Below are 57,536 nucleotides of genomic sequence, written 5' to 3'. Positions count from 1 at the left end.
TGCCGTCGCCGACGAGCCGCACGATCTCGGCCTGGACCGGGTCGTCGAACTCGGCACGCAGACCCTCGTCCCAGGACCGCATCATGTCGATGACTGCCTGCTGGATCTCACCCGGCTGGCCGTCCACCGAGCGAAGCGCGGCGATCGTGGACTGGAAGAGCGCGAGCTCGTTGGTGGTGTTGGCGTCCACGGTCTGCAGATACCACTCGGAGACCGAGGTGCCCGCCTCCGCGAGCTGCTGGTCGGAGCGCTCGCCGAGGCGACGGACCATGCCCGCGAGCAGGGCGTCTTTGCTGCGGAAATGGTAGAGCAGCCCGCCCTTGGAGACGCCCGCCTCGGCGGCCACGGCCTCGAGGGTGATCTGGGAGAGGCCGCGTTCGAGCAGTAGTCGTTCCAGCGCGTCGAGGATGCGGTCGCGGGTTCCAGTTGCCGCCTTGTCTGTCACGAGGATCACTGTACCGGCTGGACGGTTGGCTGCTAACCTGAGTGAGCGACTGTACCGGCTGGACGGTTCAGTCGGTTTTCTTTAATCAACACTTTTGGGAGTAATCGTGTCTGTCATCGCGGGCAAGGGCCCGACGTTCGATCCGACAGAGGTGCGGGCGAGCGCCCGTGACTGGCTCGGTCTGGTCGTCCTCGCCTTCTCCGTCCTGCTGATCTCGGTCGACGCGACGGTCCTGGACCTGGCCATGCCGTCCATCAGCGCGGACCTCGCGCCGAGCAGTACACAGCTGCTCTGGATCATCGACGTCTACTCGTTCGTGCTCGCCGGACTTCTCATCACGATGGGCACCCTCGGTGACCGGATCGGTAGGCGTCGGCTGCTGCTGATCGGCGCCGCCGGCTTCGGCATCGCGTCGATGATCGCCGCCTGGTCGGTGAGCCCGGAGATGCTGATCGCGGCCCGCGTGCTGCAGGGCATCTCGGGTGCCACGCTGATGCCTGCGACGCTGGGCCTGATCCGCACCATCTTCGTCAACCCGCGTCAGCGGACCACCGCGATCGGCGTGTGGGGTGCGATGGCCGGTGGTGGTGCCGCGGCGGGGCCGCTGGTCGGCGGCTGGCTGCTCGAGCACTTCTGGTGGGGCTCGGTGTTCCTGATCAACATCCCGGTGATGGCGGTGCTCATCGTCGTCGGTCCGATGGTGATCGCGGAGGCGAAGGACCCCAACCCGGGCCGCTTCGACCTGGTGAGTGCCGGCCTGTCGATGCTGGCGATGATCCCGCTGGTGTACGCCGTCAAGGAGTCGGTCGTGCACGGCCCGACCGTGGCCCTCGCGGCGATCGGCGCGGTGGGCGTGGCCGCCGGATGGGCCTTCATCCACCGGCAGCGCACCCTCCCGGATCCGATGCTCGACCTGAGCCTGTTCGCGCGCCCTGCGTTCTCGACCGCGGTGGTCACGAACCTGCTCTCGGTGTTCGCGCTGTCCGGCGTGCTGTTCTTCGGGTCGCAGTACCTGCAGCTGGTACTGGGCAAGACGCCGTTGCAGGCGGGCCTGTTGATGCTGCCGGGCACGGCCATGAGCGTTGTCTTCTCGCTGGCGGCCGCCTGGTTCGTCCGTCGTTGGCAGCCGAGCGTGGTGCTCAGTATCGGGCTGGCGGTCTCGTCGATCGGTGCGGCCACGATGCTGTGGCTGCACGCCGATGGCGGCGCGGGACTGTTCATCGTCGCGTTCATGCTGACCGGCTCCGGTGTCGGCATCGCGCTGACACTGACCTCCGACCTGGTGGTCGGCTCGGTGGAGCCGGAGCGCGCGGGTGCGGCGTCGGCGGTGTCCGAGACGGCATACGAGCTCGGTGTCGCACTGGGTGTCGCGGTCCTGGGCAGCGTGGTACTGGCCATCTTCCGCAAGGGACTCGACGTGTCGGCGCTCGGCACGGACGACGCTCACTCCGCTCAGGAAACCCTCGGCGGCGCGGTGAGTGTGGCCAAGTCCGCCCCGGACATGGTGGGAGCGCAGCTGCTCGATTCCGCGCACCTGTCCTTCGTCAGCGGCATGCACGTGGCGGCGGCCGCCACCGCGATCATCCTGTTCGCCAACGCGGTACTGGTGTACCGGATGATGCGCTCGCGCTAGTCGGCGCTTCCCGCGTCGAGGATCGCGAAGGAATGTCCGGGGACGACGGTCGCCGACCCGGTGGCATCCTGGGTCGGTGGCTCCCACCACAACAGTGGGTGGCCGCCGACCGGGACCGTCACCGGGTCCGGACCGAGGTTGCAGGCAATCCGAATGCTGCCGCGGTGCAGCACGATCCACCGCTCGTCCTCGTCGTAGTCGACGACCAGGTGCTCGAGCCACGGATCGGTCAGGTCGGATCGCGCGGCTCGCACAGCGATCAGGGCGCGATAGCACTCCAGGAGCCGCCGGTGCTCGGGCACCGCGATCTCGTCCCAGTTCAGCTTCGACCGCAGGAAGGTCTGCGGGTCCTGCGGGTCTGGGATGGCGCCGACCTCCCAGCCGTGCTCGGCGAACTCGCGCCTGCGACCGGAGGCGGTGGCCTCGGCGAGCTCCGGTTCGGGGTGTGAGGTGAAGAACTGGAAGGGCGTCGCCGCGCCCCATTCCTCACCCATGAACAGCATCGGGGTGTACGGCGAGCCAAGCACCAGCGTCGCCCGGACGGCCAGCTGGCCCGGGTTCAGGTAGCGCCCCGGACGATCACCGGTCGCGCGGTTGCCCACCTGGTCGTGCGTGCAGGTGTACGCGAGCAGCGAGCTGGCCGGCGTCAGCCGCACGTCGAGCGGCCGGCCGTGGGTACGGCCCCGGAAACTGGAATAGGTGCCCGCGTGGAAGAAGCCCTGGCGCAGGGTGGTGGCGAGGCACTGGATCGAGCCGAAATCGCCGTAGTACCCCTGCCGTTCGCCGGACACCGCGGCGTGCACGGCATGGTGGATGTCGTCGTTCCACTGCGCGTCGAGGCCGTGGCCGCCCGCTGACCGGGGCGCGATGAGGGCGGGATCGTTGAGATCGCTCTCGGCGATCAGGGTCAGTGGCCTGCGCAGATGCGTTGACAGCGTCTCGGTTTCGACGGACAGGTCTTCGAGTAGATGGGTGGCGGTCAGATCGACCAGCGCGTGCACGGCGTCGAGGCGTAGTCCGTCGATGTGGAACTCGCGCAGCCAGCGCAGCGCGTTGTCGATGATGTAGCGGCGCACCTCGCCCGAGAGCGGACCCGCGATGTTGACCGCTGCGCCCCAGGGGTTCTCGGTGTCCGCGAGGTAGGGCCCGTATCGGTCGAGGTAGTTGCCGGACGGGCCGAGGTGGTTGTAGACGACGTCGAGGATCACCCCGAGTCCGCGCCGGTGGCAGGCGTCGACGAACCGCTGCAGGCCGTCTGGTCCGCCGTAGGGCTCGTGCGTGGTGTACCAGAGGACGCCGTCGTAGCCCCAGTTGTGTTCGCCGTTGAATCCGTTCACCGGCATCAGTTCGACGAACCCGACACCGAGGTCCACGAGGTGGTCGAGGTGGGCGATGGCGGCGTCGAAGGTGCCCTCGGGGGTGAAGGTTCCGACGTGCAGTTCGTAGGCCACGCTGCCCGCGAGCCTGCGTCCGGTCCATTCGCGATCAGTCCAGGCGTCCGGGTCTACCTCGTGCAGCTGTGAGGGCGCGTGCACGCCGTCGGGCTGGCGCGGCGAACGCGGGTCGGGGAGCACCGTGGGATCGTCGTCCAGGACGAAGCCGTAGCGGCTGTCCCGGTTCGCGGGGACAGCGGCGCGCCACCAGCCGTCTTCGTCCCGCGACATCGGATGCAGCTCCCCGTCGAGATGTAGCTGCACTTTCTGCGGGATCGGTGCCCAGACCTCGAAACGATGCACGGAAGTCATTGCCCCAGCATGCCGCAAGGAACGGCGTGGTGCAGTCGGTGCGGGTGCGTTTCGGTCTCAGAACGGTGGCGGGTCCGGTGACGTGGCCGGGCTCGGTCGTGGGGTGTGGCCGCGGCGGCCGGAGATAGGTGGTGCGGGTGTCTTCATGGTGTGGCTGCCGTGGGCGCCGGTGGGGAGGGTGAGGGCGGTGGTGCCGGTGTGGGAGGTCCAGAGCATTGCGTGGCCGGGGAGTGCGGTGACGGTCCAGAGGCCAAGGGTTTTGAGTTGGTGGTGGAACTGGCAGAGGCAGTGCAGGTTGGCGGCGATGGTCCAACCGCCGGCGATCGGGTCGTGGGGCAGGTATTCGATGATGTGGTCGAGTTGGCATCCGGCGGCCGGTCTGGTGCAGCCGGGGAATCGGCAGTGGCCGTCGCGGGCGTGGACGAGCGCGGTGGTCGCTGCGTCGGGGCGGTAGGTGAGGGCACCGTCGGGTGGGGCGGTCAGGCCGCCGTGCCCGTCGGGATGTTCCGGTCGGGCCAGGGTCGGGTCGGCATCGATGGCGGCGAGGATCGCGTCGGTGATGGTGCCGATGCTGGTCGGGACCGATGGGTCGGGCAGCATCGGTGAGGCGCTGCCGTCCGGCGGTGTCGGGTGCTGATGCTCGCTGCTCGGTGGTGATGCGGTGCAGGGTCGCGGCACGGGGAGCGTCCCGAATTCGGGGAGGTAGCCGGCTTTTCTGCGACTGCCGCGGGCGAGGTACGAGCGCACGCAGAACCGCGGCGGTTGCAGCGGGGGCGGAGGAACGACTTCGGGTGGGTCGGCCTCGGTATGAGCCGACCTCTCCACTGACTTCGACTCCGGCGCAATCCCATTGACCGCTCCGACCGTTCCCGCCGGGTCGTCGACCGGTTCTGCCGTCGGTCGGTCGTCGGAGTCGTGGGCCCCGTCGCAGTCGGCGGCGCCGTGGTTGCCGTTGTCGGTCCCGTCGTCCTCCCGATGGGTGACCAGCCCCAGCTCTTCCGCCAGGTTCAATGCCTCGATGAGCAGCGCCTGCCAGGTTCCGTCCGCCGCCAGCCTGCGGGCCAGCTCGGGGTCGATCAGCCCGTGCCCGTGCAGGTAGGCGGGTTCGGACAGTAGCCCCACCAGCGTCGCAACGTCCATGGTGACCTGGGTCAGCGGCGCCCGCCGCCCCGGCAGCGCGGCCCGGCCCGCCTGCGCGCAGTCAGTGCGGTCGCAGCTGCACCGCAGATACGGCTCGCCGTGCATCATCGCCAACACCGCATCCACCAACCGGCACCGCTTGCCGCGCTTGTCATGCGGACAGACCGTGGCCGCGAACTCGGCGACCAATTGCATCACCTGCTCGGCCTCCTCCGGCGACACATTCACCTCGATGGTGGACATGGTGCCGCGGGAACGCTTGACGATGCGGCGCCCCAACTCCTGTGCGGTTTCCCGCTGCGCGGCCGCCTCCTCCGCCGAGAACTCCGAGACGAGCCGGCCGATCTCCCCGGCGAGTGGGCCCGGCGTCAGCTGCCGTGCGGCCGCCACGATCCCCGGCTCCAACGCGGCCACCGTCTCCGGCTTCAGCCCCGTCGTCTCGCGACTGATCGCCCGCACCCGAGGCAGATCCAACTCACCGGACTCGAACGCGGCCCGGGCAAGGGGCAGCCGCAACCGCAGGTCCATCCCCAGTGAGGCGTGAGACTCCGCGACCGTCTTCGAGCAGCCCATCCGCACCGCCAACTCGGCGACCGCACCGTTGCCACAGTCCACGATGTCACCCGACCCCAACCGGACATCGCGCTCGATCCACGACTCCCAGAACCGACCCGCCGCCAACACCTTCCGCGCCGCGAACCGATTCTCCGCCCGACACGACCTAACGACCTCGTCGAGGGCGGCGACGTCGGCCAGCAGCGAGGCGGCCTCCGCCTCCACACCGGACCTCACCTCACCGACCCCGTCACCGTTCTCGAACATACATTCGATTCTACGCCGGAGGTCCGACAAGAAACCGACTTCAGTTCAGAGGAACGTCTCGGCGGCGGCCTGGACTCGCTCGAAGTGGGCGCGACGGAGTTCGGCGGTAGCGTGGGGCAAGTTGTCGTTGTCCTCGGTCATGCCCGCGGTGCCGTCGATCATCTCGCGGACGATGTCGGCATGCCCGGCGTGCCGGGCCGTTTCGATGTTCATGTGCACCAGGATCTGGTGCAGGGTGACGCGCGGTTCGGGCCATCCGGGCACGGAGCCCGGCGCGTCCAGGTCGAGCGCGTGGAAGGTCTGCCCGGCGTGATCCCAGGAGCGTCGGTAGAGGCCGTCCACGATGAAGTCCGTCGATTCATCGGGCGTGGCCCACAGGTCGGCATTCTCTTGGGCGCCGGGTACGTCCCATGGCAGCTCGATCGGGGCCGGGCGGCCGAAAACGTAACCGAAATAGCCGAATTCGCAGGCTGCCAGGTGCTTGACGAGCCCGAGGAGATTCGTGCCGGTCGGAGTCAGGGGGCGTCGTAGGTCGTACTCGGTGAGGCCGTCCAGCTTCCACAGCACCGTTTCGCGCAGCACCTGAAGCCGATCGATCAGGTCGGACTTGTATGCCTCTTGCGGGGTCACGACGGCAGCCTATCGCCGGATTCCCGTTGCAAAGACGAACCGCCGGCCGGGATCACCCGGTCGGCGGTTCGTTGGAGTGGTCGGGTCAGCGCGCGGCGTTGCCCAGGTCGATCGGCATGTTGATGCCGGTGATGTGGTGCGCCTCGTCGGAGCAGAGGAAGGCGACGACGTTCGCCACGTCCTCGGGCTGGCTGAATCCGTCGGGCAGCGACGGGATGAATGCGGGGGCGAGCGTCTCGGCGAAGCGCTCCATGAGCGGGAGCACGTCGGACATGACCATGCCGGTGGCGACGCCGTAGGGGTGCACGCTGTTGACGCGGATCCTATGCATGCCCAGCTCGTTGGCCATGGTCCGGGTCAGTCCGGCGATGCCGGCCTTGCTGGCGACGTAGTGTCCGAAGAACGGTGCGCCCTTGAGGCTGGAGACCGAGCTCGTGACGACGATGGAGCCGCCCTCGCCCTGCTCGATCAGCTTCGGGATGGCGGCCTTGCAGGTGAAGAAGACGCCGGTCAGGTTGACGTCGATGGTCTCCTGCCACTGTTCCGGGGTGATCTCCCAGGACAGTGCGGCCGAGCAGATGCCGGCATTGGCGACCACGTAGTCCAGGCGGCCGAAGGCCTCGACGCCGGCGTCGAGCGCGGCTGTGACGGCGGCGAAGTCGCGGACGTCGGCCTTGGTGGCGACGATCTTGCGGCCCTGCTCCTCGACCAGGCGGACGGTCTCGGCGAGGTCCTCCTCGGTGGCGCCCGCGTAGGGCGTCGAGTCGAAGTCGATGCACGCATCGAGCGCGATGATGTCGGCGCCGCCCTGCGCGAACTTGACCGCCTCCGCCCGGCCCTGACCGCGCGCTGCGCCGGTGATGAATGCGACCTTGCCCTCGAACCGATTCGCCATTGCTGTGAGCCTCCCGCGTGCGGTGTGAACGTGTTACAGATCACGTTAGGCGAAATTCTGTCATCGTGTGCCGAATCGTCCCGGTCAGTGGACGGAGCGCTGGTCAGCCGCGGGCGAGCAGTGCGACCGGCAGTTGGCTGAGCAACTCCTCGGCTGGAACCGTGCCGGTGAACACGTGCCCGTTCAGTCGGTCGGTCCAGGTGCCGGGCGGCAGCGCAACCGAGGTTCCGCGCCACCCCCGCTGGGACAGCGCGAGGCTGTGCCGGGTGGCCACCGCGATCACGTCCTCGCCGCGAAGGAACCCGACCAGATGGGCGGACGCCGCACCGTCGGCGGTCACCGGTGCGTAGGCGCCACCGACGAAGCTCGACGGGCGTTCGCGCCGCAGGCGCAGCGCCGCCCGGGTCACCGTCAGTTTCGCGACCGCATCGACAGCCGACACCGGACGCAGGTCGGCCGCCAGCAGCCGCCGCACGCCGAAGTCCACCGGCCGCCTGTTGTCCGGGTCGACCAGCGAGTCCTCCCACAATTCGGTGCCCTGGTACACGTCCGGGATGCCCGGCCCGGCCAACTGCAGCAGCTTCTGCCCGAGGGAGTCGACCCGGCCGTGCGGCGCGAGGGTTCGGACCAGATCCGACATCGATGCCGCAACCGGACCGTCGATCGCGTCGTCGATCCACGCGTGCATCCGCGACTCGAAGGTCGCGTCGACGCGCTCCCAGGACGTCCGGACGCCGGATTCCCGCACGGACTTCGTCGCGTACGCGTGCAGCCGCTCGCGCACCGTGGCGTCCGGGTTCCCGACGACCGGCCATACCCCGAACATCGACTGCCACAGGAAAAGTCCGGTGGCGGGGTCCGGGCTCGGGGTGAGCTCCTCCCAGGCGCGCACCGAGCGGGACCACAGCCCCGACGCCTGCGACAGCACGCCGATCCGGGCCCTCACATCCTCGCCCCGCTTGGTGTCGTGGGTGGAGAGGGTGGTCATCGCGGCAGGCCAGTCCCGAGCCCGCCGGGCCTGCGCGAGGTGGAACTGCGCGACCGACACACCGAACTTGCCCGGGTCGCCGCCCACCTCCTGCGCGGAGATCAACCGTGCGGTCCGGTAGAACAGGCGGTCCTCGACGGCCTTGGCCATCGCGGCGCCGCACACCTGCTGCAGCCGCGCCGCCGCGTCGCCCTCCGCGCGATCCGCCGCGGACAGCGCCGACAACGCCCCGGCGAGCTCCGGATGCTCCGCGGCCACCACGCCGATCGCCTCGCCGAGCGCACCCGACGTCGGGCCGTAGTCGGTGCGGTAGTAGGGGACCCGCGCGACGGTCTCCACCACGGCCGATGTCAGTGCCTCGGATTCGACGTCGGTGGGGGAGTCGCGCCGGATCGCGCCGACCACGCGGCGGACCTCCGGGGCCAGCGCGCCGCGCAGCACCTCGCGCTTGAGTTCGCGCTCGGACCGCCGCAGCGATTCGGCGTCGCCGCGGTCGCCCGTGCGTTGCAGGTGCAGGTCCGTCAGCTCCCGTTCGCCCGACTGGTCGAGGAACACCCCGGTCAGCTCGCCGAGCGCGTCGTAGCCGGTAGTGCCGTCCACCGGGAGCGCGGGGTCGAGGGGTTCGCCGGGGGCCAGGATCTTCTCGATCACCAGCCACCGGTCCGCTCCGAGCAGCTCCCGCAGGCGGCGCAGGTAGCCGGCCGGGTCCGTGAGCCCGTCGGGGTGATCGATCCGCACCCCGTCGACGAGGCCGTCCGACACCCAGGTCCGGAGCTCGCGGTGGCTCGCCTCGAACACCTCCTGGTTCTCCTGGCGCAACGCGGCCAGCTCGTTGACGGTGAAGAACCGCCGGTAGCCGACACGGCCGCTGCGCCAGTCGACCAGCTCGTAGGCCTGCCGCGAGTGCACTGCCGTCGCGTCGGCGCCATCGGTTCCCGGCGCGATCGGGAAGCGGTGGTCGTAGTAGGCGAGCATGGGCTCCGGGCCGGTGCGGTCGACCGTGAGTGGTTCGTCGTCGCCGAGCACCGGCACCGCGAATCGTCCCTGGGCCCAGTCGATGTCGAAGAACGACGCGTAATCGGACCCGGCGCCGTGCTTCAGTACGTCCCACCACCAGCGGTTCTGCCTCGGGTCGGCCACTCCGACGTGGTTGGGCACCAGGTCCACGATCAGCCCCATGCCCCGGCCGCGCAGCTCGGACGCCAACGCCACAAGGGATTCCCGGCCCCCGAGCGCGGGTGACACCGAAGCCGGGTCGGTCACGTCGTAGCCGTGGGTCGACCCCGCGGCCGCGGTCAGGACGGGGGACAGGTACAGGTGGGAGACGCCGAGATCGTCGAGGTAGTCCGCCAACCGCCTGGCGTCGTCGAGGGTGAACGCGTCCCCGCGCAGCTGCAGCCGGTACGTCCCGGTGATCGCCGGCACGGTCACGGAACCGAGCGCAGCACGACCACCGACCGCGGCGCCACCTTCATCGTCCCGCCGCCGCCGACGACCGCGTCCACGAGTCCGGTGCCGGTGGCGGTGTCGAGCGCGACCGCCCAGTGCGCGCCGTCGCCGTCGTCGGGGATGGTGAACTCGAGCGCCTCGTCATGGGCGTTGAAACACAACAGGAACGAGTCGTCGACCACGCGCCTGCCGCGCTGATCGGGCTCCTGGATGCCCTCGCCGTCGAGGTACACCGTGAGCGAGCGGCCGAAGCTGCTACCCCAATCCTCCGTGGTCATCTCCTCGCCCGCCGGTGTCAGCCAGGCGATGTCGCGGATCTGCTCGCCGGACCGGATCGGGCCGCCCTCGAGGAACCGCCTGCGGCGGAACACCGGATGTGCGGCGCGCAGGGCGATCACGTTGCGGGTGAACTCGACAAGGTCCGCGTTCGTCTCGGCCAGTGACCAGTCCATCCAGGCGAGCGGTGAATCCTGGCAGTACACATTGTTGTTGCCGTGCTGGGTCCGGCCCATCTCGTCGCCGTGCGCGAGCATCGGGGTGCCCTGGCTGAGCATCAGGGTGGCCAGCAGGTTGCGCTGCTGGCGGGCCCGCAGCGAGAGGATCTCGGGGTCGTCCGTCGGACCCTCCACCCCGCAGTTCCAGGATCGGTTGTGGCTCTCGCCGTCGTTGTTGTCCTCGCCGTTCGCCTGGTTGTGCTTCTCGTTGTAGGACACCAGGTCCGCGAGGGTGAAGCCGTCGTGCGCGGTGACGAAATTGATGCTGGCACTCGGCCTGCGGCCGGTGGCCTCGTACAGGTCCGACGAGCCGGTCAGGCGGGAGGCGAACTCGCCGAGGGTCGACGGTTCGCCTCGCCAGTAATCGCGGACGGTGTCGCGGTACTTGCCGTTCCATTCGGTCCACAGTCCCGGGAAGTTGCCCACCTGGTAGCCACCCTCGCCGACGTCCCACGGCTCGGCGATCAACTTGACCTGGCTGACGATGGGGTCCTGTTGCACCAGGTCGAAGAACGCGGACAGCCGGTCCACGTCGTGCAGTTCGCGGGCGAGGGTGGACGCCAGGTCGAAGCGGAACCCGTCCACGTGCATCTCGGTCACCCAGTACCGCAACGAATCCATGATCAGCTGCAGGGTGTGCGGGTGCCGGGCATTGAGGCTGTTGCCGGTGCCCGTGTAGTCCATGTAGTGCGCGAGGTCGCCCTCGACGAGGCGGTAGTACGCGGCGTTGTCGATGCCGCGGAAGTTGATCGTCGGGCCCAGGTGGTTGCCCTCGGCGGTGTGGTTGTAGACCACGTCCAGGATCACCTCGATGCCCGCCTCGTGATACGCCCGCACCATCGCCTTGAACTCGGTGACCGCGCCGCCCGCCTTGGTGGATGCGGCGTAGTCGGCGTGCGGGGCCAGGAATCCGAAGGTGTTGTAGCCCCAGTAGTTACGCAGTCCGAGATCGATCAGGGTCTGGTCGTGCATGAACTGGTGCACGGGCATCAACTCGATCGCGGTGACCCCGAGGCCGCGCAGGTGGTCGATGATCGCGGGATGCGCGAGACCGGCGTAGGTGCCCCGAAGCTCCTCCGGCACAGCGGGATGGGTGGCCGTCATCCCCTTGACGTGCGCCTCGTAGATCAGCGTGTCGTGGTACGGCCGACGGGGCGCACGATCGGACGCCCAGTCGAAGAACGGGTTGATCACCACGGTGGTCATGGTGTGTCCCAGCGAGTCCGAGCCGAACGTGTGGACCGCGGGATCGGCGTCGAACGCGCCGTCGAACGCCTTGCCATATGGGTCCAGCAGCAACTTGCCCGGGTCGCAGCGCTGACCGGCGTCGGGGTCGTGCGGGCCGTGTACGCGAAAGCCGTAGCGCTGTCCGGGTGCGATCGCGGGCAGATAGGCGTGCCAGACGAAGCCGTCGACCTCCTCGAGCGGTACCCGGGTCTCGGTGCCGTCCTTGGCGATCAGGCAGAGCTCGACCGCGTTGGCCACCTCGGAGAACAGCGAGAAGTTGGTCCCCGCGCCGTCGTAGGTCGCGCCGAGCGGATAGGCGCTGCCCGGCCACACCGCGATGGCCGGGCTCTCCGTGTGTGCCATGACTCGACCCTAGCCCGCGCCGAGCGAGCCCTCCTGTCGACGTCGCGGTCCCGCGGCACAGGGGCACCCTCACTGGATATGTGCGATTCGCACAATTCATCCGTGTCTGTTTGAACATTCATGCCATACGACGTCGAAGGATTGTGCGATCTGCACACAATGTCCGCATGGGGTCGATCGACAGTCCGGGGTCCGCAGCTCGGTGGATGCGCGAGTACGTGAGCTCGACGTTCAGTCGCGCCGATTTCGAGGGGTTCATCGACCGGCTCGACTCGTCGATCTGCGCGGACGTCCCCGAGCTGGCGGCGGACGCGGAGCTGCAGCGCGACCTCAAGGTCGCGATCCGGAGCCAGTTCCGGGTGTTCCTCGGCACGGAGATCCCGGTCGACGGTGCCCGCGCGACGCCGACCGTCTCGGGTGAGTGCCACGCGCTCGCCCGGACCATCGCCCGCCGCGGCCTCGAACTCCGGGTGCTGTCCCAGTTCGACCACGCCTGCCATCGCGCCGTGCTCGGGTTCGCCACCGACTTCGTCGCCCAGCAGGATCTGCCGAGCGACTTCGCGGTGGCGCTGATGACGATGATGTGGGAGCAGACCAGCGAGTTGATGAACACGATGCTCGAGGAGCTCAACACGACGTACACCCGCGAGCGGGAGAGCCTGCTTCGAGGTGCGTTCTCGCAGCGCATCGGCACGGTCCGGGAGATCCTGGACGGCACCACCGTCGACGTCGCTCACGCATCCGCTCGGATGGCGTACCCGCTACACCGGTCGCACACCGCCCTCATCGTGTGGGCGGAGGACGCGGCGCCGGGATTCGACCCCGTCGCCGACCTCGAGCCGATCGTTCTCCGGCTGGCCAGGGCGGTATCCGCCACCGACCTGCTCTGCGTACCGTCCGGCGCCAGGGGACTGTGGGCCTGGATGGTCGACGGGGATCGTCTCGGTACCGATCCACAGCACGCCGCGCTGGTCCCGGCAGGAGTCCGGATCGCGGTCGGTGGCGAGGGCGCCGGGGTCGACGGATTCCGGAGCAGTCATCGCGAGGCGCGGGCCGCCCGGTCGATCGCAGAGAACGGCAGGCAACGCCGCACGCTCACCCGATACCGCGACGTGGAGGTCGTGTCCCTGGTATCGCAGGATCCCGCTGCTCGGTCCGCGCTCGTCGAACGTGAGCTGCGGGGCATGCTTGGGGACGACGCCGCGTCCGAGCGCCTGCGCGACACCGTCCGCGCGGTCCTGTCCTGCTGGGGAAACCACGAGGCCGCGGCGCGACGGCTCGGCGTGCACAAGAACACCGTTCGCTACCGGATCCAGCGGGTCGAGGAGGTCCTCGGCCGGGACCTGGCGTCGAACCGCCTGCCGCTGGAGCTGGCGTTGGAGTGCTTCGACACCTTCGGCCGGTGATCGGGATCCCGGTGTGCGGGTCACACAAATCACGGTGATGACCTTGGCGAAATCTGCCAAGCACTAGCCCTTTTCGCCGTGTGACGCTCGTCATGACACTCACCCGAGGACGAGGAGATTGCAGTGCGCACACCGAACATCCCGGACGGTTTCGACCTCACCGATCCCGCCGTGTACGCAGACCGGCTGCCGGCCGAGGAGTTCGCGGACCTCCGCAGGACCGCGCCGGTCTGGTGGAGCCCTCAGTCGCCGGACAAGGGCGGCTTCGGTGACGGTGGGTACTGGGCCGTCACCAAGCACGCCGACGTCAAGGAGGTGTCGCGCAATGGCGCCGTCTACTCCACCTGGCAGAACTCGGCGATCCCCAGGTTCGCCGATGGCACCCCGCGCGAGACGATCGAGATGCTGCGGAACCTCTTGCTCAACAAGGATGCGCCCGAGCACACCAAGCTCAGGAAGCTGATCTCCCGGGCCTTCACCCCGCGCTCGATCGCGGACCTGCGCCCGGCGTTGCAGGCGCGCGCGGAATCGATCGTGAAGCAGGCCGCGGCAGGCGGCACGGGCGATTTCGTGACGCAGGTGGCCTCCGAACTCCCACTGCAGGCGATCGCCGAGCTGATCGGTGTCCCGCAGGATGATCGCGGCAGGATCTTCGACTGGTCGAATCAGATGATGGGATACGACGATCCGGAGTTCGCGTCGGCGTCGGTCACCGCCACGACGGAGCTGTTGGGGTACTCGTACCTGATGGCCGAGCAGCGCAAGCAGTGTCCGGCAGGCGATCTGCTGACGACCCTCGTCGAGGCGGATGTGGACGGTGAGGCGCTCACCTCCGAGGAGTTCGGCTTCTTCGTGCTGATCCTCGCCGTCGCGGGCAACGAGACGACGCGCAACGCGATCACGCACGGGATCATGGCGTTCCTCGACCACCCGGACCAGTGGGAGTTGTACAAGCGGGAGCGGCCGGCGACCGCCGTCGACGAGATCATCCGCTGGGCGACACCGGTGACTGCGTTCCAGCGGACCGCCCTCGGTGACACCGTGCTCGGTGGCCAGGCGATCGCGGCGGGCGACCGGGTGGTGATGTTCTACGCGTCGGCGAACTTCGACGAGGACGTCTTCGAGAACCCGATGGAATTCGACATCACCAGGGCCGACAATCCGCACCTGAGCTTCGGTGGCACCGGCGCCCACTACTGCGTCGGCGCGAATCTCGCCCGCATGGAGGTGGGGATCATGTTCGATGCGATCGCGGACCACATGCCGGACCTGAGCAGGATCGGCGATCCACGCCGGCTGAGGTCCGGGTGGATCAACGGGATCAAGGAGCTTCAGGTGGACTATCAGGGCGGCTGCCCGGTCCGGCACGGGTAGCGCGAGGCGGCTCGCTAGGGTCCTGGTGTGTCCCGAGCCCCGCTGACCGCAGATCAGATCTCCCACATCGACGCCGAGCACCTCTGGCATCCGTACGGCGCGTTTCCGGCGTCCACCAGCGCGTTGGTGGTCGACAGTGCGAGCGGGGTCCGGCTGACGCTGGCCGACGGCACGGAACTGATCGACGGGATGAGCTCGTGGTGGGCGGCCGTGCACGGGTATCGCAACCCGGTGCTCGACGCCGCCGCGACCGCCCAGCTCGGGCGGATGAGCCACGTCATGTTCGGCGGCCTCACCCACGAGCCGGCCGCCCGGCTTGCGGAGCTGCTCGTCGAGATCACCCCGGCGGGGCTGGACAAGGTGTTCCTCGCCGACTCGGGGTCTGTGTCCGTCGAGGTCGCCGTGAAGATGTGCCTGCAGTATCAGCGGGCGCTCGGCCGGCCCGCGAAGAATCGGCTGCTGACCTGGCGCGGCGGCTACCACGGCGACACCTTCGCGCCGATGAGCGTGTGCGACCCGGACGGCGGCATGCACTCGCTGTGGACGGACGTGCTGACCCGGCAGGTGTTCGCACCGATCCCGCCGAGCGAGTTCGACCCGGCCTATGTCGCCGAGTTCGAGCGGATCCTGATCGAGCACCGGGACGAGCTGGCCGCGATCATCGTCGAGCCCGTCGTGCAGGGCGCGGGCGGCATGCGCTTCCACGATCCGCGCTACCTGAGCGAGTTGCGTCGCCTCGCGGACGAGCACGAGTTGCTCCTGGTGTTCGACGAGATCGCTACCGGGTTCGGCCGCACCGGGGCCCTGTTCGCGGCCGACCACGCCGGTGTCGCACCCGACATCATGTGCGTCGGCAAGGCATTGACCGGGGGATACATGACCCTCGCCGCCGCGCTGTGCAGCACCGCGGTCGCGGCGGCGATCAGCGAAGGGGAGGCCGGTGGGCTGATGCACGGCCCGACGTTCATGGGGAACCCGCTCGCCTGCGCGGTCGCCGTCGCGGCGGTCGAACTGCTGCTCTCGAGGGAATGGAGCGCTGAGGTGGCAGCGCTCGGAGCCGGGCTGGCGGCCGGGCTGGAGCCTGCCCGGGACCTGCCCGGTGTGGCGGACGTGCGGGTGCTCGGCGGGATCGGCGTGATCGAGATGGAGCGGCCGGTGGACATGCGGCTCACCACCGACGCGGCGGTGGCGGCGGGCGTGTGGCTGCGGCCGTTCGGAAAGCTGATCTATGCGATGCCGCCGTACATCTGCACCCCCGAGGAGGTCGCGGCGATCGCGGCGGGGATGGTGGCGGCGGCAAGGGCGACTGTGCCGGGGGAGTGATCAGCCATGGCTTGAACGCCGTTCAAGTCCTGGCGTATGGTGCGTCATCGTGGGAAACGATGACGCACTGAGCTGGCTGGACGACGTCGCGCAGCAGCGCCGTGACGCCGGGCTGCGGCGTGAGCTGCGGCCGCGCACGCCTGCCCCGGCGACGATCGACCTGGCCTCCAACGATTACCTCGGTCTGGTCCGACACCCGGAGGTGATCGACGGCGCGATGGCGGCGCTGCGCCGCTGGGGTGCGGGCGCGACCGGCTCGCGCCTGGTCACCGGGACCACCACCGAACACGAACTGCTAGAGCGTGAACTGGCCGAGTTCGTCGGCGCCGAGTCCGGGCTGGTGTTCTCCTCGGGGTACGCGGCGAATCTCGGCGTGGTCACCGCGCTGTCCGGCAAGGGCTCGCTGATCGTCTCCGACGCGGGCAGCCACGCCTCGCTCGTCGACGCCTGCCGGCTGTCGAGGGCTCGGGTGCAGGTCAGCCAGCGCGCCGACGTGGACGCGGTCCGCGACGCGCTCGCGACCAGGACCGAGGCGCGTGCCCTGGTGCTGACCGACTCGGTGTTCAGTGCCGACGGCGACCTGGCGCCGGTGCGCGAGCTGCACCGGGTCTGCCGGGAATACGGTGCGGTGCTGTTGGTGGACGAGGCGCACGCGATCGGGGTGCGGGGCGACGGCGGGCGCGGGCTCGTCCACGAGGTCGGGTTGGCGGGGGAGCCGGACCTGGTGGTCACCGCGACGCTGTCGAAGTCGCTGGCCAGCCAGGGCGGCGTGGTGCTCGGCGACGCCCGGATCCGCGCGCACCTGATCGACGCCGCCCGCCCCTTCATCTTCGACACCGGGCTCGCGCCCGCCGCGGTCGGCGCAGCGAGGGCCGCGCTCGAGGTGCTGCAACGCGAACCGGAACGGGCGGCCGCCGTCCTCGGCCGGGCCGCGGACCTGGCGCGAATCGCCGGCGTCCCGGAGCCCGAGTCCGCGGTGGTCTCGGTGGTGCTCGGCGACGCTCAGCGGGCCTTCGACGCGGCCCAGGCCTGTCGCGAACGCGGGCTGCACGTCGGCTGCTTCCGTCCGCCGTCGGTGCCGGAGGGCACCTCCCGGCTGCGCCTGACCGCGCGGGCGACCATCACCCCCGACGAGCTCGCCACCATCGAGACCGTTCTCACCGAGATCCTCGCCGGGGCGCCCGCGTGAGCGTGCTGCTCATCAGCGGGACCTCGACGGACGTCGGCAAGACCGTGGTGACCGCCGCGCTCGTCTCGGTCGCGCTGTCCGCCGGTCGCACGGTGGCCGTGTGCAAGCCGGCGCAGACCGGCGTGGGCGTCGGCGAGCCGGGGGATCTGGCCGAGGTGCAGCGGCTTTCGGGCGTGGACCAGGTGGTCGAGCTGGCCCGGTACCCGGAGCCGCTCGCCCCCGACACCGCCGCCCGCCGCGCAGGGATGCCCCAGCTGGAGTGTGCCGAGGTGGTGGCCACGGCCCGTGCGCTCGACGCCACCCACGACCTGACCCTCGTCGAGGGCGCGGGCGGGCTGCTGGTCCGCCTCGGGGCGGACGGCTTCACGCTCGTCGACGTGGCGCGGGAGCTCGGCGCCCCGGTCCTCGTGGTCGCCGCCGCGGGACTCGGTACCCTGAACCACAGCGCGCTGACGGTGCGCGCGCTCGAATCCGCCGAGGTGCCCTGCGTTGGTCTGGTCATCGGCTCGTGGCCGTCGGAGCCGGACCTCGCCGCCCGCTGCAACCTCGAGGAGCTCGCCGAGGTGACCGGCGCACCGCTGCTCGGGTCGGTTCCGGCCGGCTCGGCCGTGCTCGAACGCGAGGCATTCGTGGCCGCCGCGCCCGGATGGTTCGATCCGGCGCTCGCTCAGCGCTTGACGGGGCAGCCGCTGCCGTAGTCGACGTCGAACCGCTTGATCCCGTTGAGCCAGCCGGAGCGCAGGTGTTGTGGGTCGCCGAGGCGGGAGATGTCCGGTATCCGGTCGGCCAGTGCGTTGAAGATCAGGTCGATCTCGAGCAGGGCGAGGTTCGAGCCGAGGCAGAAGTGTGCGCCCGAGCCGCCGAAGCCCAGGTGCGGGTTGGGATCCCGGGTGATGTCGAACCTCGTCGGATTGTCGAACACGTCCTCGTCGAAGTTCCCGGAGGCGTAGAACATCGCGACCCGGTCGCCCTTGCGGATCTGCTGACCGCCGAGCACCGTGTCGGCGGTCGCGGTCCGCTGGAACGCCGTCACCGGCGTCGCCCATCGGACTATCTCGTCGGCTGTCGTGGCCGGCCGCTCGCGCTTGAACAACTCCCATTGGTCCGGGTTCTCCAGGAACGCGATCATCCCGTGGGTGATGGCGTTGCGGGTGGTCTCGTTGCCCGCCACCGTCAGCAGGATCACGAAGAACCCGAACTCCTCGGGGGTGAGCTCGTCGCCGTCGATATCGGCCTGGATCAGGGTCGTCACGATGTCCTCGGCCGGGCACTGACGGCGGGCGTCGGCCAATTGGTAGGCGTACCCGAGGATCTCCGCGGAGGCGGTCAGCGGGTCGGTGTCGTAGTCGGGGTCGTCGCCGCCGGTCATCTCGTTGGACCAGTCGAAGAGTTTGCGGCGGTCCTCCTGCGGCACACCGATGAGTTCGGCGACGGCCTGCAACGGTAGTTCGCAGGCGACCTGCGAGACGAAGTCGCCGCTGCCCGCCGTCGCGGCGGACGCGACGATCTTCTCGGCGCGTTCCGCGAGGGTCGCGCGCAGGTTCGAGATCGCCCGTGGAGTGAACCCGCGGGCGACGAGTTTGCGCAGCGTGGTGTGCTCCGGTGCGTCCTTGTTCAGCATGATGAGCCGCTGCATCTCGACGTTCTCCGGTGTGATGTCATCCTCGACCCGGACCATGGCGGTCTTCTCCCAGCTCGAAAAGAGCTCGGAGTTCCGCGAGATCTCCCGGATGTCGGCGTGCTTGGTCACCACCCAGTAGCCCTCGTCGCGGTAGCCGCCGACGTCGGGCGGCTGCGGGTTCCACCACACCGGGCAGTGCGCACGGAGCGCGGCCAGCTGCGCGTGCGGCACACCCGTCACGTACAGATCGGGATCGGTGAAATCGAATCCCGCGGGCAGGTCGAGGCCGGGGATCGGATCCTGCGGAGCGGTTCGACGACCACGCTGGGACACCATGCGAACACCCTTCTGTCGGTCCGACACGGCGCCCGATTCAAGAGCGGTTCCGACGAATTGCCGAGTCGGATGCGGGGTCGTGGCCATGCGCTTACCGTAGTGTGATAGCAATCACATCATCGGGTCTCGGAGGTTCGAATGTCCACCACCGAAATGATGGAGCTGCAACGCACGATCGGGCACCTGCGGCAGTGCGTCGGCTCGCTCCGCACGGTCTACGGCGACGCGGCTGCGGTCCGCAGGCTCGCCAATGACGTGGAGCGACTGGAACTCGACGCGGGTGACCTCGACGAGTCGCCTCCCCGGATGGCGCACGGCGGGCAGCACGAGCGGGTGCCCGTGCCGGACACCCCGTACGACCAGACGCTGTGGCTCGGCGCGGACGACGAGGGCGTAGGCGGTCATCCCCACGAGCGCCGGTGAGCGCGCCGGCACGGGTGTCCGGTGGCGTCACCGGATCCTCGCGCGCGCGGATATCCGCGCGCACCCTGCGGACGGACCGATGGTGGCTGGCCCCACTGCTGACGACTCTGGGGCTGGCCACCTTTGTCGTGTACGCGAGCATCCGGTCCTGGGTCCGCACCGCCTACTGGGTCGACCAATACCACTACCTGACCCCGTTCTACTCGCCGTGCCTGAGCGACTCGTGCGTGCCGGGGTCCAGCCATTTCGGTACACCCATCGGAGAGCTGCCGATGTGGATACCGCTCGGCTTCCTGGTGCTGCCGTTCCTGCTCGGCTTCCGGATCACCTGCTACTACTACCGCAAGGCCTACTACCGCTCGGTCTGGCTGGCGCCCGCCGCGTGTGCGGTCGCCGAGCCGCACGAGCGGTACACCGGCGAGACGCGGTTGCCGCTGATCCTGCAGAACTCGCACCGTTACTTCTTCTATGCGGCGCTGATCGTCTCGCTGATCAACACCTACGACGCGATCGCCGCCTTCCACGGTGAGAGCGGTGGGTTCGGCTTCGGCCTCGGCAACGTCATCCTGCTGGTGAACGTGATCCTGCTGTGGGCGTACACACTGTCCTGCCACTCGTGCAGGCACATCACCGGTGGCCGGCTCAAGCACTTCTCGGCGCACCCGGTCCGGTATCGGCTCTGGACCCTGGTCGGCCGGCTCAACACCCGGCACATGCAGCTCGCCTGGACGACGCTCGCGACGCTGATGATCACGGACTTCTACATCATGCTCGTCGCCAGCGGCACCATCTCCGACCTGCGTTTTATTGATTGAGTTCGAGCATTGATCGAGCTCAAGCACTGATCGATCCAAGGAGCAACCGAGATCAAAGGGGGCCGCCCGTGGCCGAGGTCGAACGGCACACCTACGACGTCGTCGTGATCGGCGCAGGAGGCGCGGGACTGCGCGCGGTCATCGAGGCACGTGAACGCGGTCATTCCGTCGCGGTGGTCTGCAAATCGCTGTTCGGCAAGGCACACACGGTGATGGCGGAGGGCGGCTGCGCGGCCGCCATGGGCAACGCCAACTCCAAGGACTCCTGGCAGGCGCACTACCGGGACACCATGCGCGGCGGCAAGTTCCTCAACAACTGGCGGATGGCCGAGCTGCACGCGCGCGAGGCGCCCGACCGAGTGTGGGAGCTGGAAAGCTATGGCGCGCTGTTCGATCGGACCGAGGACGGCCGGATCAGCCAGCGCAATTTCGGTGGCCACACCTATCCGCGGCTGGCGCACGTGGGGGATCGCACCGGCCTGGAGATCATCCGCACCATGCAACAGAAGATCGTCGCCCTCCAACAGGAGGACTTCGCCGAGACCGGCGACTACGAGGCTCGGATCAAGGTGTTCGCCGAATGCACCATCACCGAGCTCCTGCGGGAGGACGGCCGGATCGCGGGCGCGTTCGGTTACTGGCGCGAATCCGGGCGGTTCATCCTGTTCGACGCGCCCGCGATCGTGATGGCCACAGGTGGGATCGGCAAGTCCTTCAAGGTCACCTCGAACTCGTGGGAGTACACCGGCGACGGGCACGCGCTGGCCCTGCGCGCGGGCGCGAACCTGATCAACATGGAGTTCGTGCAGTTCCACCCGACGGGGATGGTGTGGCCGCCGAGCGTGAAGGGGATCCTCGTGACCGAGGGGGTCCGCGGCGACGGTGGGGTGCTCAAGAACTCCGAGGGCGAACGGTTCATGTTCTCCTACATCCCGCCGGTGTTCAAAGGCCAGTACGCCGAGACCGAGCAGGAGGCGGACGGCTGGCTCACCGATCCGGACAACAACCGCCGCACGCCGGACCTGCTGCCGCGCGACGAGGTGGCCAGGGCGATCAACTCGGAGGTCAAGGCGGGGCGGTCGACGCTGCATGGGGGCGTCTACCTCGACATCGCCTCCCGGATGCCCGCCGACGAGATCGTGCGTCGGCTGCCGTCCATGCACCACCAGTTCAAGGAGCTCGCCGACGTCGACATCACCAAGGAGCCGATGGAGGTCGGGCCGACCTGTCACTACGTGATGGGCGGCATCGAGGTGGACCCCGACAGCGGATCGTCCAGCCTCCCCGGCCTGTTCGCGGCGGGGGAGTGCTCGGGCGGCATGCACGGGTCGAACCGGCTCGGCGGGAACTCGCTGTCGGACCTGTTGGTCTTCGGTCGTCGAGCCGGCCTCGGGGCGTCGGACTACCTGGAGTCGCTCGATCGCAGGCCGGTGATCGACGAGGCCGACGTGATCGCAGCCGCGGCGATGGCGCTGGCACCGTTCGATCCGCCGGCTGAGGGCGAGGCCGCGGAGAACCCGTACACATTGCACACCGAGCTCCAGCAGACGATGAACGATCTCGTCGGCATCATCCGGACGGACGGCGAGATCCGGGAGGCGCTGGCGAAGCTGGAGGAGATCAGGCGGCGGATCCCCGGCGTCACGGTCGAGGGACACCGGCAGTTCAACCCCGGCTGGCACCTCGCGGTGGACCTACGGAACATGCTGCTGGTCAGCGAGTGCGTCGCGAAGGCGGCGTTGATGCGGACCGAGAGCAGGGGCGGGCACACCAGGGACGACCACCCTGCGATGGACTCGGGGTGGCGGGGCACGTTGTTGGTGTGCAGCGTGGTCGGCGGCGCCGACACCGCTGCGGGCACCGTGGTGCCCGATGTCACGGTCGCGCCCGAACCTCAGCAGCCGATGCGCGCGGACCTGTTGGCGCTGTTCGATCTCGGGGAACTGGCCAAGTACTACACGGACGCCGAACTCGCCGATCACCCGGACTCGGCCCGAATGGGAAGTGAGGGCCCGTCATGACCTACGACGCGAGCTTCAGGGTGTGGCGCGGGGACGTGGACGGCGGTGATCTGCAGGACTATTCGATACCGGTCAACGAGGGTGAGGTGGTCCTCGACATCATCCACCGCTTGCAGGCCACCCAGGCACCGGATCTGGCTGTGCGCTGGAACTGCAAGGCGGGCAAGTGTGGATCGTGCTCGGCGGAGGTCAACGGCAGACCCCGGCTGTTGTGCATGACCAGGATGTCCACGTTCACCGAGGACGAGGTCATCACCGTCACCCCGATGCGGACCTTCCCGGTGATCCGGGACCTGGTCACCGACGTGTCCTTCAACTACCAGAAGGCCAGGGAGATCCCGTCTTTCACGCCGCCTCCGGGGCTGAAGCCGGGGGAGTACCGGATGAAACAGGTGGATGTGGAGCGATCGCAGGAGTTCCGCAAGTGCATCGAGTGCTTCCTGTGCCAGAACACCTGTCACGTGGTGCGCGACCACGAGGAGAACAAGCAGGCCTTCGCCGGACCGCGGTTCCTGATGCGGGTCGCCGAGTTGGAGATGCACCCACTCGATGTCGCCGACCGACGCGACGCCGCGCAGGACGAGCACGGACTGGGCCTGTGCAACATCACCAAGTGCTGTACCGAGGTGTGCCCGGAGAACATCCGCATCACCGACAACGCGTTGATCCCGATGAAGGAACGCGTCGTCGACCGGCGTTATGACCCGATCGTCTGGCTGGGCAACAAACTGTTCCGGCGCGGCGACAGCTGAACCCGGTCGGCGGGCACCATGTTCGACGAGGGAAGGAAGCTCCGATGTCCAACGAGCCGGTTCTCGAGCGCGACGCCAAGGAGTTCGCGGACGCGACGGCGGTGCCGCCGTTCATCTATGAGTTGCCCGTGGCAGAGGGCCGCATGAAATTCGACGAGGTGCAGGCGGGTGACACGGTCGCGCCGCCGGTCGAGACCGAGGACCGGGTGATCCCTGGCGGACCGTCGGGGGCGGTGCCGGTCCGCATCGTTCGGCCGAAGGGCGCGAGCGGGACGCTGCCCGTCATCCAGTACAACCACGGTGCGGGGTGGGTCTTCGGCAACACCCACATCTACGACCGGCTGATCCGTGAGCTGGCGGTGGGCGCTGATGCGGCCGTGGTGTTCCCGAGCTACAGCCTCTCGCCCGAGGCGAAGTATCCGACCGCCATCGAGGAGATCTACGGCACCGCCAGTTGGATAGCCGCACAGGGCGCCGAGGCGGGTCTCGACGCGACCCGCTTCGCGGTGGCGGGCGACAGCGTGGGCGGCAACATGACCATCGCCCTCACCCTGATGGCGAAGGAGCGCGGCGGTCCGGACTTCCGCCAGCAGGTGCTCTTTTATCCGGTGACCGACGCAGGCCAGGACACGGAGTCCTACCGCCAGTTCGCGGACGGCTATTTCCTCACCGCGGGCGCGATGGCCTGGTTCTGGGACCAGTACACGACCGATCCGGGCCAGCGCGCCGAGGTGCTGGCCTCGCCGCTGCGCGCTACCGAGGAGATGGTCGCGGGCCTGCCGCCTGCGTTGGTCATCAACGGGGAGGCCGACGTCCTGCGCGACGAGGGCGAGGCCTACGCCAACAAGCTGCGCGCCGCAGGCGTGGCGGTCACCGCGGTGCGGTTCCAGGGCATGATCCACGACTTCGTCATGCTCAACGCGCTGGCCGACACGCACGCCGCCCGCGCCGCGATGCTGCTCGCGACGACCACGCTGCACCGGGCGTTACACGGGGACTGAGGGTTTCGGCGCCCGTGGGCTCATGGCACCCGGAAGGCCTCGCGGACGAAGTCCGTCGCGTCGGGTAGCGACAACCGCATCGTCCCGAGGTGTCCTGCCGGGTAGGGCCGGAAGGTGAACTGTTCTCCATTGCCGGTCAGGTCCGCGACCAGTTTCAGGGTCAGCGGCGCCGGGACCACCTCGTCCAGCATGCCCTGCCCGATGAAGAACGGGCGGTCGTATCCGCGGGTCGGGATCTCCAGCATCTCGCGCAGCGCGGACAGGATCACCGGGTCGTCCAGTTGCCGGGAGAGCAACTCGCCGATCGAGATCCCCGCGAACGCCTCCGCCGCCTCGGGGTAGCAGAGCGATTCGGCCCGGTCCAGCACCTCGCGGCCGAGCGGGCTGAGGTAGCCGTCGACGTCGATATCGGGGCGGGTGGCCCGCAGCCCGGCCAGCATGTAAGAGATGAACACCGTGGTGCCGGTCAGCGGGAGCTCCGGAAAGGCCGGGCCACCGAGCGGCGCGAGGTTCTCGATGTTCGACGGCACCCCGAGGCCGACGGCGCCGCGGTAGTCGAGTTCAGGGGCGTACGAGGTGGCGAGCGAGGCGGCGACCATCGCGGCCTGGCCGCCCTGAGACTGACCGAGCGCCACCCACTTGCGGGAGAGGGACGGAACGATCGCGCGGGCGGCGCGGACCATGTCGACGACGCTGTAGGCCTGCGATCGGCCGTCGAGATACGGATGGATCCCGGGGGTGCCCAGGCCCACGTAGTCGGTGGCGACCACGGCGTACCCCTGTGTCAGCCAGCGCGTCAGGTAGCCGCCGCCGAGCACCCCGGTGGCCGTGGGTGCGCACTCGTCGGCGAGCCCGATCGCGCCGTGCCCCCAGGACACCACCGGCCAGCCGCCGGGCGGGGCCTGGCCCGGCGGGATGAAGACCGCGCCGGTGCTCAGCGCCGGCCTGCCGCCCGGGCCGGTGGACCAGTAGGTCACCAGGTGGGCGTCCGCCGCGTCGGGGATCCAGTACTCACGCACGAGAGGTCCGGACGAGGCGACGGTGCCTGGCGGTCCAGCGGGCGCGGCGTGCGCAGGCACGGTCAGCGTCAGTGCCGCCGCGACGAGCGCCGCGACCAGCATCGCGCCCGCGGAGCGTGCGAAACGCCCCGACGGATGGGTACCGCGATCGAACCGGCCGACCATTCACCCATTGTGGGCGCAATGAGGCCATCGCGTGCGGAGGGGCGGAAAACAAGCAAGCATGCTTGCTTAGTTCGTTAGGTCCGCTTACAGTGGCGCAAGCTTGCCGATGTGATCGCCGTCACGCCGCCCGACTCCGGGTGGGTGTGGCGGCGGTGGTGCCGGCGCCCTCCCGACGACTGATCGGAATGCTTGATGGACAACGGAATTGGCAACTGTCCCACGATTCCCGCGCTGCTCGCGGCCCGGGTCGCGACAGCGCCCGAGGCGACTTTTGTCCACTTCGGTGGTGAGGCGATCAGCTACGCCGAGATCGACGCGCGGTCGGACCGTGTGGCCACCGGGTGGCTGCGTCTGGGTATCGGCCGCGGGGACCGCATCGCCATCGCGGCGACGAACTCGCCTGACTGGATCGTCGCGCACCTCGCCGCGGCGAAGATCGGCGCCGTGCTGGTCACCCTCAACGTCGTCTACCGCGAGCGCGAGTTCACCCACATGCTCACGCAGTCGGGGGCTCGCGCCCTGATCTGCGACGCGGAGTCGAACGGATTCGAGTTCGGGCCGTTTCTCGACCAGCTGCGTCCCGACATCCCGACGGTCGAGCATCTGGTGTTCCTCGGTGGTGACGAGGTTCCTGGTGGAGCGCGATGGTCGGACCTCGCCGCCACCGAGCCCGATCCGGCGCTGCTCGCCTGCGCCGCCGAGGGCGTCCGCCCCGCGGATCCGGCGGTGATCCTCTACACCTCGGGAACGACCGGGACGCCCAAGGGTGCCACCATCACTCACGCCAGCCTGCTCGCCTCGGCCGCTGCCCAGGCGGAGCGGTTCGAGCAGACGGCCGCGGACGTGATCCTCGGCGTCATGCCGTTCAACCATGTCGGCGGGCTGACTTGCACGTTGGGCTCGACCCTGGTCACCGGCGGCGCCATCGCGCTGTTGCCGAGGTTCCACCCGGACCTGGTGGTCGACGCGATGGCCGGTGCCGGGGTGACGATGTTCGTCGGCGTCCCGACCATGTACAAGATGGTGCTCGGCACGGACTCCGTTGCCGGCGTGGACATGTCGAGCGTGCGGTTGTGTGTGGTCGGCGGGTCCAACCTCGAGCCCGCCCTGGCCGAGCAGGTGGCGGCGCGATTCGACGGCGTCCGGATCGCGAACCTCTACGGCATGTCCGAGACATCCGGGGCCTGCGTGATCTCGCCGCCGGGTGACTCATTGGAGACGGTCGGCCGCAGCATCGGGACCATGACCGGCGAATTCGAGGGCCGTGTCGTCGACGACAGGAACAACCCGCTCGGCCCGGGCGAGGCCGGCGAACTGCAGGTTCGGGGCGGGTGCGTGGCGGCGGGCTACTGGCAGCTGCCGGACGAGTCGGCCGCGACTTTCCACGCCGACGGCTGGCTGGCCACCGGCGACATCGCGTCGATGTCGGAGGACGGGCACGTCACTCTGCTCGGCCGCCAGAAGGAGATGTACGTGCGGGGCGGATACAACGTCTACCCGGCCGAGGTCGAGAATGTGCTGGTCGCGGACCCGACGGTGGCGATGGCCGCGGTGATCGGGGTGCCCGACGAGACCTTCGGCGAGAGCGGGTACGCCTTCGTGGTGCCCGCGGCCGGCGCCACGGTGGACGTCGAATCGCTGCTCGAGCGGTGCAGGCTCGCCTTGGCCAAGTACAAGGTGCCCGACGGGGTCGAGGTGGTCGACGGCCTGCCGATGACGCCCGCGGGCAAGATCCGCAAGGTCGCTCTCACGCCGCGGATCTGACCGGGCGGAGGCCTGAGCCGCAGTGGCGGTTGAGGGCGGGCGTCAGCCCGCTCCCAACCGCCACCGAGGGGTCCGACTTACTTCACGCCCGCCTTGATGGTGGCGTCCTGTACCTTCGCGATCTCGATTGCCACTTCGGCCGGAACGCGTTCACCGGTCTTGCTGTTGAATTCGAGGAACGCAAAGGCCCTGCCCTCACCGAAAACCACGACGGTCGTCCCACTCTGGTCATTCAGTATGCCGCCGCCAACACCGACGTCGGCGGGAGAAAAGGTCGCGCCTCCGGCTTCCTGGGACACGGCGTCCTTTGCCGCCGCGACGGCTGCGGCGGCGGTCTCCGAATCCTCGTGCACGATGACAGACGTACTGATCGCCTCAGTGTCCTCACTGTTGCCGAAATTGCCGGTGATGCCGTCCTGCTCCGGCTTGGTGGACACCAATGTCCAGCCGGCGTCGATGTCACTCGGCTCGATGAGCAGGCTCGTGTAGTCGATCGATGCGGGCGACGAGGCCGCGACGCTGGTCGATGCGACCAAGGTGGCGGCGGACGCAGATTCCTCGGCGGAACCGCAGCCGGCGAGTCCGACGGACAGCGCCGCAGCGGCACCGAGCACCGCAACTTTCGATATCTTCATCCGAGGATGATGGCAGGTGCGAAAACCTCGCGCAAACCAGTTATTCCGTTGGTAGTGAAGGGAGTTCGAGCGCGGTACTCGACCGCGAGACGTAACCTAGTCCCGGACCGCCGCGTGCAGCCGGCTGCGCACACCGTCCACGAACAGGCTCAGCCCGTAGTCGAAACGTGCTGTGCCGCTAGTGCTGTCGTAGAGCGGGGATGCGTCCTCGACGAGGGCGCCGTGCGAGTCCATCTGCATGCGGGACTGCTCGTCCATGGTCTGGCCGAGGATGTAGTAGAGCAACGTGTCGGCCGCGAGTTCGGACTCGTCGTCGGGCAGGCCTGCCTCGACGCAGGCGCGGGCGAGGGTGTCCCTCGCGTCGTTGGTGGCCAGCCGCGCCGAGTACGACGCGGCGGCGAGCTCGGCGCCGTCACGGTGCGCGAGCAGGGCGTCGCGGATCCGGTGCGCGAACGCCGCCAGCCGGGCATCCCAGTCGTGCGCGTCGAGCGGTGCGGAGACCCGGGCGAGCATTTCGTCGGTGATGGCGGCGAGCAGCGTCTGCTTGTTCGGGAAGTGCCAGTAGAGCGCCCCCGGCTGTACGCCGAGCGAGGTGGCCAGCCTGCGCATCGTGAGGTCCCCGAGGCCGTACTCGTCGAGGATGGCGATCGCGCCACCGAGGACGTCACCGCGTCGCAGTTGCACTGTTCGTCATCCCCTGAGTTGTCGTGTGGCGTTTGACACCATTCCACCACGACCCTAACCTGAACGCCGTTCAACTTGCACGGTGTTCAAGTTGCGGCACCGCCGCAGCGTTCAAGTTGCGGAACCGCCGCAGCGTTCAAGTTGCGGCACCGCCGCGGCTTTTCTGCGGCACCGTGTCCAGCCCCCGAGGAGTTGCAGTGACCCAGGCCCCCGCCCGCACAGACATTCTCGCCGTCGCCAGGGAACAGGTCCTCGAGCGCGGTGAGGGACTCACCCAGGAGCAGACGCTCGCCGTGCTGCAGCTGCCGGACGAGAGCCTCGAGGACCTGCTCGGCCTCGCCCACGACGTGCGGATGAAGTGGTGCGGGCCCGAGGTCGAGGTCGAGGGCATCATCAGCCTCAAGACCGGCGGTTGCCCCGAGGACTGCCACTTCTGCTCGCAGTCCGGGCTGTTCGCCTCCCCGGTCCGCGCCGCGTGGCTCGACATCCCGAGCCTGGTCGAGGCCGCCAAGCAGACCGCCAAGTCCGGCGCCACCGAGTTCTGCATCGTCGCCGCCGTCCGCGGACCGGACGAGAAGCTGCTCGCGCAGGTCGCGGCCGGTATCGAGGCCATCCGCAACGAGGTCGACATCCAGATCGCGTGCTCGCTGGGCATGCTCACCCAGGAGCAGGTCGACCAGCTCGCCGCGATGGGTGTGCATCGCTACAACCACAACCTCGAGACCTCCAAGTCGCACTTCCCGAACGTGGTCACCACGCATACCTGGGAGGAGCGCTGGGGCACCCTGAAGATGGTCCGCGAGGCCGGCATGGAGGTCTGCTGCGGCGGCATCCTCGGCATGGGCGAGACCCTCGAGCAGCGCGCGGAGTTCGCCGCCAACCTGGCCGAGCTCGATCCCGACGAGGTGCCGCTGAACTTCCTGAACCCGCGCCCGGGCACCCCCTTCGGTGACCTCGAGGTGCTGCCCGCAAGCGACGCGCTGCGTGCCGTCGCCGCATTCCGGCTGGCGTTGCCGCGCACCATCCTGAGGTTCGCGGGCGGCCGGGAGATCACCCTCGGTGACCTGGGTGCCAAGCAGGGCATCCTGGGCGGAATCAACGCCGTCATCGTCGGTAACTACCTGACCACGCTGGGCCGCCCGGCGGAACAGGACCTCGACCTGCTCGGCGAGCTGCAGATGCCGATCAAGGTTCTCAACGACACCATCTAGGGTTGGATACGTGACGTTCCCTCAAGAGCTGAGCAATGCCGCGCCCGTCGACGAGATCGTCGAGCGCTACAACCCGTTCACCGGTCGACGGGTGGTGCCGGGTTTCGACGACACCATCCCGGCCGCGGCTCAGCTCGGCCTGGAGCCGCCGCGCTTCTGTGAGGACTGCGGCAGGCGGATGATCGTGCAGATCAGTCCCGACGGGTGGTGGGCCAAGTGCTCCCGGCACGGCGTCCTCGACTCCAGCTACCTGGGCCAGCGCTGACCGTGGCCGTCGACAGGTCGGAGATCCGTGCCGCCGCGCGCATCGTGGTGGCGGTGGTCGCGGCCAGTGCGCTCGCCGGGATCGGGTGGGGGCTGCTCGTGCCCGCACAGCATTTCCTGGTGATCTCCGGCGGTCGCGCGGCGTCGCTGACCTCCGAGAGCGGCCACCAGTTCGATGCGGTCGCGTTGTTCCTGTGCGCCGGCCTGACCGTTGGCGTGCTGAGCGCGTCGGCGGCCTGGCTGTGGCGTTCGGTGCGTGGTCCGGTCGTGCTGATCGGCCTGCTGATCGGGTCGGCCGTTGGTGCCGCCACCACCGCGGTTGTCGGCCTCGGGGTCGCGGGGCTCCGGTTCCCCGACCTCCCCGACGCCATCGAGGGGCAGATCGTCCCCGTCTCGCCTGGGTTGGGAACCGCGATGGTGCTCATCCTGCAGCCGCTGGTGGCGGCCTTCGTGTACCTGGTGCTCGCCTCGATGAGCCCGCGCGACGACCTCGGTGTCGCCCCGGCTTCCGACGAGAGTGCACCTGCCGGCGACCTTCCAGGGCCGATGCCCCAGCAGGTGCACAGTGGGCTGGAGGCCTAGCTCGGCGGTCGAAGGGCGGCGAACTCGTCGGTGACGCGCAGCCGCGACTCGGCGAACCGATAGAGCGCGGGCGGACGACCGCCCGCTTTGCCCGATGGCGCGGTGGTGCCGGTTGGTGTGAGCACCCCGCGGCGGCCGAGCACCCGCTGCAGATTGGTGGCGTCCACCTGGTAGCCGAGTGCGGCGCAATAGATCTCGCGCAGGGTCGACATCGCGAACTCGGCAGGGGCAAGGGCGAAGGCGATGTTGGTGTACGACAGCTTCGCCGCCAACCGCGCCCTGGCGTGTGCGACAACGACGCCGTGGTCGAACGACATCTCGGGCAGGGCGGAGACCGGGTGCCAGGCGGTGTCCGGGGGCAGGTGCGGATCGGAGGGCAGGGGGATCAGCCCGAGGAAGGTCGATGCGATCCGCCTGTCGCCGGGGACCCGGGCGGGATCGCTGAACACCGAGAGCTGCTCCAGGTGCGCCACCTCGCGCACGTCGACCTTCTCGGCGAGCTGACGCCGTGCCGAGGTGATCAGGTCCTCGTGGTCGCAGAGCTGTCCGCCGGGCAGCGACCAGGTGCCCTTCTGCGGGTCCAGGGCCCGCTGCCACAGAAGGACCGCCAGTTCGGGGCGGCCGTCGAAGTCGCGAACCTGGAAGACCGCGGTGAGCACTTCGTGGACGGTGCTACGATGGGGCATGTTTTCGATCCTAAGTCGAAAACCCCGAGAATCGAAACCCGCACGTGCGGGGAATCGGATGGCAGATCCGGCGCAGACCGACCGGATCCACGGTGAAGGAGCAAGGCCATGACATCGACGTTGTGGGCAGGTGCGGGTTCGATCACGGACGCACCCGGCGGTTACACAGGTGTGGAGGCCACTCCGGAGTGGGCGGCCGAGGTGCGGCGCCTCGCCAAGGAGCGCGGCGCGACGCTGCTCGCGCACAACTACCAGCTGCCCGCCATCCAGGACGTCGCCGACCACGTCGGCGACTCGCTGGCGCTGTCCCGGATCGCCGCCGAGGCGCCGGAGGACACCATCGTGTTCTGTGGCGTGCACTTCATGGCCGAGACCGCGAAGATCCTCAGCCCGAGCAAGACCGTGCTCATCCCCGACGAGCGCGCCGGTTGCTCGCTGGCCGACTCGATCACCGCGGACGACCTGCGGGCGTGGAAGGCCGACTACCCCGACGCGGTGGTGGTGTCGTACGTGAACACCACGGCCGAGGTGAAGGGCCTGACCGACATCTGCTGCACCTCGTCCAACGCGGTCGACGTGGTGAACTCGATCGACCCCGACCGCGAGGTGCTGTTCCTGCCGGACCAGTTCCTCGGCGCGCACGTCAAGCGGGTCACCGGCCGGACGAACATGCAGATCTGGGCGGGCGAGTGCCACGTGCACGCCGGCATCAACGGTGACGAGCTCACCGCGCAGGCCAAGTCGCACCCTGACGCCGAGCTGTACGTGCACCCGGAGTGTGGCTGCGCCACCTCCGCGCTGTACCTCGCGGGCGAGGGCTTCGTACCCGAGGACAAGGTCAAGATCCTGTCCACCGGCGGCATGCTGGACGCGGCCCGCGCGAGCAAGGCGAAGCAGGTGCTGGTGGCGACCGAGGTCGGCATGCTGCACCAGCTGCGCAAGGCCGCGCCCGAGATCGACTTCCAGGCCGTCAACGACCGCGCCTCCTGCCCGTACATGAAGATGATCACCCCGGCCGCGCTGCTGCGCTGCCTGATCGAGGGCAAGGACGAGGTGCACGTCGACCTGGCCACCGCTGAGCGGGCGCGCAAGTCCGTGCAGCGGATGATCGAGATCGGCAACCCGGGCGGCGGCGAGTAATGACGCCTGCCGGCGAGGCGAGCTGGGAGGCGAACGCCGACCTCGTGGTCGTCGGCGGCGGGGTCGCGGGACTGACCGCGGCCCGCGCCGCCTCGCTGCGCGGCCTGAAGGTGCTCACCGTGAGCAAGGGCGGACCGACCGACACTGCCACGCAGTACGCGCAGGGCGGCATCGCGGTCGTCGGCGACCTGCGCACGGACTCGGTCGACTCCCACGTGGCGGACACCTGTGCGGCGGGCGCCGGGCTGTGCGACGAGGATGCCGTGCGCTCGATCGTCGCGGGCGGCGCCGACGCCGTCGCCGCGCTCACCGACCTCGGTGCGGTCTTCGACCGGGGTCGCGACGGCGCGGTCTCCCGCACCCGCGAGGGCGGGCACAGCACCCGCAGGATCATCCACGCGGGCGGCGACGCCACCGGCGCCGAGGTGCAGCGGGCGCTCAACGCCGCGGGCCTGCCCGTGCTGTTCGGCGCGGCGGCCGCGCGGGTCGTCACCAACGATCGCGGTGTGGTGGGTCTGCTGGTGCTCTCAGACGAGGGGCTCGGCGTGATCCACACGCCGTCGGTGCTGCTTGCCACCGGTGGGCTCGGGCAGCTGTACTCGTGCAGCACCAACCCGCCCGGCGCGACCGCCGACGGCATTGCGCTGGCGCTGGACGCCGGTGCGGCCGTCGCGGACGTCGAGTTCGTGCAGTTCCACCCGACCGTGCTGTTCACCCCCGGCGGCATCGGCCGGCGGCCTCTGATCAGCGAGGCCGTGCGCGGCGAGGGCGCGATCCTGGTGGACGGCAACGGTGACTCGGTGACGGCCGGGGTGCACCCGATGGGGGACCTGGCGCCGCGTGATGTGGTCTCGCGCGCCATCGCGGACCGGATCCGCCGCCTCGGCACCGACCACGTGTACCTCGACGCGCGCGGGCTCGCCGGGTTCGCGGAGCGGTTCCCGACGGTGACCGCCTCCTGCCTGGCCGCGGGGATCGACCCCCCGCACCAGCTCATCCCGGTGGCCCCGGCGGCGCACTACGCGTGCGGCGGGGTGGTGACCGACGTGCACGGGCGCACCGAGGTGTCCGGGCTCTACGCGGCGGGCGAGGTGGCGCGCACCGGTCTGCACGGCGCCAATCGGCTGGCGTCGAACAGCCTGCTCGAGGGGCTCGTGGTCGGGGAGCGGGCAGGCATCGCGGCTGTCGAGCGGTCCGGACTGCCGGTGGAGGTCGGCTCAGCGGACCTGCGGTCGCGGCCGCACGTCGCCCGCGATCGGATGCAGGCGCTGATGACCGCGCACGCCTCGGTGGTCCGGGACGGGGCCGGATTGTCGACGGCGGCAAGCGAACTCGCCGGGTCGGTGCAGCTCGTCCCGGCCGATGCGACGGGTCTCGAGGACGCCGCGCTCACCGTGACGGCCGCCGCCCTGGTGCTGGCGGCCCGCGCACGGACCGAGAGCCGGGGCTGCCACACTCGCAGCGACTTCCCCGAGGCCTCGGAATCGTTGCGCCACGGCATCGAGGTCCGGCTGGGGTCGGACGGCGAACTCGAGCTGCCCGAACTCGTGACGGCCCCGAACTAGAGACAGACGACCCTTGTGACGACTTTCGACAGGAGCACGATGACCACGCTGGCTGACGGCCTGGACCGCGACGAGATCCTCACCCTGGTGCGGGTGGCGCTGGGCGAGGACCTGCGGTACGGCCCCGACATCACCTCGGTGGCGACGGTGCCCGAGGGCGCGGTGGCCAAGGCCTCCGTGGTCTCCAGGGCGGCGGGCACGGTGGCCGGGATCGAGGTGGGCCTGCTGGTGCTCGACGAGGTGGTCGGCGCGGGAAACTACGAGGTGCTGGCACGCGTAGACGACGGTGCCGTCGTGCGGCCGGGGGAGTCGGTGCTGACCGTGCTGGCCCCGACGAGGGACCTGCTCACCGCGGAGCGCACCATGCTCAACCTGATGTGCCACCTGTCCGGGATCGCGACCGCCACCGCGGCCTGGGTGGAGGAGGTGCAGGGCACCGACTGCCGGATCCGCGACAGCCGCAAGACCCTCCCTGGGTTGCGCGCGTTGCAGAAGTACGCGGTCCGGATGGGCGGCGGGGTCAACCACCGGATGGGCCTCGGGGACGCGGCGCTGATCAAGGACAACCACGTCGCGGCGGCGGGCTCGGTGGTCGCCGCGCTGAACGCGGTGCGGTCGGCGGCCCCGGACATCGAGTGCGAGGTCGAGGTGGACAGCCTGGCCCAGCTCGACCAGGTGCTCGCGGAGGATGTCGAGCTGGTGCTGCTGGACAACTTCGCGCTCTGGGAGACGCAGACCGCGGTCCAGCGGCGCAATGCGGTGGCGCCGCGGACCAAGCTCGAGTCCTCCGGCGGGCTCACGCTCGACGTCGCGGCTGACTTCGCCCGGACCGGGGTGGACTATCTCGCGGTCGGTGCGCTGACGCATTCGGTGACGGTGCTGGATCTCGGCCTGGACATGTAGCCGTTTCCTGTCGCCGGGCCGCGCTAGTCTGCAAGAGACCGAACGTGCGACGGATGAAGGAGAACCAGATGAGCTCTCGTCTCAACCCGTACATCAGCTTCGCCGACAACGCGAGGCAGGCCATGGAGTTCTACCAGGGTGTGTTCGGCGGAACCCTGAACCTGAGCACCTTCGGTGAGTTCGGCGCACCGGATGCCCCCGAGGCCAACCTGATCATGCACGGCATGCTGGAGACCTCCGGCGGATACACGCTGATGGGGGCAGACACGCCGCCCGGGATGGAGCACAAGCCCGGGGAGAACATCGCGGTGAGCCTGAGCGGCGACGACGGCGACGAGCTGCGTGGCTACTGGGCGAAGCTGTCCGACGGAGGCACCGTGTCGGTCCCGCTGGAGAAGCAGATGTGGGGCGATGAGTTCGGCATGTGTACCGACAAGTTCGGCATCGGTTGGATGGTCAACATCGGAGCCCCACAGGCCTGACGGCCTGGCGGCCGTATCGCGGCTAGGCCGTCGCGCCCCGCCGCACAAGCGACAGGAACGCTGCCGCGGCGAAGAACAGGCCGGAGAACACCCGGCCGGTGACCCGCTGCTGTTTCGGTGACCGCATCATCCGCAGCACCCGCGCGGCCAGCCCGGTGTAGCCGGTCATCACCATTACGTCCACGGCGATCATCGTCGCGGCGATGATCGCGTATTGCGGGACCAGGGGTGCTGCCGGGTTCAGGAACTGCGGGAGGACGGCCAGCATGAAGACCACAGCCTTCGGGTTGCTGGCGTTGACCAGGAACCCGCGCGCGACCAGGGCGGCGGCGGAGTGGCGGCGGGTATCGGTCTCCGCGGACACCTCGGTCGGCGAGGCCCGCCACTGCCGGATCCCGAGGTAGACCAGGTAGGCGACGCCGAACCACTTGATGACGGTGAACGCCAGCGCCGAGCTGGCGAGGAGGGCGCCGACCCCGGCCGCGACGATGACCACCTGTAGCAACAGCCCGATCTGCAGGCCGAGGATGTTCCAGTAGCCGCGGCGCAGACCGTGACTGAGGCCGGTGGACATCGACGCGATCGCTCCCGCGCCGGGGGACAGGCTGATCACCCACGCGGCGCCGAAGAACGCGAACCACACCTGCCAGGCCATGAGAACTCCACCTTCACCTACGAGGAGCGGGCGACACGCGACGCGCGTGCCCGCGGTTGGAGCATAGGACGGGGCCGCCACGCGTATCTTGTGGCCATGCCCGCACTGTCTGTCGAGCCCGTAGACCTGGGACCCCGCAGGGTGGCCCGCCGCGTCCTGGTCAATGCCCCCGTGAACGAACTGTTCGGCCTGGTCGCCGACCCGAGACGACATCACGAGTTGGACGGCTCTGGGACCGTGCAGGCCTCCGTCTCGGGGCCCGCCCGACTCGAGCGGGGCGACAAGTTCTCGATGTCGATGCGGATGTACGGCTTCCCCTACCGCATCACCAGCACCGTCACGGCGTTCGAGGACGGCAGGCTGATCGAGTGGCGGCACCCATTCGGGCACCGGTGGCGCTGGGAGTTCGCCGAGGTCTTCTCTGCCGACGCGCCGGTGCCGCAGACACAGGTCACCGAGGTCTTCGACTACACCGGCTCCAAGCTGGCAAAGTCCTTCGAGCTCATCGGGTTTCCCCAGAAGAACGCGAAGGGGATCTCGGAGACGCTCGAGGGTCTGCAGCGGCGATACGCCTGACGGCCGCGGCTAGGAGCCGGTCGGGCTCAGGCAGCTCTGCGGCGGGCTGACCAGCGAACAGAACGCGGGCGCCATCACCGGCCGATAGTCCGCCGGCACGCCGCCGGCGGCGATCAGCTCCCGGTATGCGGCGACGCCGTCGGTTGGCCTGCGGGTCAGCGTCGGGTCGGTCAATGTGTCGACGGTGTAGAGACCGAACCGGGGCCGGTAGGTGCCCCACTCGTAGTTGTCGGTGATCGACCAGTAGTTGTAGCCGATCACGTCGGCGCCCTCGGCCCGCGCCCGGCCGAGCCAGTAGACGTGATCGCGTAGGTGATCCGAGCGGGTGTACCCGTCTGGCCTCGGCGCGCCGTTGTCGGTGGGCATCCCGTTCTCCACCACGTAGATCGGCAGTTCCGGGTACTTGCGCGCGTAGTACATCGCGGCGTGATAGATCCCGTCCGGCTGCGGCCGGATGTCGTAGAAGGCGTCGGACACGGCGGCCGCCGTGGTCAGGTTGTCCAGGGAGACGCCGTAGTAGTAGTCGAGGCCGAGGAAGTCCAGCTTGTCGCGGACCCGGTCGGCGAAGACCGAGTCCACCGCGCCCATCGCGGCGGGGATGTAGGAGACGTTGCTCGAGACGCGGGCGTCGGGGTCGAGGCGGTGGATGGTGTCGTAGATGGCGCGGTGCGCGCCGACCATCCGGTCCAGCATCTGCGGGGCCGCGGGCAGCGAGATGCCGCCGAAGGTCAGCTCCTTCTGCACGAACACCGTCGGCTCGTTGAAGGTGATCCAGTCGGCCCCTGCGCCGGCGTAGCGCTCCACCACCCGCTCGGCGTTGGTCAGCCAGCGGGCCGGCGTGTCCGGGTCGGCCCAGCCGCCTCGGTCGGCGATCCAGCCCGGGTATACCCAGTGGTCGAGGGTGATCATCGGCTTCATGCCGTGCCCGCGGATCTCGTCGATCACGTCGTCGTAGTAGGCGAACTCGGCCTCGTCCCAGCCGTCCGGGGTGGGTTGGACCCGGGCCCATTCGACGGAGAAGCGGAACACGTCGACGCCGAGGGCCGCCGCGCGGGCGATGTCCTCCCGGTAGCGGTGCCGGAAGTCGGGCCCGGAGCCGTACGGGTCGTGGGTCTTGCCCGACGACACGTAGCGCGACCAGTTGCTGTCCGGCGGCGAGCCCTCGGACTGAAAGCCGGAGGTGGCAACGCCCCATTCGAAATCGGCGCCCAGTCCGGCCGGGGCGGCCTGGGCGGGTGATCCGGCGACCAGCGGAGCTGCCGCCACCGCGAGGACGAGGGCCAGGATCCGGGCGATTCGGGTCACGCGTCGCACGGTAGGGCAGCGGGGTCCGCTCGTGGGGTCGTTTCGCCGATGAATTACGTTCGAGGTGTCAACGATTCCGCATCGCTGCGGGCCCGCGGCCACCCATGATGGGGGCCGGACCCGCCGACCCGAGAGGTGCCGCTCGTGAACTCTCCGCTTGCCTTCTTCGACACGACCCCCGACGGATACGTGGCGTTGCCCTTCGCGGTCAGCCGGTGGTCACCGGACATGGTCAGCGGTGTGGCGCTGTGCGGACTTCTCGCCCGTGCGCTCGAAAACGGCCACGGCGGTGACGGATTCGTGCCCACCAGGCTGACGGTCGACCTGTTCCGTCCGGCGCGGACCCGGCCACTGACCACCGCGACCACGACGGTGCGCGAGGGCAAGCGGATCCGGGTCGCCGACGCGGAGCTGCTCCAGGACGGGGAGACCGTCGCGCGCGCGTCCGCGGTCTTCCTTCGCCCGTCGGAGCAGCCGCCCGGCGAGGTCTGGACCCGCGATCGCCGCCCGTCACCGCCGCCGGCGTCGATCGCCCCGCCGACCGACGCGCTCACGCCGCCGTACTTCGGCAGCGATTCGCACCCCGACGGCTGGTCCACCTCGATGTTCGAACATCAGGGCGTCAGCCGTAAACGCATGTGGGCCAGGCATCTTCCGGTGGTGGCCGGGGAGGAGCCGTCGCAGTTCGAGCGGGCCGCGATGGCGGGTGAGCCGACCAGCCTGATGACCAACTGGGGCAGCGAGGGTGTGGGCTTCATCAACGTCGACCTGACCCTCGTGCTGGCCAGGCTGCCCGAGGGGCCCGACGTCGGGATCGAGGCGGACGACCACATCAGCTCCGACGGTCTGGCCGTGGGCACCGCGACGATGTTCGACCGGGGCGGCCCGATCGGTACCTGCGTGGTCAGTGCGCTCTCCAACGCGCGGCGGCAGGTGGACTTCGCGGGCCAGGGCGAATTCGAGATACCCGCGACGAACTAGCTCTTTCTGTCCTCGCCGAGGAACGGCCGGACCAGGTCGAGCGGCAGCGGGAAGATCATCGTCGAGTTGTGCTCGCCGCCGATCTCCCGCAGCGTCTGCAGGTAGCGCAGCTGCAGGGTCGTCGGATTGCGGCTGATGATGTCGGCCGCGAGTGCGAGCTTCTCCGCCGCTTGGAACTCGCCCTCGGCGTTGATGATCTTCGCCCGCCGTTCGCGCTCCGCCTCGGCCTGCCGCGCGATCGCCCGCTGCATGTTCTCGGGGATCTCGACGTCCTTGATCTCGACCGTGGTGACCTTCACGCCCCAGGGTTCGGTCTGCTGGTCGATCACCTTCTGCAGGTCCTCGTTCAACCGTTCCCGCTCGGCGAGCAGGGAGTCGAGCTCGGCCTTGCCCAGGACCGAGCGCAGCGTGGTCTGCGCGATCTGCAGCGTCGCGAGCAGGAAGTCCTCCACCTCGACGATCGCTCTGTCGGCGTCGATCACCCGGAAATACGCGACGGCGGTGACCTTCGCGGGCACGTTGTCGCGGGTGATCACCTCCTGGACGGGGATCTTCAGCGTCACCGTGCGCAGGCCGACGCGCACCATCCGGTCGACCGCCGGGACCAGCAGGACCAGCCCGGGGCCCTTGGAGTCGAGTACCCGGCCCAGCCGGAAGACCACACCGCGCTCGTACTCGCGCAGGATCCGGACCGAGCTGCCGGGGAGAACCAACAGCAGCAGGACGACGATGACGAGAAGGGCGAGAACAGCGGTCACGGCGACCACTCCCACGGTTCGCGGCGGCGCACGGACAGCGTGAGGCCGCGGATCCGCTCGACCACGACGGACTCGCCCTCCGACGGCTCCGGATCCTGCTCGTACCCGAACTCCACCTTGGCGCGCCAGAGCCCGCCCGCCGTCTCCACCTGACCGTGCGATCCGGTCCAGTTCCGGACGACGGCGTTCGTGCCGATCAGCGACTCGGGCCCACTGTGCACGGGCAGGCGCCTCGCGACCAGCGCCTTTCGGCCGGCCAGCGTCATCACGCCGAGCCCGACCACCGCGACACCCACCGTCACCGGGACCGCGATCACCGACCCGGCGCCATCGGCGGCGAACAGCATCCACACGCCCGCGGCGGACAGGAGCGCGCCCGCGGCTCCGAGGATCCCCGCGGTCGGGGTATGGGCCTCGACCACGATCAGCAGGATGCCCACCGCCAGCGCGAACAGCCCCAACGCGATCATTTCCACTCCCGCGATCAACGTTCGAAGGGGGCCCGGTCGCTCGCATAGCCACTTCGCGGCCGAACCCTCGACTCCACGGTAATCCGGTACACGCGCCGCGGCCACCGGCTGTGTGACCCGCCCAGCGACCCCCGCGTTGACCTGCTTACCTGCGGTCGGGATTGTTACGTCCTCGTAAATGTGTTCTGGATCACGTACCATGATTCAACTGCCTTTGAACTTTCGGCAGTGGTAGTTAGGCGCAATGCCGGGAGCTCACATGACTGCGAACACATCGCCGTCGGGGCGGTCCGTCCGCCGGGCACGATCGACGCGATCCCCACGGATCGCGGTCGCCGCGGAGCCGCGGTTCATCGCCGGTGCCAGCCTCCGGTCCAGGATCCTGGCCGAGTCCATCCGATTCACCGTCAAGCCCGCGCTCGAGGTGTGGGCCCGCTGGCCGAGTCCCCTGTGGCCCGCGGGCGCATTGGACCTCGCGGCCAGGATCGTTCCGCCGGGCCGGGGAGTGGGCCGACGCCGGATCCGCCTCGAGCACTGTGGCGCCGAATGGCTCCAGGCGCGCGACGCGATGCGCGACGCGGTGGTGCTGTACCTGCATGGAGGCGGCTTCCTCACGTGTGGGTTGAACACCCACCGGAACCTGGTCTCACGGATCTCCGGCGCGGCAGGCGTGCCGGTGCTCGCTGTCGACTACAGGATGCTGCCCAAGCATCCGATCGACGCGGCCATCGCGGACGGCGTCGCAGGGTACCGGTGGTTGCTGGAGCAGGGATTCGAGGGCAAGCGGATCGTCATCGCGGGCGACTCCGCCGGCGGATACCTGACCTTCGCGACCGCCATCGCGATCGCCGAACTGGGCCTGCCCACCCCGGCCGGGCTCGTCGCGCTCTCGCCGCTCACTGATATCGATCCGTCGACCAAGCTGGCGCACCCGGCAGCCGACGGCTGCCCGTTGATCCCGCGCTCGGTCCTGCTCGCACTCGCGGACGTGGCGGCCGCGAGGGCGGGCGCGAACTCGCGAACCTCCCCGGTGAACGGGGTGCTGGCGGGGTTGCCGCCGGTGCTGATCCACGTCGGCTCGACCGAGATCCTCTACCCGGATGCGGAGCTGATGGCGCAGCGCCTGGGGGCGGCCGGGGTATCGGTGACCTTGGAGGTCTGGGATCGTCAGGTGCACGTCTTCCACGCGGCCGCCGGTCTGATCCCGGAGGCGGAGCGGGCGATCGCCAGGGTCGGCGAGTTCATCCGCACCTGCACACCCGCCGCCGAGGCCCCTGCCCTCACCGCCGTCTGAACGGTGCGCTCGCGCTGGCCGGCCCGCGGCGCCGTCCTGATCGTCGGGGCACTGCCGCTGGTCGCCTTCCCCGCACCGGGTCTCGATCTCCTGGCCTGGGTGGCGCTGGTACCGGTCCTGCTCCTGCTTGGCACTGCGGACACCCCGGGCGAGGCGGCGCTGCGCGGATGGCTCGCGGGTGTCGGGTTCCTGGCCGCGACGCAGTACTGGCTGGCGCCGAACCTGGTCTACTTCTTCCCCTTCGCGATCGGTCTGCTCGCGCTGCTGTGGACCGGGTGGGGGATCCTGGCGCGAGCGCTGCTGCGCGGCGCCGAGACACCGGCGCGGGCGGCCCTGGCCGTGGTCGGAGTGCCCGCCGGCTGGGTGCTGATCGAGACCGTGCGGTCCTGGCACTGGCTCGGCGGGCCGTGGTCGCTGTTCGGTTCGACGCAGTGGCGCAGGCCGAGCGTGCTGGCACTCGCGTCGGTCGGCGGGGTCTGGCTGGTGGGCTTCGCCGTGGTCGCGGCCAATGTCGGGCTCGCGATCCTTCTCGTCGGCCGCGGAACGGCGCGGCATGTCGGCGCGGCGGCCGCCCTCGTGGCGGTCGCCGCCGGTCCGCTCTGGTCCGCGACACGACCCGAGTTGCCCCATGCCCCGGCCGTGCCCGTGGCGCTCGTGCAACCGGGGATCGTGCACGACGACCTGCAGATCCGCCAGGAAGAGCTGACCCGCGGGCTGAGCCGCCCGGTGCATCTCGTGGTGTGGGGAGAGAGCAGTGTCGGCGAGGACCTCACCGCCCGGCCCGACGTGCTCGATCGGCTCACCGCGCTGTCGGGCGCCGTCGGGGCCGAGCTGCTGGTCAACGTCGATGCGCGGGTCGCAGGCAGCGGAGCCATCGCGAAGACGTCGACCCTGATCGGCCGGGACGGGATCGAGGCCGAGTACCGGAAGACCCGGCTGGTGCCGTTCGGCGAGTACGTGCCGTTCCGCGACCAGCTCGGGTGGCTCACCCGGGTCACCGCTGCGGCGGGCCAGAACCGTGAGGCCGGCGAGAAGTTGGTGGTGATGGACGTCGACGGTCTGGCGATCGGGCCGCTGATCTCGTTCGAGCAGACCTTCCCGGACCTGGCCCGCGCACAGGCGAGGAACGGCGCCGCGCTCCTGGTCTACCAGTCGTCGACCGCGACCTTCCAGGGCAGCTGGGCGCCCGCACAGCTCGCGAGCTTCGGTGCGCTGCGGGCCGCCGAGACCGGACGCCCGGTGGCCGCGGCCGCGCTCACCGGCGTCTCCGCGGCCTTCGACGCCCGGGGCAACCGGCTCGCGTGGATGCCGGCCGCCGAGAGCGGCGTGCTGATCGTCGACGTGCCGATGGCGGGGGAGGACACCGTATTCGACCGCCTCGGGAGCTGGGTGCCCGCATCGTGCGCGCTCATCGTCGCGCTGCTGGCTGTCGGTGCTCTCGCTGGACGGAGATCGTCGCGTCAACCGTCGAAGTAGGCCTCGCCGACGACGAACATCCCTCGCTGTGGGATCCAGAAGTCGCCCAGGTGTGCTTGTTCGGGCAGCGGCCCCGGTGGTCCGAGATCGACCCCGTCGATGGTCGCCCGGCTTTCGTCGATGGTCCACAGCATCCGGGGGTTCGCCCGGAATCGCTGGCCGTTGGCGGAGTTGCCGGTCAGCCGGACCTGGCCGACCCCGAGTGCGGGTCCGGCCACGCGCCCCATCAGCGAGAGGACGGCATCGCTTCGCCACAGGGCCGCGGGCATCAGCCGACCGAGGCCCGTCATCGCGGTCGTCGCCGCCGATTTTCCCAGCTCGAGTTCCCACACGAGCCTGTCGTCCACCGTGACCGTGAAGGCGGCCGGACCGGTCCACCTCACCGAGATGTCCGCGGTCCGCGCGTCCTCGGTGGCGGAGCCGAAGTATCGGGCGCAGCTGACCTCGGGCCGAACGCTGCTGTAGATCGTCCACTCGCCCGCGGGGTCCCGATGCCACACCGAGTCGTAGCCTGCGCCGACCGAACTGGCAGGGAAATGCCGCAGCGCAAGGCAGTGTCCGCTGGCGAACGGCGCCCCCATCACCCCGTAGCCCGCGAATCGTTCCCGGCCGTCATCCGGGGGCAATGCCGTGTTCTGTTCTGCGATCGATCGCGCGTCGTGAGTCATGGTCGATCCTCTCCACGAACCGCCTTGTCAGCGTACGCGCAGCGGTGTTCGCGCACGGCCGGCGACGAACGAAACCCGCGGTCGCGGCGGCCAGCGGAAAATGGCGTGGACCTATCCTGAATAATCAGTACAAACCCATTCCTCTGAAGGGACCCTCATGCCTGCCCGCACCGAGCTCGCCCGCGTGGATCTGCGCGGTCGAACACCCACCACGGCCGAACTCCGGGCCGCGCTGCCCCGAGGTGGAGTGGATGTGGACGCGGTGCTCCATCAGGTGCGCCCGATGGTCGAGGCGGTCCGCGACCGGGGCGCCGAGGCGGCACTCGAGTTCGGCGAGAAGTTCGACGGGGTCCGCCCCGACCGGGTCCGGGTGCCGCGCGCCGAGCTGACCAAGGCGCTGGCCGAGCTCGATCCGGCGGTGCGCGCCGCCCTCGAGGTCGCGATCGAGCGGACCCGGCTCGTGCACGCAGACCAGCGGCGCACCGACACCACGACGCAGGTGGTGCCCGGTGGCACGGTGACCGAGCGCTGGGTGCCGGTGGACCGGGTCGGGCTCTACGTGCCCGGCGGCAACGCGGTCTACCCGTCGTCCGTCGTGATGAACGTCGTCCCGGCGCAGGCCGCGGGCGTCGAGTCGCTCGTCGTGGCGTCTCCGCCGCAGGCCGCTTTCGGTGGCCTGCCGCACCCGACGATCCTCGCGGCGGCCGAGTTGCTCGGCGTCGACGAGGTGTGGGCGGTCGGCGGCGGCCAGGCCGTCGCGCTCCTCGCCTACGGCGGCACCGACGTGACACGGGACGGCACCGCCGTCGGCGACGGGGCCGAACTCGCACCGGTCGACCTGATCACCGGGCCCGGCAACATCTACGTCACCGCCGCCAAGCGGCTGTGCCGCGGGCTGGTCGGGATCGACGCCGAGGCCGGACCGACCGAGATCGCGATCCTGGCCGACCACACCGCAGACCCGGTGCACGTCGCCGCCGACCTGATCAGCCAGGCCGAGCACGACGTGATGGCCGCAAGCGTGCTCGTCACCACCAGCGTCGAACTCGCGGACGCGGTGGACGACGCGCTCACCGCCCAGCTCGAGCTCACCAAGCACAGCGAGCGGGTCGCGACGGCGCTGGCGGGCAGCCAGTCCGGGACGGTGCTGGTCTCCTCTGTCGAGGACGGCCTGCGCGTGGTCAACGCGTACGCGGCCGAGCACCTGGAGATCCAGACCGAGAACGCCGCCGAGGTGGCAGGCCGGGTCCGGTCCGCGGGCGCGATCTTCGTCGGCGCCTGGTCGCCGGTGAGCCTGGGCGATTACTGCGCCGGCTCGAACCACGTGCTGCCCACCGCGGGCTGCGCGCGGCACTCGTCCGGCCTCAGCGTGCAGACGTTCCTGCGCGGCATCCACGTCGTGGACTACTCGGAGGCCGCCCTCAAGGACGTCTCCGGGCACGTGATCGCCCTCGCGAACGCGGAGGACCTGCCCGCGCACGGCGAGGCAGTGCGGCTGCGCTTCGAGGGTTTGACGGACGGCACCGCTGTCGAGGCGCTTCGGTGAGCGGCGGTCCGGTACCCGGTTCGGCGGCGAGCATCGACGAGCTACCCATCCGGGAGAACCTGCGCGGCAAGTCTCCTTACGGCGCACCGCAGTTGACGGTGCCCGTGCAGCTCAACACCAACGAGAACCCACACCCGCCGACCCGCGCGTTGATCGACGATGTCGCGGAGTCGGTTCGGGAGGCGGCCGCCGAGCTGCACCGGTACCCGGACCGCGACGCGGTGGCGCTGCGGACCGACCTGGCCGAATACCTCACCCGGCAGACCGGTGTCGCGGTGACCGTCGACAACGTGTGGGCGGCCAACGGATCCAACGAGATCCTGCAGCAGCTGCTGCAGGCCTTCGGTGGGCCCGGTCGCAGCGCGATGGGCTTCGTGCCGTCGTACTCGATGCACCCGATCATCTCGGACGGCACCGAGACCAAGTGGCTGCCCGTGTTCCGGCGGTCGGACTTCTCGCTCGACCCGGAGGCGGTGATCGCGGCCGTCGCCCAGCAGAAGCCGGACGTCGTGTTCGTCACGAGCCCGAACAACCCCACCGGGCACAGTGTTCCGCTGTCCGACCTGCGTCGCATCCTGACCGCGGCGCCGGGCATCGTGATCGTGGACGAGGCGTACGGCGAGTTCTCCTCGGGCCCGAGCGCGATCACGCTGATCGACGAGTTCCCGACCAAGCTGGTCGTGAGCCGCACGATGAGCAAGGCCTTCGCCTTCGCGGGCGGTCGGCTGGGCTACCTGGCGGCGGCGCCTGCCGTGGTGGAAGCGCTTCTGCTGGTGCGTCTTCCGTATCACCTCTCGGTGATCACCCAGGCCGCGGCCAGGGCGGCGCTGCGGCACGCGGACGAGACCCTGGCCAGCGTGGCGGAGCTCGCCGCGCAGCGCGACCGGGTGTCCGCTGAGCTCACGGCGATGGGCTTCCGGGTGATCGAGTCGGACGCGAACTTCCTGCTGTTCGGCCAGTTCTCGAATGCGGCCGCCACCTGGAGGCGGTTCCTCGACGAGGGCGTGCTGATCCGGGATGTGGGGATCGAGGGCTATCTGCGTGCGACCATTGGCCTGGCCGCGGAGAACGACGAGCTGTTGCGGGTGAGCAAGAAGCTCGTCGCAACGGAGCTTGTCACAACGGAGATCACTGAGGAGACACGATGACCGGGCGGATCGCGAAGGTCGAGCGCACCACCAAGGAATCTTCCATCGCCGTCGAGCTGAACCTCGACGGCACCGGGATCGTCGACATCTCCACCGGCGTGCCGTTCTTCGACCACATGCTGACCGCGCTCGGCAGCCACGCCAGCTTCGACCTGACGGTCAAGGCCGAGGGCGACATCGAGATCGAGGCCCACCACACCGTCGAGGACACCTCGATCGTGCTGGGCCAGGCGCTCGGTCAGGCACTGGGGGACAAGCGCGGCATCCGCCGCTTCGGCGACGCGTTCATCCCGATGGACGAGACCCTCGCGCACGCGTCCGTTGACGTCTCCGGCCGCCCGTACTGCGTGCACACCGGCGAGCCGGAGCACATGCTGCACGCCGTAATCGGCGGCTACCCGGGCGTTCCCTACGCCACGGTGATCAACCGGCACGTGTTCGAGTCGATCGCCTCGAACGCGCGGATCGCGCTGCACGTGCGGGTGCTCTACGGCCGCGACCAGCACCACATCACCGAAGCCGAGTTCAAGGCCGTGGCCCGCGCGCTGCGCGAGGCCGTCGAGCCGGACCCGCGGGTGTCCGGGGTGCCCTCGACCAAGGGCGCGCTGTAGATGGGTGACGCGCTGATCTACGTCCTGTTCATCGCGGCCGGATTCGCGCTCGGCGGCGCGTACTCGATGTGGACCGTCAACAAGTTCGCCTCCGGCGTGCTGCTCGCGCTGGCGATCATCGCGGCCGCGGGCGGGGTCCTGCGGCTGATCTGATGGGTGCGGTCTCCGGGGCGACGGCACCCGGCGGACTCTGGCGTACCCGCGGGCTGCCGGTGGCGTTCCTCATGGCCGCGACCACCTTCGGTGGGTGGTCGTTGCTGCTGCCGGTGGTCCCGTTCGCGATCAAGCAGGCGGGCGGCACCGATGCGCTCGCGGGCGCGAGCACCGCGGTCTTCATGGCGACCACCGTCGCCACCCAACTCTGCACGCCGACCCTGCTGCGGAGCTGGGGGTACCGGTGGGTGCTCGCCGTCGGCTGCCTGCTGCTCGGTCTGCCCTCGCTCGCCTTCCTGCTGTCCACCGAAGCCGTTCCCGCGCTGATCATCTCGGCGGTGCGCGGAATCGGCTTCGGCCTGGTGACGGTGGCGGGCAGCGCGCTGATCGGGGAGTTGGCGCCCAAGGAGATCCTCGGCCGGGCCACCGGAGCACAGGGCATCGCCATCTCGCTGGCCCAGATGGTCGCGCTGCCACTGGGTCTGGCGCTGTTCGGCCGCGGCCAGTCCTCGCTGGTGTTCGTGCTCGCGGCGTTGGTGCCGTTGCTGTCCATCGCCTCGATCGCCGCGCTGCCGTCGATCCCACGGCCAGTGGGGGCCGGCCCGCGGGGACGGCTGCCGCTTCGCCTGCTGCTGGTGCCCTGCCTGGCGATGATCGTGGTGGCCTCGGCCTACGGCGGGGTCACCAGCCTGCTCCCGATCGCGGTCGAGGACCGGGCGGCGATCGCGGGCGTGGCACTCGCGGTGGTCAGCGGGGCGATCCTGGTCGGGCGGTACGCCGCGGGCGTACTGGCCGACCGGATCGGGCACGGCCGGTCGATGGTGCCTGCGCTGGCCTGCGCGACGCTCGGTGCCGGGCTGTTCGCGGCAGGCGTGATCGGCGACGGCCAGGTCGGATTGCTGATGGCGGGCGCGGTGGCGTTCGGGCTCGGCTTCGGCGCCTGCCAGAACGAGGCGCTGGTCTCGCTGTTCACCGGGGCCGGGCCGGCCAGGCTCGGCGCGGCGAGCGCCGCCTGGAACATCAGCTACGACGCCGGGACGGGGATCGGTGCGCTCACGCTCGGCGTGGTCGCCGGATTCGCCGGCTACACGTGGGTGTTCGTGATCGCGGCTGCGGCCATCGCGCTGGTGATTCCGGTGGCGTGGGTCCGGGCCGATAGAGTTGCCGCATGACCTCCGTCGCCCTCCTCGACTACGGCTCCGGCAACCTGCATTCGGCCCAACGAGCCCTCGCCCGCGTCGGTGCGGACGTCGAGGTGACCTCGGACCCCGCCGTCGCCCTGGCCGCGGACGGACTGGTGGTCCCCGGCGTCGGTGCCTTCGCGGCCTGCATGGAGGGCCTGCGCGCGGTCCGAGGCGAACGCATCATCGGCCAGCGGCTCGCGGGCGGCAGGCCGGTCCTGGGCATCTGCGTCGGCATGCAGATCATGTTCGAGCGCGGCGTCGAGCACGGCGTGGAGGCCGACGGCTGCGGTGAGTGGCCGGGCACCGTCGAGATGCTGCAGGCCGAGGTGCTCCCGCACATGGGCTGGAACACCCTGCAGGCCCCGGCGGACAGCGTGCTGTTCGACGGCGTCGACGCCGACACCCGCTTCTACTTCGTGCACTCCTACGCCGCGCAGAAGTGGGAGCTCGCCGACTCCGACCTGATCGCGCCCGCGAAGCTGACCTGGGCCGACCACGGCGGGCCGTTCCTCGCCGCGGTGGAGAACGGGCCGCTCTCGGCCACCCAGTTCCACCCGGAGAAGTCCGGTGACGCCGGTGCCGCGCTGCTGGAGAACTGGGTCCGCAGCCTGTGACCGGGCAGCGGCGCGGCCTGTCGATGGGGCGTCTCGCCCTGTTCTCGCTCGGCTCCGCCGCCGCGGTCCTCGCGCTCGCGACCGTACTGCTGGCGGTGCTGAAGCCGGGACCGGTCGTGGGATTGGTCATCGTCCTCGCCGGGGTTGCGGGTGCGATCGCGGCGATGGGCCTCGTCTCCACCCGGATGACCCGGCGCGCTCTCGACGACTCCGCGGACGACGAACAGAGCGCGGGCGAACAGGGCGGCGACCCGGGAACCGGCTCGCCGCGATGACGGACTAGGGTAGGCGCACGTGAGCCTGGTCCTTTTGCCTGCTGTAGATGTTGCCAACGGTGAAGCTGTTCGCCTCGTTCAGGGAGAGGCCGGCAGCGAGACGAGCTACGGATCCCCCCGGGATGCCGCGCTCGCGTGGCAGAACGACGGTGCCGAATGGGTGCACCTGGTCGACCTGGACGCCGCCTTCGGCCGGGGCTCGAACCGCGACATGATCGCCGGTGTGGTCGGCGAACTCGACGTGAAGGTCGAACTGTCCGGCGGCATCCGCGACGACGAGTCGCTGCGGGCCGCGCTGGCCACCGGCTGCGCGCGCGTCAACCTCGGCACCGCCGCCATCGAGAACCCCGAGTGGTGCGCCCGCGCCATCGGCGAGTACGGCGACCGGATCGCGGTCGGCCTCGATGTCCGCAACGTCGACGGCCGCTACCAGCTGCGTGGACGCGGCTGGGTCACCGAGGGTGGCGACCTGTTCGAGACCCTCGAGCGCCTCGATCGGGACGGCTGCTCGCGCTACGTCGTCACCGACGTCGGCAAGGACGGCACCCTCACCGGTCCCAACCTGGAGCTGCTCAGCCAGGTCTGCGGCGCCACCAAGGCGCCGGTCGTGGCCTCCGGCGGCGTATCCAGCATCGAGGACCTCGTCGCGATCGCCGGACTCGTCGACCTGGGCGTCGAGGGCTCCATCGTCGGAAAGGCGTTGTACGCCGGGCGGTTCACGCTCCCCGAAGCGCTCGCCGCGGTCTCGCGATAGCGCCGGACATGAGCCTGCCCCGCGACCCGCACGAGCTGCTCTCCATCGCGAGCGGCCTGCTGGACGCGGCGCAGGAGCGCTTCCTCGAGGGCGTCGGCGCGCCGAGCGCGGTGAGCAAGGGCGCCCGCGACTTCGCCACCGAGCTCGATCTCGAGCTGGAACGACGGCTCAGCGCGGAACTGACCGAGCTGACCGGAATCGGTGTGCACGGTGAGGAATTCGGCGGACCGGACCTGACCGAGGGGCCGGTGTGGGTGCTGGACCCGATCGACGGCACGCTGAACTACTCGTCCGGCCTGCCGACCGCAGGGATGTTGCTCGCGCTGCTCGACGACGGGGTCCCGGTGCTCGGCCTGACCTGGCTGCCCGGGATGGGCCGGCGCTACGCGGCGGTTGTCGACGGCCCGGTGCTGTGCAACGGGGAGGCGTTGCCGCCGTTGGCGACTGCCTCGCTGTCCGATTCGCTGGTCGGGTTCGGCGCGTTCAACGTCGACGGCAGGGGACCGATCCCCGGGCCCTATCGGGTGCGGGCGCTCGGCGAACTGAGTCGGGTGAGCAGGAGGCTGCGGATCCACGGCAGCACCGGCGCCGACTTGGCCTTCACCGCCGGTGGCGCGCTCGGCGCTTCGGTGGTGTTCGGTCACAACCCCTGGGACAACGCGCCTGGCGTCGCCCTGGTGCGCGCGGCGGGCGGTGTGGTCACCGACCTGGCGGGTGCGCCCTGGCACATCGGGTCGACCTCGGTGCTCGCCGCGGCGCCGGGGGTGCACGAAGAGGTGTTGAATATTCTTGTGGCTCTGGGCGATCCGGGTGACTACCTGGATCGGGACCCGGGGCTACCGGCAGGAAGGCTGACGCAATGACGGTGGCGGTTCGGGTCATCCCGTGTCTGGACGTGGACGCGGGCCGCGTCGTGAAGGGCGTGAACTTCGAGAACCTGCGCGACGCGGGCGATCCCGTGGAGTTGGCGGCGCTGTACGACGCGCAGGGCGCCGACGAGCTGACCTTCCTCGACGTCACCGCGTCCACCTCGGACCGCGGGACCATGATCGACGTGGTGACCCGCACGGCCGAGCAGGTCTTCATCCCGCTCACCGTCGGCGGCGGGGTGCGCACCGAGCAGGACGTGGACCGCCTGCTGCGGGCGGGCGCCGACAAGGTCAGCGTCAACACCGCCGCGATCGCGCGCCCGGAGCTGCTGCGCGAGCTCAGCCAGCGGTTCGGATCGCAGTGCATCGTGCTGTCGGTGGACGCGCGGACCGTGCCCGAGGGGCAGGAGCCGACGCCGTCCGGCTGGGAGGTCACCACGCACGGCGGCAGGCGCGGCACCGGGATCGACGCGATCGAGTGGGCGCTGCGCGGCGCCGAGCTCGGGGTGGGGGAGATCCTGCTGAACTCGATGGACGCGGACGGCACCAAGGCCGGGTTCGATCTGCCGATGATCCGGGCCGCACGGGCCGCGGTGCACGTTCCGGTCATCGCCAGCGGCGGCGCGGGCGCGGTGGACCACTTCGCCCCTGCCGTGCAGGCGGGCGCGGACGCGGTGCTCGCGGCCAGCGTCTTCCACTTCGGCGAGCTGGAGATCCCGCAGGTCAAGGACGCCATGCGGGCCGAAGGTATCGTGGTCCGATGAGTCTCGATCCCGCAATCGCCGCCCGGCTGAAGCGAAACGATGCCGGCCTGTTCAGTGCGGTCGCCCAGGAGCGGGCCACCGGCGCGGTGCTGATGGTCGCGTGGATGGACGACGAGGCGCTCGCACGCACCCTGGAAACCCGCAAGGGAACCTACTATTCGCGGTCCCGCCAGCAGTACTGGGTCAAGGGCGAGACGTCCGGGCACACCCAGTACGTGCACGAGGTGCGGCTCGACTGCGACGGCGACAGCGTGCTGCTGATCGTCGACCAGGAGGGTGCGGCCTGCCACACCGGCACCCACACCTGCTTCGACGCGGACGTGCTGCTCGCCGCCTCCTGACCCCTCCGAGTGTGCAGCTGCCGTCGTCCCACCTGGGGGTTTGCGCCGGCAGGTGCACACTCGGCGGTGGCGGCGGCGACACACCGCGGTCCGGGTTCGCGCCAGTAGAATGGGGCGAAACGGACACACGTCGGCGGTGACGCTGGTGAGAACAGGCCGGTAGGCCGCGACGCGCTCGGACCTGGAGCGTGGGAAGTGGGCAATCGGCCGGTCGAAGGTCTACCGCAGCTGTCCCGGCGCGGCCGGATCCTGCTGCTGTCGGCGGTTGGCCTGCTCGCGGCCCTGATCGTGCTCCCCGTGCTGGTGGGCATGTACACCAGCTGGCTGTGGTTCGGTGAGGTCGGATACCGGACCGTCTGGGTGACGATGCTGGTGACCAGGCTGCTGCTGTTCGCCGCGGTGGCCGTGCTCGTCGGCGGCGCCGTGTTCCTCGCGGTGCTGCTGGCGTTCCGCGCCCGACCGGTGTTCTTGCCTGGGCGTGCCGAGGACGATCCGATCCGGATCTATCGCGACTTCGTGCGGCGCAGGCCGCGCCTTTTCGGGCTGGGCATCCCCATCGTCCTCGGGCTGCTGTGCGGCCTGATCGCGCAGTCGAGCTGGGAGACGGTTCAGCTGTTCCTGCACGGCGGGGCGTTCGGGGTCACGGATCCGCAGTTCGGTCTAGACGTCGGCTTCTACGTCTTCGACCTGCCCTTCTATCGGTCGGTCCTGAACTGGCTGTTCGTGGCGACCGTGTTCGCCTTCCTGGCCAGCCTGACCACGCACTACCTGTTCGGCGGGGTACGCATCTCCTGGAGCGAGGGCGGAATCAGCCGGGCCGCCCGTGTCCAGCTGGCCGTGCTCGCGGGGACGTTTATTCTGCTCAAGGCGGTGGCGTATTGGTTCGACCGGTACGCGCTGCTCTCGAGCGGCCGCAAGGAGCCCACGTTCACGGGCGGTGGCTTCACCGACATCAACGCGGTGCTCCCGGCGAGACTGATCCTGCTCGCGATCGCCCTCATCTGCGCCGCCGCCTTCTTCGCCGCGATCGTGCTGCGCGACCTCCGGGTGCCGGCATTGGCCGCGATCCTCCTGCTGCTGTCCTCGATCCTGGTCGGCGCGGTCTGGCCGCTGGCCGTGGAGCAGTTCTCGGTCCGTCCCAACGCAGCAGACCGGGAGAGTCCGTACATCGAGCGCAACATCGAGGCCACCCGCCAGGCGTACGGCGTCGGCGCGGACAAGGTCGAGTTCCTGCCGTATCCGGGCATCGGCACCAAATCGCCCCGGGACGTGCCCGCCGACGTGACGACGATCGCGAACGCCCGGCTGCTCGATCCGAACCTGCTCTCGCACACCTTCATCCAGCAGCAACAGCTCAAGAACTTCTACGCGTTCCCCGCAACCCTTGACCTCGACAGGTACATGATCGACGGCAAGCTGCGCGACTACGTCGTCGCGGCCCGCGAGTTGACCCCGAGCAGCCTGAGCGGCAATCAGACCCAGTGGGTCAACCAGCACACGGTGTACACCCACGGTGACGGGTTCGTCGCGGCGCCAGCGAACCGGGTGAACGCCGCGGTGCGGGAGGCGGTGGGGGATACCTCGAGCAGCAACAGCGGATATCCGGTGTACACGGTCAGCGACATCGCCAGCCAGGGCTCCGGCCACCAGGTCATCAAAGTGGACCAGCCGCGCATCTACTTCGGCGAACTGATCGCGAGGACCGACCCCGACTATGCGGTCGTCGGTGGTCCGGAGGGTTCCGCGCCACGCGAGTACGACACCGACACCTCCACCTACACCTATGACGGGACCGGCGGTGTCTCGATCGGGAACTGGTTCAACCGGATGGCGTTCGCCGTCAAGTACTCCGAGCGCAACATCATCTTCTCCAAGGCGATCGGATCCGGATCGAGGATCATCTTCAATCGGTCCCCCGCCGAGCGCGTGCACCTGGTGGCCCCCTGGCTGACCACCGACCACGACCCCTATCCCGCCGTGGTGGGCGGGAAGATCGTGTGGATCGTCGACGCGTACACCACGGTGAACAACTACCCGTACGCGCAGCGCAGTTCGCTCGAGGACCTGGTGGTCGGCGCCGAGCCCGCGCCCGTGCGGCGGGGTGGGGAGGTCTCCTACATCCGTAACTCGGTGAAGGCCACCGTCGACGCCTACGACGGCACGGTCACCCTGTACCAGGTCGACCAGCAGGATCCGGTGCTCAAAGCGTGGATGAGCGCCTTCCCTGGCACCGTGCAACCCGAGAGCTCCGTTCCCGCCGAGTTGCGGGCCCACTTCCGGTACCCCCAGGACCTGTTCAAGATCCAGCGCGACATGCTCGCGAAGTATCACGTCGATGATCCGCGAGAGTTCTTCACCACCAACGCATTCTGGTCGGTGCCGAGCGACCCGACCGTCGAGTCCAACCCGTACCAGATGCCGTTCTACGTGCTGGTGGGTGACCAGGCGACCGCGGAGCCGTCGTTCCGGCTGGCCAGCACCATGGTCGGGTTCCGGCGCGAATTCCTCTCCGCCTACATCTCCGCGCACTCCGATCCCGAGGACTACGGCAAGCTGACCGTGCTCGAACTGCCGACCGACACCCTCACGCAGGGCCCACAGCAGATCCAGAACTCGATGATCTCGGACACCCGGGTGGCGTCGGAGCGGACCCTGCTGGAGCGGTCGAACCGGATCCAGTACGGCAACCTGCTGACGTTGCCGATCGCCGACGGCGGAGTGCTCTACGTGGAGCCGCTGTTCACCGAGCGGATCGCGTCGGAACAGAACACGTCGACCTTCCCCCAGCTCGCGCGCCTGCTGGTCAGCTATCGGGAGCCGGGGGCCACGGGCGGGGTCCGGGTGGGATACGCGCCCACCCTGGCGGAGGCGCTGGACCAGGTGTTCGGGGCGGGCACCGGCGGCGTGGCCACGGCGCCGGGATCGGGCGCGGGGCCGCCGCCAGCGCCGCCGCCTGTGGGGGAACCGGCGGGTCCGCCCCCGCCCGCGGTCGCGAATCCGGCGACCGCCGATGAACTGAACAGGGCAATCGCGGAGCTGCGTGAGGCGCTCGATCGGCTGCAACGGGCGGTGGACGCGTACCAGACCGAACCGCCCCGGTAGATACCCTCGCCGACAACCGATCCTGGGTACTAGCCGTTGTAGTAGTGCCTTGTATTCTTCGCGTGTGGGCTCACAGGGGATGACGATCGCGCGGATGCGCGGTGCCTTCGTGGGCTCGACCTCCGGCGCGGTGAGCGTCGCCGCTCACGCGCTGGGCGGGGGCACGGCTCCCGCGGAGAGTTCGGTGGTCCTGCTGATGCTGGGCTGCGCGGCCGTCGGTGCGGTCATCGCGTCCGTGCGGGTGGATCGACATCAGCTGTTGTTCGTGGCCGCCGCGCTGACCCTGGGCCAGGCGATCGGGCACATCGCGCTCGCGATGGGCGCTGTTCACGTGCACGGGCCGCAGCTCGGTCCGCAGATGGTCGCCGCGCACGCCGCCGCCGTCGCGGTGACCGCCGTGCTGATCCGGGCCGGTGAGCGCGGATGTGTCTCAGTGCTTTCGGCACTGAGCCGGAGAGTTCCGGCGCCGTTCACCGAGGTGCCGGTCCTGGTACCTGTCGCGGTCTGCGCCCCTGCAGATTCGCCGCCGCTCGCCCGCTGGCTGCTGGTCGGCTCGGGCACCGGCACCCGCGGCCCGCCGCCGTCTGCCTAGTCGACGTCAACCGACATCCCTGTCTGGGCGCCAGTCCGAGCAGGGGTGATCTTGACGCGTACCTTCGCCGTTCCGCCGTCAGCGTGGTGCTCACCAGAGCCCGCGCGGTGGAGTGCGCCCAGAAGGCCGCGGACCCGGGCCGAAAGCCCTTCCTCGGGGGCGCATTTGACAGCGTCCGCCGCCCTCCCTAGGTTACTGGAAACCATTTTCATTTGAGTTTGGTGCCGCGCGCCCATGCGCCGCGGCCTATGAAGGAGATTTGATGAGCAAGTTCCGTAGTGTCGGCGTGGGCGCTGCCGCCGCCGTGGCGATCGGGCTGATGTCCACCGGTGTGGCCCACGCCGACACCTTCGTGCCGCTGCCCGACGGGCAGAAGGCCGGACCGGGTGCGGTCGTCTCCCGCACGGGCGAGAGTGCCCTGATCTCGCCGTCACTCGCAGCGAACGGTGCCGGCCGCACCGCGTGGGTCTCGGGCACCGTCACCGCGGACGTCAAGGGCATCACCAAGGAAGGTGAGGCGGGGCCGTTCAACGGTGCCACCAACGACAAGGGCACCAACAACTCGTCCACGCACGGGGTCTCGCGGATCAGCACCGGCTACATCGTGGGCTGCCAGGTCGACATCACCGGCCTCGGCGGCTCCATCGGCGCAGGCATCGACCTCTCGGGACCGTCGATCTCCGGTTCGCTGACCGTTCCGGTCTCCGCCGGCCAGGTCAAGTTCGTCAGCGTCGCGGGCAAGGACATCAAGAAGAACGGCAAGTACTCGGTCCAGTACCAGGACACCCAGCTCGAGATCCAGAACTGCGGCGGATTCGCCCAGGCCCGCTCCTACACGGTGGTCGAGATCGTCGGCAACGACTACTCCAAGACCACCCTGTACGGCCAGCCCTTCAGCATCGGCTGACCCAGCCCACCCCCGAACCTGAAACCTGAACCCTCAAAGGGGAATTCATGAACACCAGCACGAACGGCCTGCGTCGCGGGCTGCAGATCTCCGCCGTCGGCGCGGCCACGGCCGTCGCGGTCGGCTTCCTGTCGGCGGGTGCGGCCAATGCCGACACCTTCGTGCCGCTGCCCGGCGGGACCATCTCCAAGACGCTTGTCGACGGCACCGTCGTCACCGTCGCCATGACCGGTGAGTCCGCGAACATCTCGCCGTCGATGGGTGCGACCCCGCTGCACCGCAACGTGTGGGTCTCCGGCAGCGCCAAGGTCGAACTGTCCGGCGACAACGCTGACGGCGGCAAGATCGAGCCCGGTTACGTGGTGGCCTGCCAGCTGACCCTGGGTGGCAAGGGCGGCGCCGACACCGGCATGTCCTCCAACTGGGAGGGCGAGAGCGTCAAGCAGACCGCCAAGGGTGCGGGCAACCTGTCCATCGCTCCCGGCCAGGCCAAGAACGTCAAGCTCCTCGACCTGGAGAAGGCCGACGACTTCGGTGGCGAGTCGCACTCGGGCGCCAACGGCTTCAAGGGCAAGAGCGGCAGCGTCACCTGGGCCGACTCCACCATCGGTGTCGAGGGCTGCGCTGGCTACGCGCAGGCCCGCTCCTACGTCAAGGTCACCGCCAGCACGAAGAACGTCAGCAGCACCGTCACGCTGTGGGGCCAGCCCTTCAGCATCGGCTGATCCGATGAGTCGAGGCGGCCCACCATCGCCGGTGGGTCGCCTCGCTCGGTATCGATCCAAGGAGGATGTCGTGACCGACGATCTGTCCCACTACCGTGCCGACTTCCGCGAGATCGAGAATCGAGTCACCCGAGAGTTCGTGGCCGGGTGGCGCCGCCCGGCGATCACCGCGGTGGTCCTCGTTTTGACGTTTGGCCTCGCGCTTCCCCATGCGGGGTCGCTGCCGGCGTGGGCTGTACTCGCGGGAGGTCCCAACCCGGAACATGTCGCGACGCCCGCGCCACTGCGGCTGTTCATCGTGTTCGTCGTGATCTTCGGGGTCATCGTCTCGTTGCTGGGCACCTGGTCACGACGATGGGCCATCGCGCAGATAGCGGTGATGGGAACGGGTGTGGGGACGGTGATCGGACTGCTCGGCTACTGGTCACAACAGAGCCTGCCGCCCGGACTCCGCCCAACGGGAATCGAATACGGGCTGATCCTCACGTGGGCGGGGATGGCCGCCCTCACCGCGCTGTGGGTCCCGGTGGTCCTCAGTCGCGCGAACATCATGCAGGCCGACGTCTCAGCGCCGCG

56 protein-coding genes (2 of these 56 running past the window's edge) are annotated in these 57,536 nt (G+C 69.6%); 39 read left to right on the top strand and 17 right to left on the bottom strand.

Annotated features, from left to right (window positions below):
* A protein-coding gene (locus JOE46_RS06675; RefSeq protein WP_209926623.1) for a TetR/AcrR family transcriptional regulator crosses the window boundary here: on the bottom strand, positions 1–445 show its 5' portion. The gene continues 104 nt to the left of window position 1, outside the view; 445 of the gene's 549 nt are visible here — the first part of the coding sequence; it begins with the start codon at positions 443–445; the stop codon falls past the left edge of the window.
* Positions 446–551: 106 nt separating this feature from the next.
* Between JOE46_RS06675 and JOE46_RS06670 the strand changes: the two genes are divergently transcribed.
* The gene (locus tag JOE46_RS06670) at positions 552–2,078 is read left to right on the top strand and encodes an MFS transporter (protein WP_179800574.1); all 1,527 of its coding nucleotides are present in this window, start codon (positions 552–554) and stop codon (positions 2,076–2,078) included.
* Here JOE46_RS06670 and treZ read toward each other — a convergent pair.
* From treZ to glgX, 6 genes are all read right to left on the bottom strand, one after another.
* A complete protein-coding gene (gene treZ, locus JOE46_RS06665; RefSeq protein WP_209928980.1) occupies positions 2,075–3,814 on the bottom strand; it encodes a malto-oligosyltrehalose trehalohydrolase in 1,740 nt (579 codons plus the stop codon). The two genes, JOE46_RS06670 and treZ, sit on opposite strands and share 4 nt — an antisense overlap.
* Positions 3,815–3,880: 66 nt before the next feature.
* Positions 3,881–5,785, bottom strand: coding sequence for an HNH endonuclease signature motif containing protein (locus JOE46_RS06660; RefSeq protein WP_209926620.1), 1,905 nt, complete (start codon positions 5,783–5,785; stop codon positions 3,881–3,883).
* A 45-nt stretch (positions 5,786–5,830) separates the two neighbouring features.
* Complete coding sequence (locus JOE46_RS06655) at positions 5,831–6,415, bottom strand: DinB family protein (protein ID WP_209926619.1); 585 nt, start codon at positions 6,413–6,415, stop codon at positions 5,831–5,833.
* 85 nt (positions 6,416–6,500) lie between these two features.
* On the bottom strand, positions 6,501–7,310 hold the full coding sequence (locus tag JOE46_RS06650; RefSeq protein WP_097214346.1) for a mycofactocin-coupled SDR family oxidoreductase: 810 nt from the start codon (positions 7,308–7,310) through the stop codon (positions 6,501–6,503).
* A gap of 103 nt (positions 7,311–7,413) precedes the next feature.
* Positions 7,414–9,723: a malto-oligosyltrehalose synthase gene (gene treY / locus JOE46_RS06645; RefSeq protein WP_097214359.1), complete on the bottom strand. Its 2,310-nt coding sequence runs from the start codon at positions 9,721–9,723 to the stop codon at positions 7,414–7,416.
* Positions 9,724–9,725: 2 nt separating this feature from the next.
* Positions 9,726–11,831 carry a glycogen debranching protein GlgX gene (gene glgX / locus JOE46_RS06640; RefSeq protein WP_209926618.1) on the bottom strand — a complete coding sequence of 702 codons (2,106 nt, stop codon included), beginning with the start codon at positions 11,829–11,831 and terminating at the stop codon, positions 9,726–9,728.
* A 167-nt stretch (positions 11,832–11,998) separates the two neighbouring features.
* Here glgX and JOE46_RS06635 point away from each other — a divergent pair, with 167 nt between their 5' ends.
* The 5 genes from JOE46_RS06635 to bioD all read left to right on the top strand — a co-directional run bounded on the left by JOE46_RS06635 (position 11,999) and on the right by bioD (position 17,821).
* Positions 11,999–13,237, top strand: coding sequence for a CdaR family transcriptional regulator (locus tag JOE46_RS06635; protein ID WP_245220956.1), 1,239 nt, complete (start codon positions 11,999–12,001; stop codon positions 13,235–13,237).
* Between the two features lie 123 nt (positions 13,238–13,360).
* Positions 13,361–14,611: a cytochrome P450 gene (locus JOE46_RS06630; protein WP_209926617.1), complete on the top strand. Its 1,251-nt coding sequence runs from the start codon at positions 13,361–13,363 to the stop codon at positions 14,609–14,611.
* Positions 14,612–14,638: 27 nt separating this feature from the next.
* Positions 14,639–15,934: an adenosylmethionine--8-amino-7-oxononanoate transaminase gene (locus tag JOE46_RS06625; protein WP_097214343.1), complete on the top strand. Its 1,296-nt coding sequence runs from the start codon at positions 14,639–14,641 to the stop codon at positions 15,932–15,934.
* Positions 15,935–15,983: 49 nt separating this feature from the next.
* A complete protein-coding gene (locus JOE46_RS06620; protein ID WP_373560303.1) occupies positions 15,984–17,123 on the top strand; it encodes an 8-amino-7-oxononanoate synthase in 1,140 nt (379 codons plus the stop codon).
* Positions 17,120–17,821 carry a dethiobiotin synthase gene (gene bioD, locus JOE46_RS06615; protein WP_209926616.1) on the top strand — a complete coding sequence of 234 codons (702 nt, stop codon included), beginning with the start codon at positions 17,120–17,122 and terminating at the stop codon, positions 17,819–17,821. The genes JOE46_RS06620 and bioD overlap by 4 nt, the downstream gene beginning before the upstream one ends.
* Here the strand turns inward: bioD and JOE46_RS06610 are convergent.
* Entirely contained in the window at positions 17,791–19,080 is a 1,290-nt protein-coding gene (locus tag JOE46_RS06610) for a cytochrome P450 (RefSeq protein WP_245220955.1), read from the bottom strand. The genes bioD and JOE46_RS06610 overlap by 31 nt on opposite strands.
* Before the next feature lie 138 nt (positions 19,081–19,218).
* On the opposite strand from JOE46_RS06610, the gene JOE46_RS06605 reads away from it, so the two are divergent.
* From JOE46_RS06605 to JOE46_RS06585, 5 genes are all read left to right on the top strand, one after another.
* On the top strand, positions 19,219–19,503 hold the full coding sequence (locus JOE46_RS06605; RefSeq protein ID WP_097214340.1) for a hypothetical protein: 285 nt from the start codon (positions 19,219–19,221) through the stop codon (positions 19,501–19,503).
* Positions 19,500–20,318 (top strand): hypothetical protein, encoded by an 819-nt coding sequence (locus JOE46_RS06600; protein ID WP_097214339.1) that lies wholly within the window; start codon positions 19,500–19,502, stop codon positions 20,316–20,318. The genes JOE46_RS06605 and JOE46_RS06600 overlap by 4 nt, the downstream gene beginning before the upstream one ends.
* Before the next feature lie 68 nt (positions 20,319–20,386).
* Entirely contained in the window at positions 20,387–22,339 is a 1,953-nt protein-coding gene (locus JOE46_RS06595) for a fumarate reductase/succinate dehydrogenase flavoprotein subunit (RefSeq protein ID WP_209926615.1), read from the top strand.
* Positions 22,336–23,091 (top strand): succinate dehydrogenase/fumarate reductase iron-sulfur subunit, encoded by a 756-nt coding sequence (locus JOE46_RS06590; protein WP_097214337.1) that lies wholly within the window; start codon positions 22,336–22,338, stop codon positions 23,089–23,091. The genes JOE46_RS06595 and JOE46_RS06590 overlap by 4 nt, the downstream gene beginning before the upstream one ends.
* A 44-nt stretch (positions 23,092–23,135) precedes the next feature.
* Positions 23,136–24,092 (top strand): alpha/beta hydrolase, encoded by a 957-nt coding sequence (locus JOE46_RS06585; protein WP_097214336.1) that lies wholly within the window; start codon positions 23,136–23,138, stop codon positions 24,090–24,092.
* 20 nt (positions 24,093–24,112) lie between these two features.
* On the opposite strand, the gene JOE46_RS06580 is transcribed toward JOE46_RS06585, so the two are convergent.
* Complete coding sequence (locus JOE46_RS06580; protein WP_374102883.1) at positions 24,113–25,276, bottom strand: lipase family protein; 1,164 nt, start codon at positions 25,274–25,276, stop codon at positions 24,113–24,115.
* 192 nt (positions 25,277–25,468) lie between these two features.
* On the opposite strand from JOE46_RS06580, the gene JOE46_RS06575 reads away from it, so the two are divergent.
* Positions 25,469–27,040, top strand: a complete 1,572-nt coding sequence (locus JOE46_RS06575) for a class I adenylate-forming enzyme family protein (RefSeq protein ID WP_209926614.1) — start codon at positions 25,469–25,471, stop codon at positions 27,038–27,040.
* A gap of 77 nt (positions 27,041–27,117) precedes the next feature.
* On the opposite strand, the gene JOE46_RS06570 is transcribed toward JOE46_RS06575, so the two are convergent.
* Entirely contained in the window at positions 27,118–27,654 is a 537-nt protein-coding gene (locus tag JOE46_RS06570) for a hypothetical protein (RefSeq protein WP_097214334.1), read from the bottom strand.
* A 117-nt stretch (positions 27,655–27,771) separates the two neighbouring features.
* Entirely contained in the window at positions 27,772–28,359 is a 588-nt protein-coding gene (locus tag JOE46_RS06565; RefSeq protein ID WP_097214333.1) for a TetR/AcrR family transcriptional regulator C-terminal domain-containing protein, read from the bottom strand.
* A gap of 197 nt (positions 28,360–28,556) precedes the next feature.
* Here JOE46_RS06565 and bioB point away from each other — a divergent pair, with 197 nt between their 5' ends.
* Genes bioB through JOE46_RS06550 form a run of 3 tightly spaced genes read left to right on the top strand, consistent with a single transcriptional unit; the run spans position 28,557 to position 30,416 of the window.
* Positions 28,557–29,570: a biotin synthase BioB gene (gene bioB / locus JOE46_RS06560; RefSeq protein ID WP_097214332.1), complete on the top strand. Its 1,014-nt coding sequence runs from the start codon at positions 28,557–28,559 to the stop codon at positions 29,568–29,570.
* Between the two features lie 10 nt (positions 29,571–29,580).
* The gene (locus tag JOE46_RS06555; protein WP_077041885.1) at positions 29,581–29,835 is read left to right on the top strand and encodes a hypothetical protein; all 255 of its coding nucleotides are present in this window, start codon (positions 29,581–29,583) and stop codon (positions 29,833–29,835) included.
* 2 nt (positions 29,836–29,837) lie between these two features.
* On the top strand, positions 29,838–30,416 hold the full coding sequence (locus JOE46_RS06550) for a DUF2567 domain-containing protein (RefSeq protein WP_269590176.1): 579 nt from the start codon (positions 29,838–29,840) through the stop codon (positions 30,414–30,416).
* On the opposite strand, the gene JOE46_RS06545 is transcribed toward JOE46_RS06550, so the two are convergent.
* The gene (locus JOE46_RS06545) at positions 30,413–31,102 is read right to left on the bottom strand and encodes an NUDIX domain-containing protein (RefSeq protein WP_097214331.1); all 690 of its coding nucleotides are present in this window, start codon (positions 31,100–31,102) and stop codon (positions 30,413–30,415) included. The two genes, JOE46_RS06550 and JOE46_RS06545, sit on opposite strands and share 4 nt — an antisense overlap.
* 108 nt (positions 31,103–31,210) lie before the next feature.
* Between JOE46_RS06545 and nadA the strand changes: the two genes are divergently transcribed.
* From nadA to JOE46_RS06525, 4 genes are all read left to right on the top strand, one after another.
* Entirely contained in the window at positions 31,211–32,242 is a 1,032-nt protein-coding gene (nadA, locus tag JOE46_RS06540; protein WP_077041882.1) for a quinolinate synthase NadA, read from the top strand.
* A complete protein-coding gene (locus tag JOE46_RS06535; RefSeq protein WP_209926612.1) occupies positions 32,242–33,807 on the top strand; it encodes an L-aspartate oxidase in 1,566 nt (521 codons plus the stop codon). The genes nadA and JOE46_RS06535 overlap by 1 nt, the downstream gene beginning before the upstream one ends.
* 39 nt (positions 33,808–33,846) lie before the next feature.
* Entirely contained in the window at positions 33,847–34,710 is an 864-nt protein-coding gene (gene nadC / locus JOE46_RS06530) for a carboxylating nicotinate-nucleotide diphosphorylase (protein WP_097214329.1), read from the top strand.
* A 68-nt stretch (positions 34,711–34,778) separates the two neighbouring features.
* Positions 34,779–35,192 (top strand): VOC family protein, encoded by a 414-nt coding sequence (locus JOE46_RS06525; RefSeq protein ID WP_209926610.1) that lies wholly within the window; start codon positions 34,779–34,781, stop codon positions 35,190–35,192.
* Positions 35,193–35,214: 22 nt separating this feature from the next.
* On the opposite strand, the gene rhtB is transcribed toward JOE46_RS06525, so the two are convergent.
* A complete protein-coding gene (gene rhtB / locus JOE46_RS06520) occupies positions 35,215–35,847 on the bottom strand; it encodes a homoserine/homoserine lactone efflux protein (RefSeq protein WP_209926608.1) in 633 nt (210 codons plus the stop codon).
* A gap of 105 nt (positions 35,848–35,952) precedes the next feature.
* Here rhtB and JOE46_RS06515 point away from each other — a divergent pair, with 105 nt between their 5' ends.
* Positions 35,953–36,423 (top strand): SRPBCC family protein, encoded by a 471-nt coding sequence (locus JOE46_RS06515; protein WP_097214352.1) that lies wholly within the window; start codon positions 35,953–35,955, stop codon positions 36,421–36,423.
* A gap of 9 nt (positions 36,424–36,432) precedes the next feature.
* Here the strand turns inward: JOE46_RS06515 and JOE46_RS06510 are convergent, their stop codons facing one another.
* Positions 36,433–37,674, bottom strand: a complete 1,242-nt coding sequence (locus tag JOE46_RS06510; RefSeq protein ID WP_245221445.1) for a family 1 glycosylhydrolase — start codon at positions 37,672–37,674, stop codon at positions 36,433–36,435.
* 198 nt (positions 37,675–37,872) lie between these two features.
* On the opposite strand from JOE46_RS06510, the gene JOE46_RS06505 reads away from it, so the two are divergent.
* Positions 37,873–38,709, top strand: coding sequence for an acyl-CoA thioesterase domain-containing protein (locus JOE46_RS06505; protein ID WP_307861256.1), 837 nt, complete (start codon positions 37,873–37,875; stop codon positions 38,707–38,709).
* Here JOE46_RS06505 and JOE46_RS06500 read toward each other — a convergent pair.
* Positions 38,706–39,467, bottom strand: coding sequence for a slipin family protein (locus JOE46_RS06500; RefSeq protein WP_209926607.1), 762 nt, complete (start codon positions 39,465–39,467; stop codon positions 38,706–38,708). The genes JOE46_RS06505 and JOE46_RS06500 overlap by 4 nt on opposite strands.
* Positions 39,464–39,937: an NfeD family protein gene (locus JOE46_RS06495; protein ID WP_097214327.1), complete on the bottom strand. Its 474-nt coding sequence runs from the start codon at positions 39,935–39,937 to the stop codon at positions 39,464–39,466. The genes JOE46_RS06500 and JOE46_RS06495 overlap by 4 nt, the downstream gene beginning before the upstream one ends.
* 259 nt (positions 39,938–40,196) lie before the next feature.
* On the opposite strand from JOE46_RS06495, the gene JOE46_RS06490 reads away from it, so the two are divergent.
* Together JOE46_RS06490 and lnt are read left to right on the top strand one after the other, a co-directional pair.
* Entirely contained in the window at positions 40,197–41,231 is a 1,035-nt protein-coding gene (locus JOE46_RS06490) for an alpha/beta hydrolase (protein ID WP_097214326.1), read from the top strand.
* A 3-nt stretch (positions 41,232–41,234) separates the two neighbouring features.
* Positions 41,235–42,707: an apolipoprotein N-acyltransferase gene (lnt, locus tag JOE46_RS06485; protein ID WP_209926606.1), complete on the top strand. Its 1,473-nt coding sequence runs from the start codon at positions 41,235–41,237 to the stop codon at positions 42,705–42,707.
* Here the strand turns inward: lnt and JOE46_RS06480 are convergent.
* A complete protein-coding gene (locus JOE46_RS06480; protein WP_097214324.1) occupies positions 42,692–43,375 on the bottom strand; it encodes a hypothetical protein in 684 nt (227 codons plus the stop codon). The genes lnt and JOE46_RS06480 overlap by 16 nt on opposite strands.
* Positions 43,376–43,532: 157 nt before the next feature.
* Between JOE46_RS06480 and hisD the strand changes: the two genes are divergently transcribed.
* From hisD to JOE46_RS06400, 16 genes are all read left to right on the top strand, one after another.
* A complete protein-coding gene (gene hisD, locus JOE46_RS06475) occupies positions 43,533–44,921 on the top strand; it encodes a histidinol dehydrogenase (RefSeq protein ID WP_097214323.1) in 1,389 nt (462 codons plus the stop codon).
* A complete protein-coding gene (locus tag JOE46_RS06470; RefSeq protein ID WP_097214322.1) occupies positions 44,918–46,069 on the top strand; it encodes a histidinol-phosphate transaminase in 1,152 nt (383 codons plus the stop codon). The genes hisD and JOE46_RS06470 overlap by 4 nt, the downstream gene beginning before the upstream one ends.
* Positions 46,066–46,680, top strand: coding sequence for an imidazoleglycerol-phosphate dehydratase HisB (hisB, locus tag JOE46_RS06465; protein ID WP_072751568.1), 615 nt, complete (start codon positions 46,066–46,068; stop codon positions 46,678–46,680). The genes JOE46_RS06470 and hisB overlap by 4 nt, the downstream gene beginning before the upstream one ends.
* Complete coding sequence (locus tag JOE46_RS06460) at positions 46,681–46,833, top strand: hypothetical protein (protein ID WP_179800722.1); 153 nt, start codon at positions 46,681–46,683, stop codon at positions 46,831–46,833. It abuts the gene before it with no gap.
* On the top strand, positions 46,833–48,005 hold the full coding sequence (locus JOE46_RS06455; RefSeq protein ID WP_209926605.1) for an MFS transporter: 1,173 nt from the start codon (positions 46,833–46,835) through the stop codon (positions 48,003–48,005). Before JOE46_RS06460 ends, JOE46_RS06455 begins: the two co-directional genes overlap by 1 nt.
* Positions 48,002–48,631 carry an imidazole glycerol phosphate synthase subunit HisH gene (gene hisH / locus JOE46_RS06450; RefSeq protein WP_209926604.1) on the top strand — a complete coding sequence of 210 codons (630 nt, stop codon included), beginning with the start codon at positions 48,002–48,004 and terminating at the stop codon, positions 48,629–48,631. The genes JOE46_RS06455 and hisH overlap by 4 nt, the downstream gene beginning before the upstream one ends.
* A 23-nt stretch (positions 48,632–48,654) precedes the next feature.
* Positions 48,655–48,906, top strand: coding sequence for a hypothetical protein (locus tag JOE46_RS06445; RefSeq protein WP_097214348.1), 252 nt, complete (start codon positions 48,655–48,657; stop codon positions 48,904–48,906).
* A gap of 19 nt (positions 48,907–48,925) precedes the next feature.
* Positions 48,926–49,660: a bifunctional 1-(5-phosphoribosyl)-5-((5-phosphoribosylamino)methylideneamino)imidazole-4-carboxamide isomerase/phosphoribosylanthranilate isomerase PriA gene (gene priA, locus JOE46_RS06440; RefSeq protein WP_097214319.1), complete on the top strand. Its 735-nt coding sequence runs from the start codon at positions 48,926–48,928 to the stop codon at positions 49,658–49,660.
* Positions 49,661–49,668: 8 nt separating this feature from the next.
* Entirely contained in the window at positions 49,669–50,523 is an 855-nt protein-coding gene (locus JOE46_RS06435) for an inositol monophosphatase family protein (protein WP_209926603.1), read from the top strand.
* Complete coding sequence (gene hisF, locus JOE46_RS06430; protein ID WP_077041870.1) at positions 50,520–51,293, top strand: imidazole glycerol phosphate synthase subunit HisF; 774 nt, start codon at positions 50,520–50,522, stop codon at positions 51,291–51,293. Before JOE46_RS06435 ends, hisF begins: the two co-directional genes overlap by 4 nt.
* Positions 51,290–51,634: a phosphoribosyl-AMP cyclohydrolase gene (gene hisI, locus JOE46_RS06425; RefSeq protein WP_209926601.1), complete on the top strand. Its 345-nt coding sequence runs from the start codon at positions 51,290–51,292 to the stop codon at positions 51,632–51,634. Before hisF ends, hisI begins: the two co-directional genes overlap by 4 nt.
* 195 nt (positions 51,635–51,829) lie before the next feature.
* On the top strand, positions 51,830–54,736 hold the full coding sequence (locus JOE46_RS06420; protein WP_097214317.1) for a UPF0182 family protein: 2,907 nt from the start codon (positions 51,830–51,832) through the stop codon (positions 54,734–54,736).
* Between the two features lie 64 nt (positions 54,737–54,800).
* Positions 54,801–55,328, top strand: coding sequence for a hypothetical protein (locus JOE46_RS06415; protein WP_306455757.1), 528 nt, complete (start codon positions 54,801–54,803; stop codon positions 55,326–55,328).
* A 262-nt stretch (positions 55,329–55,590) separates the two neighbouring features.
* A complete protein-coding gene (locus JOE46_RS06410; protein ID WP_209926598.1) occupies positions 55,591–56,235 on the top strand; it encodes an MspA family porin in 645 nt (214 codons plus the stop codon).
* A gap of 47 nt (positions 56,236–56,282) precedes the next feature.
* Positions 56,283–56,960 carry an MspA family porin gene (locus JOE46_RS06405; protein ID WP_097214314.1) on the top strand — a complete coding sequence of 226 codons (678 nt, stop codon included), beginning with the start codon at positions 56,283–56,285 and terminating at the stop codon, positions 56,958–56,960.
* Positions 56,961–57,030: 70 nt separating this feature from the next.
* Positions 57,031–57,536, top strand: the 5' portion of a protein-coding gene (locus tag JOE46_RS06400) for a hypothetical protein (protein WP_209926596.1). Its footprint extends 4 nt past the window's final position; the window shows 506 of its 510 coding nt (coding positions 1–506); its start codon is at positions 57,031–57,033; its stop codon lies beyond the right edge, outside the window.

Source organism: Rhodococcus sp. PvR099, assembly GCF_017833315.1.
In the GTDB taxonomy this organism is placed as follows: Bacteria; Actinomycetota; Actinomycetes; order Mycobacteriales; family Mycobacteriaceae; genus Rhodococcus_G; species Rhodococcus_G oryzae.
This window is presented reverse-complemented; position numbering and strand designations above follow the sequence as displayed.

Bases quoted from the DNA above. Each gene is read 5' to 3' on its own strand.
- JOE46_RS06580 (WP_374102883.1), bottom strand. From the start codon at position 25,276: ATGGTCGGCCGGTTCGATCGCGGTACCCATCCGTCGGGGCGTTTCGCA.
- rhtB (WP_209926608.1), bottom strand. From the start codon at position 35,847: ATGGCCTGGCAGGTGTGGTTCGCGTTCTTCGGCGCCGCGTGGGTGATC.
- JOE46_RS06605 (WP_097214340.1), top strand. From the start codon at position 19,219: ATGTCCACCACCGAAATGATGGAGCTGCAACGCACGATCGGGCACCTG.
- JOE46_RS06460 (WP_179800722.1), top strand. From the start codon at position 46,681: ATGGGTGACGCGCTGATCTACGTCCTGTTCATCGCGGCCGGATTCGCG.
- JOE46_RS06575 (WP_209926614.1), top strand. From the start codon at position 25,469: ATGGACAACGGAATTGGCAACTGTCCCACGATTCCCGCGCTGCTCGCG.
- JOE46_RS06490 (WP_097214326.1), top strand. From the start codon at position 40,197: ATGACTGCGAACACATCGCCGTCGGGGCGGTCCGTCCGCCGGGCACGA.
- JOE46_RS06535 (WP_209926612.1), top strand. From the start codon at position 32,242: ATGACGCCTGCCGGCGAGGCGAGCTGGGAGGCGAACGCCGACCTCGTG.
- hisB (WP_072751568.1), top strand. From the start codon at position 46,066: ATGACCGGGCGGATCGCGAAGGTCGAGCGCACCACCAAGGAATCTTCC.
- hisI (WP_209926601.1), top strand. From the start codon at position 51,290: ATGAGTCTCGATCCCGCAATCGCCGCCCGGCTGAAGCGAAACGATGCC.
- JOE46_RS06635 (WP_245220956.1), top strand. From the start codon at position 11,999: ATGGGGTCGATCGACAGTCCGGGGTCCGCAGCTCGGTGGATGCGCGAG.
- JOE46_RS06445 (WP_097214348.1), top strand. From the start codon at position 48,655: ATGGGGCGTCTCGCCCTGTTCTCGCTCGGCTCCGCCGCCGCGGTCCTC.
- glgX (WP_209926618.1), bottom strand. From the start codon at position 11,831: ATGGCACACACGGAGAGCCCGGCCATCGCGGTGTGGCCGGGCAGCGCC.
- JOE46_RS06610 (WP_245220955.1), bottom strand. From the start codon at position 19,080: ATGGTGTCCCAGCGTGGTCGTCGAACCGCTCCGCAGGATCCGATCCCC.
- JOE46_RS06525 (WP_209926610.1), top strand. From the start codon at position 34,779: ATGAGCTCTCGTCTCAACCCGTACATCAGCTTCGCCGACAACGCGAGG.
- hisF (WP_077041870.1), top strand. From the start codon at position 50,520: ATGACGGTGGCGGTTCGGGTCATCCCGTGTCTGGACGTGGACGCGGGC.
- JOE46_RS06585 (WP_097214336.1), top strand. From the start codon at position 23,136: ATGTCCAACGAGCCGGTTCTCGAGCGCGACGCCAAGGAGTTCGCGGAC.
- JOE46_RS06545 (WP_097214331.1), bottom strand. From the start codon at position 31,102: ATGCCCCATCGTAGCACCGTCCACGAAGTGCTCACCGCGGTCTTCCAG.
- nadA (WP_077041882.1), top strand. From the start codon at position 31,211: ATGACATCGACGTTGTGGGCAGGTGCGGGTTCGATCACGGACGCACCC.
- JOE46_RS06660 (WP_209926620.1), bottom strand. From the start codon at position 5,785: ATGTTCGAGAACGGTGACGGGGTCGGTGAGGTGAGGTCCGGTGTGGAG.
- JOE46_RS06650 (WP_097214346.1), bottom strand. From the start codon at position 7,310: ATGGCGAATCGGTTCGAGGGCAAGGTCGCATTCATCACCGGCGCAGCG.
- hisD (WP_097214323.1), top strand. From the start codon at position 43,533: ATGCCTGCCCGCACCGAGCTCGCCCGCGTGGATCTGCGCGGTCGAACA.
- JOE46_RS06405 (WP_097214314.1), top strand. From the start codon at position 56,283: ATGAACACCAGCACGAACGGCCTGCGTCGCGGGCTGCAGATCTCCGCC.
- JOE46_RS06410 (WP_209926598.1), top strand. From the start codon at position 55,591: ATGAGCAAGTTCCGTAGTGTCGGCGTGGGCGCTGCCGCCGCCGTGGCG.
- JOE46_RS06590 (WP_097214337.1), top strand. From the start codon at position 22,336: ATGACCTACGACGCGAGCTTCAGGGTGTGGCGCGGGGACGTGGACGGC.
- JOE46_RS06455 (WP_209926605.1), top strand. From the start codon at position 46,833: ATGGGTGCGGTCTCCGGGGCGACGGCACCCGGCGGACTCTGGCGTACC.
- JOE46_RS06435 (WP_209926603.1), top strand. From the start codon at position 49,669: ATGAGCCTGCCCCGCGACCCGCACGAGCTGCTCTCCATCGCGAGCGGC.
- JOE46_RS06480 (WP_097214324.1), bottom strand. From the start codon at position 43,375: ATGACTCACGACGCGCGATCGATCGCAGAACAGAACACGGCATTGCCC.
- hisH (WP_209926604.1), top strand. From the start codon at position 48,002: ATGACCTCCGTCGCCCTCCTCGACTACGGCTCCGGCAACCTGCATTCG.
- JOE46_RS06495 (WP_097214327.1), bottom strand. From the start codon at position 39,937: ATGATCGCGTTGGGGCTGTTCGCGCTGGCGGTGGGCATCCTGCTGATC.
- nadC (WP_097214329.1), top strand. From the start codon at position 33,847: ATGACCACGCTGGCTGACGGCCTGGACCGCGACGAGATCCTCACCCTG.